This is a genomic window from Sphingobium sp. FW306-1B-F04DB, from assembly GCF_058781925.1.
This window is the reverse complement of sequence record NZ_JBYSXE010000019.1, coordinates 1-57,671: the sequence shown is the minus strand read 5'-3', so window position 1 is coordinate 57,671 and position 57,671 is coordinate 1. Positions and strand designations below refer to the sequence as shown.

The window sequence follows — 57,671 nt, the reverse complement described above, 5'->3', positions numbered from 1 at the left end:
ACCCGCTGATGTCGGCGGCGCAGCGCGATATCATCTGTGGCGCCAACGGTCAGGAAAACCTGATCAACGGCTTCCTCGGCACCTTCCCGCTGGCGGTTGGCGCGCCGTACAACCCCAATCCGGGTGCTGCGCCGATCGATTTCGTCGATTCGCTGGGCACGACCTACAACCAGGGGTTCTTCCAGCTGCTGCGTCGTAACGTCGAGGGCGGTCCGCGCCGTAACGACCTGCAGCACACCAACTATCGCGCGGTGATCGGCTCGAAGGGTGATCTCGGCGATGCGTGGTCGTACGACGCATATTATCAATATGGCCGTTCGAACTACACCCAGGTCTATTCGAACGAGTTCTCCGTGGCGCGTCTCAATCGTGCACTCAACGTCATCATTGATCCTCGTGCGACCAGCCCGACCTTCGGTCAGGTGGTTTGTCGTTCGGTCATCGATGGCAGCGATCCGAACTGCGTGCCCTACAACATCTTCAACGGTGCCGGCGGCGCAAGCGCTGCGTCGGTGGCCTATCTGGGGGCCACCGGCTTCCAGAAGGGCCAGACTTCGGAGCAGGTTGCGAGCGCCTCGTTCACCGGTCTGCTCGGCGAATATGGCTTCCAGACCCCCTGGGCCGAAGACGGTATCGGCATCAACGTCGGTGTGGAATGGCGCAAGGAGTCGCTGGACCTCAACACCGACAATGCCTTCCAGACGGGTGATCTCACCGGTCAGGGCGGCGCGACGCTGCCGCTTTCGGGCAACTTCCGCGTCTATGACCTGTTCGGCGAAGTCCAGATCCCGGTGGTGCAGGACAGCTTCATCCACGATCTGTCGATCAACGCCGGCTACCGCAAGTCGTGGTACAAGACGAGCGCCGACCGCAAGTACGACACCGACACCTACAAGGTCGGCGTCGAGCTCGCCCCGATCCCGGATATCCGCCTGCGCGGCGCCTATAACCGGGCCGTCCGTGCACCGAACATCCAGGAACTGTTCGCCACCAACACCGTGGGCCTGAACGGCGCCGACGATCCTTGCGCGGGTATCACCATTACCGCGACGGATTATGGCTGTCTTGCGCAGGGTCTGCTCGTTGGTCAGCGGACCGCGGCCAACCCGGCGGGCCAGTATAACGGCCTGATCGGCGGCAACCCCGACCTGCAGCCCGAAAAGGCGACGACCAAGACCGTCGGCGTCGTGCTTCAGCCGAGCTTCCTGCCGCGCTTCGCGCTGACCGTCGACTATTTCGACATCAAGGTCGACAACGCGATCCGCGCCTTCGGTCAGGATTCGATCCTGAAGGACTGCGTCGACAACTCCACTGCCACCTCCACGGCTGCATCGTGCGACCTCGTCAATCGTGACGCGGCCGGCTCGATCTGGCTGACGCCGGGCGGCTTTGTCACCGATCTGCCGAACAACGTCGGCAAGGTTCGGACCAAGGGTATCGAGGTCAATGGCTCGTATTCGCACAGCCTGAGCTTCGGTACGCTGTCGGCGAGCTTCATCGGTACCTATCTCGACAAGTACAGGGTCGATAACGGCCTGACCGAGCCCTATGACTGCGCCGGCCTCTATGGCCCGACCTGCAGCGCCGGCGGCACCACCCAGTCGGGTGCACCGCTGCCCAAGTGGCGTCACAAGGCACGCGTGTCGCTTAACACCGAATCCGGTATCGGCGTCTCGCTGCAGTGGCGCATGATCGGCAAGGTGACGGCGGAGACCCTGGAAGACAACAGCTCGCTTCAGGGCGACTTCAACTTCGATCCGGGTCTGCACATCGGGGCGAAGCACTATTTCGACCTCGCCACCAGCCTTGCGATCGGCGACAACTACAGCTTCCGTCTGGGCGTGAACAACATTCTCGACAGCCAGCCGCCGCTGGTGACCTCGGGCAATGCTGCTCGCTCGGGTTCGAACCTGTGCCCGACCGGACCCTGCAACGGCAACACTTATCCGGCCACCTGGGATGCGCTGGGCCGCTACGTCTATGCAGGCGTGACGCTCAACTTCTAAAGGTCGATCGGCTTACGATCCTGGGGCGGTGGGTCTTCGGACCCGCCGCCCCTTCTTTTTGGGCGCGATCTGCGGCAATACGCAATCCGATTGCATTGGCGCTCCGGAACCGCTCAAACAGCAATGTGGCTACTGCAACAAATATGCTCGATTCAAAGACTGCTGACGTGCTCCGACAGGCGATGGGTGCCGCCCAGGCGGGTGACCTGCAACGCGCCCGCCAGCTCGCCGAGGGCGCGCTGGTCCAGGGCGGCGACACCGTCGCGCTCAACGCCTTTCTCGGGATGCTGCGCGCGCGATCGGGCGACGTCGCCGGCGCGATCCGGCACTTGAAGGCGGCGCATGCGGGGCGGCCCGATGACACCACGATCGCCTGCAATCTGATCGCCGCGCTGATCGACACGGGTGACCTGAATGGCGCGCTCGACGTCGCCACGAGCAAGCTCGCATTTTCCGACGGCTCGCTGCGCATCGCGCGCTATCGTGGCTTCATCGCGCAATCGCTCGACCAGTTTGCCGAGGCGGTGGAAGCCTATGAATATGTGATCGAGCGCGCCCCCAGGGACTTCGAAAGCTGGAACAATCTCGGCAATGCACGATCGGCCGTCGGCGACTTTGCCGGCAGTGTCGCGGCGCTGGAGCACGCGGTGGCGCTCGACCCGTTGGCATCCCCGACGCGGTTGAACCTCGCCAATGCGTTGCGCGCGGCGGATCGTAGCGACGAGGCCGAAAAGGTCCTGCGCACGGCGGCGGACGATTTTCCCGACGATGCGCGCGCGCTCAACGAACTCTACGTCCATTTCAAGCGTCAGTCGCGTCAGGATGAAGCGCTGCCCGTGCTCGAGGAGGCCGTTCGCCGCGATCCGAAGGATCCCGATCTTCAGCTGAAACTCGGCATCGAATATGGGCTGGTGAACCGTATCGTGGAGGCCGAACGCGCCTTTCGCGACGCGATCACGCTCAACCCCGTCATTTCGGATGCCTATCTCGGCCTCGTCATCCAGTATGAGCATACCAATCGCGAAGACGAATTCGCACCCTTGATCGCGCTTGCCGAGGCCAATGGCGTTGATGAGGGGACGCTCGGCTTCCTCCGCGCGATGGAAGATCGCCGGCTGGGACGCTTCGAAACCGCACTGGAAAATCTGGCGTTGGTGCCGGCGGCGACCGAACCCGAGCGCAGCGCCCATCTTCGCGCGACCGTGCTCGACCGTCTTGGGAGGACCGATGAAGCCTTTGCGGGTTTCGAAGAAACCGCCCGGCTGCATCAGGCCCATCCGACCCAACCGTTGAAGCGCGCAGCCGAGCTTCGCAACGAAATCCGGCGGGAAATCGACATCCTCACGCCCGATTGGGTCGCAGGCTGGCATCCGGCGCAACCCGCGACGGATGGATATTCCGATCCCGTGTTTCTCGTCGGCTTCCCGCGATCGGGCACGACGCTGCTCGATACGATCCTGATGGGCCATCCGGGAGCCACGGTCCTCGAGGAACAGCCGCCGCTCAACCTGGTCGACACGACGATCGGCGGGATGGAAAAGCTGGCGGCACTCGACGACGCCGGAATCGCGGATGCGCGCGCGCGCTATTTCGAAGAGGTCAACAAGATCGAGCCTTTTGGCGGCTCGACTCTGCTCGTCGACAAGTCGCCGCTGTTCCTGCAGAAGGTGCCACTGATCCAGCGGCTGTTTCCCAAAGCGCGCTTCATCCTCGCGCTGCGGCATCCCTGCGATGTGCTGCTCAGCTGCTTCATGAGCAATTTCCGGCTCAATGCCGCGATGTCCAACTTCCTTCGCCTTGAGGACGCCGCCGAACTCTACGATCTCACTTTCCGGCACTGGGAGCGTGCGACCGCACTGTTGCCCGCAAGCATCCATGCGATCGTCTATGAAAGGCTCGTCGAGGATGTCGCGACGGAGGTGCGCCCGCTGTTCGATTTCCTCGGCCTTGAATGGCACGATGACGCGCTCGATCACCAGCGCACCGCCAAGTCGCGCGGCCTCATCACGACCGCGAGCTATTCGCAGGTCACAGAGCCGATCTACAAGCGCGCCGCGGGGCGGTGGCAGCGCTATCGCAAGCACCTCGAACCCATCTTCCCGACGCTTGAGCCCTGGGTCGAGAAGTTCGGCTACTCGCTTTGAGCAGCGACCTGCCTTCGCTGCTTGCGGAAGCCGACCGCGCATCCGTCTCGCAGGATTTTGGCCGGGCTCAGGCGTTGCTGCGGCAGGCCGCCGATGCGCGGCCCGATGATGCGTCGATCCTTTTGAAGCTTGCCGGCGTCAGCCGGGCCGCGGGGCAACCGCGCGTCGCGCTTGATGCCATCCACCGCGCGCTCGCGCTCGCGCCGCTCGATTTCACCGCGTTGCTGATGAAGGCCAGCCTGCTCGATCGGATCGACGATCCTTCGGCGGGTGAGGCTTGGGGACATGCGCTCGCGCAACGCCCCGATGGCGAGCTGCCGCCGCAGCTCATGGCGGTGCTGGCGCAGGGCGAGCAGCGCTATGAAGCGTGGCGCAATGCGCGCGAAGACCTTTTGAAAGCCGCGATGGCGACGGTCGAGCTGGGCGCAGAGGAAGAGGAGCAGCGGCGCATCGATCGCTTCCGCAGCAACTTCCTGCGCAAGACACGCCATTATCACAGCGAGCCCACTCATTTTCACTTTCCCGGGCTGTCTGAGCGCGAATTCCATCCACGTCGCCTTTTCCCCTGGCTCGGCGAGCTCGAGGCCGCGACCGACATCATCGCCGCAGAGCTTGAAGCGGCTATGGGGGCCGAGCGCGCGGAGCTGGTTCCATACATCCAATATGCCGATCACCAACCGCTCGACCAGTGGAAGGCGCTGAACCGCAATCCCGACTGGACCGCGATCCATCTGTGGCAGAATGGCCGGCAGATCGAAGCCAATGCGCGTCATTGTCCGCGCACGGTGGCGCTGCTTGACCGCATCGGTCAGCCGCACGTTCCCGGCGCATCGCCCAATGCAATGTTTTCGCTGCTCGCGCCGGGCACCGCGATCCCGCCGCATGTCGGCGTCAGCAATGCGCGGCTCGTCTGCCACCTGCCGCTCATCGTGCCGGAGGGCTGCTGGTTCCGGGTTGGCGCGGAGACGCGCTACTGGCGCCGCGGTCAGGCATTTGTGTTCGACGACACCATCGAGCATGAGGCAATGAATCCGAGCGATCAGCTGCGCGTCGTGTTCATATTCGACCTGTGGCATCCTGATCTCAGCGCCGTCGAGCGCGAGGCGGTGACCGCGCTCATCGCTGCCGCCGGCGCGCCTTCCGCGGGTCTGTGAGTTTCGAAGCGGCGCTCGCCGCGATTGCTCGCGGCCCGGCAGATGCCGAGATGCTGGACGATCTGGCGCGGCTCGCGCTTGCCGAGGGAGAGGAGCAGCGCGCGATCCCGCTCATCGAACGCGCTGCGCGGCAGCGTGCGGACGCGCGGTTGTGGCAATGGACCGGGCTGCTCCAGCGCGCGCTCGACGAGCATGAGGCGGCGCTTGTCTCTTTCGCGCAGGCGGCGCGGCTTGCTCCTTCCGATGCCAGCGTCGCGCACGGCCATGCGCATGTTGCGCTTGAGGCCGGCCTCGATGCGGTCGCGCTGTTTGAACGCGCGCGCGATCTTGCTCCCCCCAAAGGCGATGTCCTGACCGGGCTCGCCGCAGCACGGATGGCTGCAGGACAGGGGGAGCAGGCCGCGGCGGAGCTCGAGGCGATCCTGGCGCAGGTTCCGCTGTGGCTGCAGGGGCATGCGCAGCTTGCCCAACTCCGCGCAACGACGGGACATCCCGAACTGGCGCGCGCCTCATTCGAGCGGGCGCTGGGCGGTTTGCCCCGCGATGTTGCGTTATGGCACGCGCTGTTCGATCTGGATCTTCGCAGCGAGGATTATACCGGCCTCAGCGACGATCTCGCTCGCGCCGCGAGCGCCGGGGTGCCGGCCGACCTCTGCGCGGAATATGCCGCGATCGCGGCCGCCGAACTCGGACAGGTCGATCAGGCCGACACACTGTTCGAGGCGCTGCCCGACGAAGCATCAGCCGTCTGGCGCATACGCCATTTGCTGCGGACGGGGCGCGCCGAGCGCGCGGTCCCGCTCATCGATCGCGAGCTGGCTACCGATCGCGCTGCGGCGATCTGGCCCTATGCCGCCGCAGCATGGCGACTGACGGGCGATCCGCGCAGTGCCTGGCTCGAACGCGACGGTCAGCTGGTGGCGGTCACCGACCTTGGCGAAGCGCTCCCCGCGCTCGACGACCTCGCCGCGCATCTGCGCGCGCTGCACGTCGCCAGGGGCGAATATCTCGATCAATCCGTGCGCGGCGGGACGCAGACCGACGGCCCTTTGCTCAGCCGCATCGATCCCGTGCTGCGCGCGACACGCGCCGCCATCGTGCGCGCGGTTGAAAGCTATCTCGCCGCCCTCCCCGCGCACGACCCCGCGCATCCGTTGCTTGGACCGGGGCGCGATCGTCGGATCCGCTTTTCGGGAAGCTGGTCGGTCAGGCTGCGCGGGGCGGGGCATCATGCCAATCATGTGCATCCCGAGGGCTGGATCAGCTCGGCGCTCTATGTCGCACTCCCTCAACGCACGCCCGGCGAGCAACCGCACGCCGGCTGGCTGACGCTGGGCGAGCCGCAAGCCGAGCTGGGCCTCGACCTGCCGCCGACGCGCATGATCGAGCCCCAGCTGGGGCGGCTGGTGCTGTTCCCCTCATGGATGTGGCACGGGACGCGGCCCTTTGGGCAGGGCGAACGGTTGACCGTCGCGTTTGACGTGGCGCCGCCGCGCTGACAGCGCGCTGTCGCTGGTCGAAAAACTCTTGGCCTGCGTCCCCGAATGCGGCAGGTTCGACTTCACATCGAGTTTCGAAAGGATTGAGAATGAAGCCAATTGCGCGACTGGCTGTGGTGGGAGCCATGATCGCCTATGCGCTGGCAGTTCCGGCGATGGCCGAGCAAGGAACTGCTTCCAAGCCGAAGAAGGGCGATCCGGACGAGGTCGTCTGCGAGAAACAGGAAGTTCTGGGCAGCCGGCTGGCGGTGAAGAAGGTGTGCATGACGCGCGCGCAGTGGGCCGAGCAACGGCGCGCCGACCGCGACACGGTCGACAGGTCCCAGTTGAATTCCTGCATGCCCGGGGCGGGTTGTTGAGGCGCACAGCGTTCCTCTGACGGAGCGGCCCGTTCCGCTCCGATCCTTCTGGCAATCGGGATGATATGGCCAGTGTATCCGCCCGAGTTGCGGGCGCCGGAGGTGTGCGCCAACGACGGCGCACACCGCGCTTGAACCGATCCCGCCATTCTGACAGGAATCGCTTTCTGCGGCCGCATCGACGCAAGTGCGTCATAATCCACAGAATTTTACATTTTGCACGCCAGGTCTGACGGGGGCTCAGCGCCGCCCGCGCGATCGCAGTGGTCCATTTTCAAGCCATATTGATTGGCGATCAAACCTATTAATCTGCGGTTCATGTGCGAAGCACTGGCTCGGGGCAGAACTGTTGCAAAAATGTGACGCTATCCCGATTCTCTTGCTGTTCTGCGGAATGCCTAAATTTACAGCGCCGGAAATCTGCTTCATTGGACCGCCACCGCGTAGTGGCCCTTGGGTTTGCTGCGTCCGGTGGCCAGAAGGTCCGGAACGACTCTCGTTCCAAATTAGTATTGTACAAAAGGAATTGCGTCCTAATGAACAAGCGTTTGTTGCGTCTCCGGACGGGTGCCGCGCATCTGGCACTCGGTTTGACCATCGTGTCCATCCCCGCCTTTGCCCAGGAAGCGCCCCAGCCTTCGGATGAACCCGAGGCGATCGTCGTCACCGGTTCGCGTATCGCACGGCCCGACCTTGAGGCGGCCAGCCCCGTCGCGGTCGTCAGCGGCGACGAGTTCAAGCTCCAAGCAACCACCAACGTCGAAAACATCCTAAACGATCTTCCCCAGGTTGTCGGCTCGTCCAGCGGTTCGTCCAACAACCCCGGCGGCGGCGTCGCCACCGTAGATCTGCGCGGCCTCGGCACGCAGCGCACGCTCGTTCTCGTCGATGGCCGTCGCTATGTCGCGTATGACGTTAACCAGGTCGTCGACCTCAACACCATTCCGCAGGCGCTGATCGAGCGCGTCGACGTCGTGACCGGCGGCCGTTCGGCGGTCTATGGTTCGGACGCGATCGCGGGCGTCGTCAACTTCATTACCAAGCACGACTTCCAGGGCTTCGAGCTCAACTCGACCTACGAGCTCGCCGATCGTGGCGACGGTGGCCGCTTCAACGTCAACGGCACGATCGGCGGCAACTTCGACGACGGCCGCGGCAACGTCACTCTCTCGGTCGACTATTACAAGCGCAAGCCGATCTTCGCGGGCGCACGCCCCTGGTCGCGCAACAGCTTCAACGACAACCAGGACGGCACGTTCAGCCCGGGTGGTTCGGGTTCGGTGCCGCAGGGCCGCATCAACATTCCGGGGCTCGGCGCACTGCTCGGCTTCACGACCGACAATGTCGACTTCGCGCCCGATGGCAGCGTGACGCCGTACAATTCGTCGACCGACGCCTACAACACCAACCCGGTGAACTACCTCCAGGTGCCGCAGGAGCGCTTCCTCGTCGCGGCGCAGGGCCAGTATGAGGTCAGCAGCCTCTTCACGCCCTATTTCGAGGCGCAGTTCATCAACAACCGCGTCGACAACCAGCTTGCCGCGACCCCGATCTCGAACAACACGCCGCGTGGCTCGGGCCTCAATGCCGGTGCGCTTGGACCGCTCCAGTTCCAGGTCGCGTCGCCCTTCTTCGCTCCGCAGCTTCAGGCCGCGCTGGCGCAGCTCGACACCGATGGTGACGGCTATGTGAGCGCCCCGAGCTATGGCTTCCGCACGCTCGGCCTCGGCGGCCGCGTCAACAAGGATGACCGCAATGCGTATCGCATGGTCGTCGGTGCCAAGGGCGATATCGGCGCGGGCTGGAACTACGACGCCTATTACATGTACGCCCGCACCAAGAACTCGCAGCGTCAGAGCGGCAACGTCGCGCTGTCGAGCCTGATCGCGGCCACGCAGACGGCGTTCCAGAATCCGACCACGGGTGCGATCTCGGCGACGCCGTTCGCGGGCGTTCCGAATGGCGGCAACCTGGTCTGCGCCTCGGCTGATGCGCGTGCGCAGGGTTGCGTTCCGGCGAACCTGTTCGGCCTGAACAACCTCAGCCCCGAAGCAGCGGCCTATCTGGGCGTCGATTCGACCAACCTCGAACAGTACACGACCCAGGTCGCGAGTGCGTCGATCACCAACGGCAACCTGTTCGATCTCGGCGCTGGCGCCGCGGGCATCGCGCTGGGTGCCGAATGGCGCAGCGAGCACGGCAGCGTGACCCCCGACACCTTCCTGTCGTCGGGCAACGTCGCGGGCTTCAACCCGGGTGCCCCCACCGCGGGCGGCTATTCGGTGACCGACCTGTTCGCCGAAGTGAACGTGCCGCTGCTGGCGGACACCTTCATCGACAAGTTCGAGGTCAATGGTGCGGCACGCTACTCGCACTATTCGAACGCTCCGGGCAGCGTCTTCACCTGGTCGGCGGGTGCGCTGGCGCAGGTGGTCAAGGACCTTGGTTTCCGCGGTCAGTATCAGCGCGCGATCCGCGGCCCCAGCGTCTATGAGCTGTTCCTCGGCCAGACCGTCAGCTTCGAGGGTCAGAATGATCCTTGCGGCAATACCGGCCTGTCGCAGACCGTCATCGATCGCTGCATCGCGACTGGCGTTCCCGCGAACCTGGTGGGCAACCCCAACGTCAATGACCCCGATCAGGTTAACCCGCCGAGCTATCTGAGCGGCAACCCCGATCTGCGCGAGGAAAAGTCGAAGACCTGGACGATCGGCGGCGTGCTGACGCCGGGCTTCCTCCCCGGCTTCAGCGCCACCGTCGATTACTACAATATCACGATCGACGGCTATATCGGCACCGTGGGCCAGGCGAACATCTTCGACGCCTGCTACAACCAGGGTATCGAGGATTTCTGCGACCTGTTCACGCGCAACAGCCTGGGCCAGGTCGACAAGATCATCGACGCCCGCCAGAACTCGGGTGGCCTGAAGACCGACGGTATCGACGTGACTGCGGGTTACCGCTTCACGCTGCCGGCCTTCTTCGGCGCCGAGGAGCCCAAGCTGTCGTTCAACTTCTCGGGTACGCGCGTGTTCAACTATGAGTTCACGCCCGTCACCGGCCTGGACATCGTCAACGAATGCGCGGGCAAGTTCGGCAACACCTGCGGCAACTCGGTGCAGCAGCCGCTTCCCAAGTGGCGGCACTCGCTGCGCACCACGCTGGTGACCGGTCCGATCACGACCTCGATCCAGTGGCGTTACTTCGGCAAGGTCCGCGACGACAATCCGGACATCCAGTTCGCCGCCGAAGTGCTGAAAGCGCAGAACTATTTCGACCTGTCGGTCGGCGCCGACGTGCTTGACAACCTCAAACTGACTGCGGCCGTGAACAACGTCTTCGACAAGAAGCCGCCGTTCGTGATCAGCGCGCAGACGGGTGGCAATGGCGAGCAGTCGAACACCTTCCCGAGCGTGTACGACGTCTATGGCCGTTACCTCTCGGTTGGCGCCTCGCTGCGCTTCTAAGCGCAAGCCCGTGTGACAAAAGGGGTGGGCGGGGCTTCGGCTCCGCCCTTTTTCTTATGGGGTTTCGTGTCGCCTTTCGCGTGAAGGCGACGGGGCGTCAGTCCGGCTTGCCCGAACGGAGCCAGCCGGTGATGGCGAGACGCAATGCAGGCGCAAAGGATGCGACCTGGCTGACGCTGTGTGGCTGCGGCACGGTGAACAGGTTGAGCGCGTTGAAGCGCGGCGCAAAGCCGCGCTCGATCAGCCCGTCCGGCCCGTGGAAGAGCAGCAGCCCGCCCCATTCGGCGCGCCAGTTTTCGCTCAGCGACAGCACATAGGCGGCGTGGCGGTTCTTGCCCGCGACCGCGTCGTCATGCGCCGTGAGCAGATGGCCGGGGCCGTAGCGTGTCGCCTGAGCGTCGGCGAAGCTGGGTGCATCCGAGCCGGTGATATGACGCAATGCAGCGAGTACCCGCGGCGACGACAGGAAAGCGGCGAAGCGGTCCAGCGGGCTCGCCACAACGCCGCGTTCGGGCACGCGGATATTCTCGAAGCAGAACTGGAAGCCGTCGCGCGCCGAGTCCGCGACCGCGGCGCCGAGCCGCGTGCGCTGTTCGGGAGTCAGTTGCCGCTGCGCTTCGGCATCGAGCTCGAAGGTCTTCGCGCCCGAATTGAGCACCAGCGTCCAGTCCGTCCGCGCTGCAAGATGGCGCTGCAGAGCGCGCGCATCGTCATCGGCGAGGAAGGGCGCGATCTGCACGCGCCCTTCGGCTTCGTACACACGCCGGCAGGTCTCGACGTCGATTGCAGGGTGGAGCGAAAAGGCAGGGGCGTCGGCGGACATGCGCTGCCGGAGAGCAGGCCCGCCGGCGCCCGTCAAGCCTCCCGGGTCAGCACGAGGGCGCCGTCGCCCTCGTCGACCCTGATCCTCGATCCATCGGGAACCTCGCCCTTCAGGATCAGCTCGGCGAGCGGGTCCTGGAGGTATTTCTGGATCGCGCGCTTCAGAGGCCGTGCACCGTAGACGGGATCGTAGCCAACGCGGCCAAGCCATGCGCGCGCGGGATCGGTCAGGTCGAGCGAAACCTTGCGATCCTTGAGCAGCTTCTGGACGCGCGACACCTGGATGTCGACGATCGGGGCCATATGCTGCTGGCCGAGCCGGTGGAACAGGATGATCTCGTCGAGCCGGTTGAGGAATTCGGGGCGGAAATGGCCGCGCACGATCTCCATCACCTGCGGCTCGACATCGGCCACCGACTGGTCGTCGGTCATGCCTGCGAGATACTGGCTTCCGAGGTTCGAGGTCAGGATGATGAGCGTGTTGGAGAAATCGACCGTGCGGCCGTGACCATCGGTCAGACGACCGTCGTCGAGCACCTGGAGCAGGACGTTGAACACGTCCGAATGCGCCTTTTCGACCTCATCGAACAGCACGACCTGATAGGGGCGACGCCGGACCGCCTCGGTCAATACGCCGCCTTCCTCATAGCCGACATAGCCCGGGGGCGCGCCGATCAGCCGGGCGACCGAATGCTTCTCCATGAACTCGCTCATGTCGATGCGGACCATCGCATTGTCGTCGTCGAACAGGAATCCGGCGAGCGCCTTGGTGAGCTCGGTCTTGCCGACGCCCGTGGGGCCGAGGAAGAGGAACGAGCCGAGCGGCCGGTTGGGATCCTGAAGGCCCGCACGCGAGCGGCGGACCGCCTTGGAGACCGCCCTGACCGCGGCTTCCTGCCCGATCACGCGCCTGCCGATCATCTCCTCCATCTGGAGCAGCTTCTCGCGCTCGCCCTCGAGCATCTTGTCGACGGGAATACCCGTCCAGCGGCTGACCACCGCCGCGATGTCCTCGCTCGTCACCTCCTCGCGCAGCATCGCGCCGGCCGCGGCGCTCTCGGCGTCGGCAAGCTGCTTTTCGAGTTGCGGGATCACGCCGTAGGAGAGCTCGCCGGCCTTGGCGAGATCGCCCGAACGCTGCGCCTGCTCAAGCTGAAGCCGTGCGGCGTCGAGCTGCTCCTTGATCCGGGCCTGGCCCGCGATCTTGTCCTTCTCGGCCTGCCAGCGCTGTGTGAGCTCAGCCGATTGCTGCTCGAGATTGGCAAGATCCTCTTCGAGCGCCGCGAGCCGATCCTTCGACGCCTGGTCGGTTTCCTTCTTCAGCGCCTCGCGCTCGATCTTGAGTTGAATGATGCGCCGGTCGAGATTCTCGATCTCCTCGGGCTTGGACTCGACCTCCATGCGCAGCCGCGACGCGGCCTCATCCATCAGGTCGATCGCCTTGTCGGGCAGGAAACGGTCGGTGATGTAGCGGTTGGAAAGCGTCGCCGCCGACACGAGCGCGCCGTCGGTGATCCGCACGCCGTGGTGCAGCTCGTACTTCTCCTTGAGACCGCGCAGGATCGAGATCGTGTCCTCGACCGTCGGCTCGCCCACGAAGACCGGCTGGAAGCGCCGCTGGAGCGCAGGGTCCTTCTCCACATATTTCTGGTACTCGTCGAGCGTGGTCGCGCCGATGCAATGCAGTTCGCCGCGCGCGAGCGCGGGCTTGAGCAGATTGGACGCGTCCATCGCGCCCTCGGTCTTGCCCGCGCCGATCAGCGTATGCATCTCGTCGATGAAGAGGATGATGTCACCCTCGGCGCCGCGCACCTCGTCGAGCACGCCCTTCAGGCGCTCCTCGAACTCGCCGCGATATTTGGCGCCCGCGATCAGGCTGCCCATGTCGAGCGCCATCAGCGTGCGATCCTTGAGGCTGTCGGGCACGTCGCCATTGGCGATCCTGAGCGCGAGCCCTTCGGCGATCGCGGTCTTGCCGACGCCGGGCTCGCCGATGAGCACGGGATTGTTCTTGGTGCGGCGCGCGAGGATCTGGATCGTACGGCGGATTTCCTCGTCGCGGCCGATTACTGGGTCGAGCTTGCCGTCCTTCGCCGCCTGGGTCAGATCGCGCGCGAACTTCTTGAGCGCATCGTAGCGGTCCTCTGCCGAGGCCGTGTCGGCGGTCTTGCCCTTGCGTAGTTCATTGATCGCGGCGTTGAGCGCGTCGGCTTTCACGCCCGCGGCGGCGAGTGCCTTGCCCGCATTGGTGGTCGTCGCGAGCACAAGCGCGAGCAGCATCCGCTCGACGGTGACATAGCTGTCTCCGGCCTTCTGCGCGATCTGCTCGGCGGAATCGAGTACGCGCACCAGGTCGTTGTCGAGGCCGGGCGTCTGCTGCGCGCCGCTGCCCGAGACCGCCGGGATTTTGGCGAGCGCCTTGTCGGTCTCTGCGATCGCGGTGCCCGGATTGCCCCCGGCGGCACGGATCAGGCCGGACGCCATGCCCTGCTCATCCTCGAGCAGCGCCTTCAGCAGATGCTCCGGGCTGATCCGCTGATGGTTCATGCGGATCGCGACGGTCTGGCCAGACTGGAGGAAGCCCTTGGCGCGATCGGTGAATTTCTCGAGGTTCATGAAGCTCCCCTGTTTCGGTACGGCCGCGATATGGTGTTGCCATTTTGCAACACAAGGGGGTGTCGAGTTGATTTGAAACGCCAAAGGTCAGTAAGGTCAGTGATGCCGGGAAAATCGCGTCGATCACAGACGCTGTTTTGATTGAGCCGGTCGATCAGTGCCGCACGATCCTGCATCGATCCCTGTTCCGATAGCGAGGGCGGCACGATGTCAGGGAACGGCAATGTAGGACAGCGTTTTTTGGTGATTACGAAACCCTCCCCGGGCAGCAGCGCCCGGGAAGAATCGGATAACTGGATCAATCGCCCGCGCGTTGCGCCTTGTCCTGCGTCGCAGCGAAGGCGTTGCCGAAGAAGCTGCCGGCATACCAGCGCGGCGCGGTGGGGGCGTCCGCGATCTCCTTCGCGATCCCATAATTGATCTTCGCGAATTTGGCGCTCGCCTCCCAGTTGAAGGGCAGGTCGATCTGATCGCTGACGCGGTGATAATGCGTCGCGAGGAAGCTCTGGAACGCCTTTTCGCCGCCATTGGCGAAGCCCGTCATAAGGAAGATCGAGGGGATTCCCTGCTGGACGAAGCGGTAGTGATCCGAGCGCGTGAACAGGCCTTCCTCGGGCAGCGGATCGGGCGAGAGCTTGACGCCCGCACTTTCCGCGGCCTTTTCGGTGATCGGGCCGAGCGTCGAATGCTCCGCGCCAAAGGCGATGACGTCGGTGAAGTCGTAGAGCAGAATCGGCATATCGAGGTTGACGACGCCGACGACCTTCCCGTCCTTGGCGAGCGGATGCTGCGCTAGATATTCGGAACCCAGCAGCCCGTCTTCCTCGGCAGTGACCGCGGCGAATACGACCGAACGTTTGGGCCTTTCGGGCGCGGCCGCCATTGCACGTGCCACCTCGAGCATCGTCGCGACGCCCGCGGCATTGTCCATCGCGCCGTTGTAGATCTTGTCGCCGTCCTTGCCGTTGTCCTTGACACCCTCATGGTCGAGATGCGCCATCAGCAGGACATATTCATGCGCCAGTGCGGGGTCCGATCCCGGCAGCACCGCCACGACATTGGGGCTGGTGAAACGGCGCTGTTCGACCTCGCGCTCCATCTTCACCGTCGGTTTCAGCACGAAACCCTTTGGCTTGCCGCCCTTCTTGTCGGCCTGCGCCAGAATGGCGGGCAGCGCTTTGGGTGCGCCCTGGAACAGCGCCTGTGCCGCGGGGGTGTTGAGCGTCGCGCTGAAGCGGATGCCCGGCGTTGCGCTGTGCGGCTTGCCCGATGCGTCGGCCCAGGCGATGTCGGGTTCGCCAGCGAACTGCACCGTCCGCGCCCAGGGGCGCGCCTTCTGCCGTTCGAGCGTCTGGATCGAGATCATGCCGATCGCGCCGTGCGCCGCGGCCATCCTGGCCTTTTCGGACGCGAGATGCGCGCCGATCTCGCTTGGCGTGCCCTTGGGCGATCCGCTCAGCACCGCAACGATCTTGCCGCGGACGTCGAGTCCCGCATAGTCGTCGAAGCCGAGCTCGGGCTTGTCGAGCCCGAAGCCGACGAAGACCACCTGGCCTTCCACACTGTCACGCGTGTCGCCGCCCTTGGCACCGATCAGCACGTCGCCCGCATTGGGGAAGCGCGTGCCGCCGATCGTCAGCGCGGCGCTGTCCTTGGCCTTGAGCTTCATCTCGACAAAGGGCACCTGCTGATACCAGCCGCCCTCGGCCGCAGGCTTCAGGCCGAGCGCCTCGAAGTGAGATGCCACATAATGCGCGGCGATGTCGTAGCCGCGCGTACCTGCGTCACGCCCTTCGAGCAGGTCGTCCGCCAGAAATTCGACATGCGCGCGGACGGCTTCGGGCCTGAATTCGGGCGTGCTGTCCGATTGCGCGATCGCCGCGGTGGAAGCCGATGCCAGCGCCAGTGCCGCTGCGATTGTCCGAAATTGCATTGCATGTCCTTGTGATGGCGTGTCCGATCGCGTGAGGCGTATCGCATATCCGGGGATGGAGAAAGGTGCAGCTGAAACGAATTCGCGCGGCGGATAACAGCGACGGGGAGGGGATGTGATGGGCGGCATGTCGGCTTCGTCGGCGCCCGTTGGCGCTTTGCAGAAGCGCCGCTTGTCAGTGAGATGGCGGCTGCTATGGTCCCGGCAGGTTCCGAAAAAGGATGTCTTGATGCGTCATATGCTTGCCGGCCTCTTCGCCGTGCCCCTGATCGCACTGTCTTCGTTCCCCGCAACCGCCCAGACCAGCGAGCCGACCCCGGTTCCGGTCAGCACGCTCATCCAGAAGGTCGATATTCCCTATCAGGCCTTCACGCTCGCCAACGGGCTGCGCGTGCTCGTCCATACCGACCGCAAGGCGCCGATCGTCGCGGTGTCGGTATGGTACGATGTCGGATCGAAGCACGAGCCCAAGGGCAAAACGGGCTTTGCGCATCTTTTCGAGCATCTGATGTTCAACGGGTCGGAGAACGCGCCGGGCGATTTCTTCGAGCCGCTCCAGCAGGTCGGCGCCACCGACTTCAACGGCACCACCTGGTTCGACCGCACCAACTATTTCGAAACGGTGCCGGCCGCCGCGCTCGAGCGCGCGCTGTTCCTCGAATCCGATCGCATGGGGCATCTGCTCGGCGCGGTGACGCAGGACAAGCTGACCAACCAGATCGGCGTCGTCCAGAACGAAAAGCGCCAGGGCGACAACCAGCCCTATGGCCTGGTCGAATATGCGCAGATCGCGGCGATGCTGCCCGCCGATCACCCCTATGGCCATTCGACGATCGGCTCGATGGCCGATCTCGACGCCGCCAGCCTCGAGGACGTGAAGAACTGGTTCCGCCAGCATTACGGCCCCAACAACGCGATCCTCGTGCTTGCGGGCGATATCGACGTCGCGACCGCAAAGCCGATGGTCGAGAAATATTTCGGCGACATCGCGCGCGGCCCCGAGCAGGGTAAGGTGAACACGCCGATCCCGACGCTGGCCAGCCGCAAGGACGAGGTGATGAAGGACCGCGTCGCGACGACGCGGATCTATCGCGACTGGATCGTGCCGGGCCTCAACGATCCCGATGCGGTGCCGCTTTCGGTCGGCGCAACCGTACTCGGCGGGCTCGCCAGCTCGCGGCTCGACAACATCCTCGTGCGCGACGAAAAGCTCGCGGTGCGTGTTTCGGCGGACCTCCAGCAATTCGCGCAGCTGAGCATGTTCGAGGTTCAGGTCGACGTGAAGCCGGGCGTCGACGCCGCGATGGTTTCGAAACGGCTCGACGCGATCCTCGCCGACTATTTCAGGAACGGCCCGACCGCTGAAGAGGTGAAGCGCGTCGCGACGCGGACCGTGGCGAGCCGGATTTCAGGGCTTGAATCGGTCGGCGGCTTCGGCGGCAAGGCGGTCGCACTGGCCGAGGGGGAACTCTATTCGGACGACGCAGACTTCTACAAGAAGCAGCTCGCGGCCTATGCGGCAGCGACGCCCGCGCAGGTAACGGCGGCGATGCAGAAATGGCTGGGCCGCCCGGTCTATGCGCTGAGCGTGGTGCCCGGCGAGCGCGATCCCTATGAAGAGGCCAAGGCGTCGCGGGGCGGCTTCGCGCCCGCCTATTATCGCGCGCCGAAGAAGGGCGAGAAGCCGATGGCTGCGCCCTCGAAGATTCCCGCCGAGGCCGCGCCCGCACGCGCGCCAGCGGTCGATCGCTCGAAGCTGCCCGATGTCGGCCCGATCGCCGACCTCGACTTCCCGACGGTGACGCGCGCCAAGCTCTCCAACGGCATCCAGATCATCTATGCGCACCGCGACGCGGTGCCGATCACGCAGGTGTCGATGAGCTTCGACGCGGGCAATGCTGCGGATCCCAAGGCCAAGCTCGGCACGCAGTCGCTGATGCTTGCGCTGCTCGACGAGGGGACGAAGACGCTCAACTCGGTGCAGATCGCGGAGCGGCAGGAAATCCTCGGCGCCACGATCAGCAACTATGCGTCGATGGACCGGACGATGGTCAACCTCTTCGCGCTGTCGGACAATCTGGCGCCCTCGCTCGACCTCTATGGCGACATCATCAGGAACCCGGCCTTCGCGCCGGCCGAGGTCGAGCGTCTGCGCGTCCAGCAGCTCGCGCGCATCTCCGACGAGATGACGCAGCCGCAGGGCCTTGCGCTCCGCACGCTGCCGCCGCTGCTCTATGGCGCGCAGCATCCCTATGGCGTGCCGTTTACCGGCACGGGCGATCCCAAGGCCGTGGCGAAGGTCAGCCGCAAGGACCTCACCGCATTCCACGGCGCCTGGTTCCGGCCTGAAAAGGCGACGATCTTCGTCGTGAGCGACCAGCCGCTGGAGACGATAACGCCACTGCTCGAGCAGCACTTCGGGAAGTGGAAGGCCAAGGGCAAGCCCGGCAAGAAGGACTTCGGCGCCGCAATTCCTGCACCGCAGCCGCGCATCGTGCTGGTCGACCGCAAGGATTCGCCGCAGTCGCTGATCCTCGGCGGCGAGATTCTTCCGCTCAAGGGCACCGAGGAGATCACGACGCTGCTTTCCGCCAATGATGTGCTCGGCGGCAATTTCCTGTCGCGGATCAACATGGACCTGCGCGAGACCAAGGGCTGGTCCTATGGCGTGCGCGCGCAGGTCAACCGCGTGGTCGAGCAGGTGCCCTATCTCGTCTTCGCGCCGGTCCAGGCCGACAAGACGGGCCCCTCGGTCAAGGCGCTGCAGGAACAGATGGCGGCTTTCCTGACCAACAAGGGCGTGACGCCCGAGGAACTCGAGCGCACCAAGAACGGCAGCATCCGCGAACTGCCCGGCAGCTACGAGACCGCCGCCGATGTTCTCGGCGGGATGCAGCGCAATGTGCTTTACCAGCGGTCGGACGACTATTACGACACGCTCGCGGCGCGCTATCGCGCGATGACCGCCGCCGATCTCGACAAGGCCGCGCGCGATGCGATCAAGGCGGACCGGATGCTCTGGGTGGTGGTCGGCGATGCCGACAAGGTACGCAGCCAGCTTGACGCGCTGGGGCTGCCGGTCGAGGTCGTGCCGTCGGCACAGTGATTGTTATGAACCAAGGGAGGATTTGACATGGCCAATGTGGACGGCGCCTGGGATTGCGTGATCAAGTCGCCGCTGGGCGACCAGAAGGCCGTGCTGACGGTGAACAGCAGCGGCAACGCCTTCAACGGCACGATGACGGGCGCGATGGGCGCGATGGAGATCGAGGATGGCACGATCGACGGCGACACGATCAGCTGGAAGATGAACATCAAGGTGCCGATGCCGATGACGCTCGATTGCAGCGCGAAGGTTGACGGCGACACGATCGCCGGCAGCGCGGGCGCGGGTGCGTTCGGCAGCTTCCCGCTGACGGGGACGCGCCAGGCCTGATCGGACTTATTCCTCACGTCACCCCAGCGAAAGCTGGGGTCTGCCATCGGATCAAGCGCGATCTCGTTGGCAGATGCCAGCGTTCGCTGGCATGACGGTTGGGGAATATCAGAAGGTATAGGCGACGCCGATCGCGCCGATCCACTGGTCGGCATCGCCCGCTTCGCTGACGATCGGGCTGCGCTTGAAGTCGCCGAGCAGCCTTGAATAACTGCCCACCGCGAAGAGCGACCAGCCGGTGCGCAGGTCGCCCGAGAGCGACTGCGCGCCGAGCAGGTTGAAGGTGATGTTCTTGAACCCGCCTTCGGCGTCGAAGGGCGACAGCCCGCTCGCCGCCGCGCCCGCGGGGCTGACGCTGAAATAGTAGCGCGCATAGCGGTCGCCGACATAGTCGGCGGAAACGCCGATCCCGACATAAGTCTGCTTGCTGAGCGGTGTGCCGTATTCGATCGCTGGGGTGATGACATAGCTTTCGTGCGCGCCCGCGACGTCGGCGCTGAACGCCACGCGGAACGCCAGCGTGTCATAGGCGCTGGTAATCACCCCCGTCTTGGCAATGCCGACAAAGGCGCCGACCTCGATCGCCGGATCGAGCTTGCCGAGCGCGCGGACCTGATCGTCCTTGATGCTCGTCACGCGGCTGAGCCGCACCGCTGCCACGGGGCCGAAGGAGAGATCGAGCGTTTCGTCCGCCGGCTCGGAGATGCCATCGACAAACAGCTGGAGACCGCGCGTGAAGAAGCGATAGCCCTCGACCTGACCGCGTGCCTGCGCGCCGGGGAAGACGATATAGTCGTCCGATCCTTCGTAGGAGGGGCCATAAACGACACCGGCGCCGACCGTGACCGTGTCGTCCTCGCGCGCCAGCGCGGGCGATGCCGCGCACAGGGCGAAGACGGGCAACATGAGCAGGCGGATCGTTTGGACGGTCATGCAACGGCTCCCTTTTGTCGGCGTTACGCAACAGAAACGTGGCGCGAGGTCAATTAGTTGCGGTTTGCCCGTCAGAGCAGGTAGCGCATCCGCACGGTCTGACGCGTCATTCCCGCACCGATCGCGAAACGCACCGCAACAAAACGCGGTGGCCCGAAGCCGATCGCGGGGTTGCGCGAGAAGCCGAATCCCTCGCGAGGGATGCCCGCGACGCTATCCAGCTTCGCATTGCCGTTCTCGTCATGGATCACCGCAATCGCATAATCTGCTACAGGGAGCGCATCGAAGCGCGTACGTGGCTGATCGGCCGCGATCGAGCGCGTGATTGCGCCAGGATCGCCCTTGCAGTCGGGAAAATGCGCGGAGCTGGTCGTCAGGCAGATCCGGATCAGGCCCTTGCTCGAGCGCAGCTTCTCGAATTCGAGCTCAAGCGACCCCGTCCCGGTCGCGCCGCCCAGCGTCAACATCATCAGCGCCGTGATCGCGATCCGGCAAGTCAAAGTCTCCAAGCCCCTGATCGGTGCCGCACAGTCGATCCCAGACACGGAAATAGAGCCCATAGTTGCACCTGTATTGCTGATGGTGCCGCTGATGATGGCTCGCGGTGATCAGCAAGCCCCCCAAAGACCCGGAATGGACGAAGCGCGGAAATATCTCCCACCCCATATGGTTGGTCACACCCATAACCGTCATGATCGCCAGCACAAGCGCCAGCGCACCGACATGGATGGGGACGAGGAAGACCAGCGCAGGAATGACGACGGCGCCGGTGATCGCCTCTGCCGGATGAAAGCTCATCGCCGCCCAGGCGGTGGGCGGGCGGCTCTGGTGGTGGACTGCGTGCGCGATGCGGAACAGCCACGGACGGTGCATCCAGCGATGCGTCCAGTAGAACCACGCATCGTGCAGCGCGAGGTAGAGCAGCACCGATAGCGCCCAGTACCAGAACGGCCGGTCGCCGACGTCCCAATAGACCTGCGTCCAGCCGCGGTTCTGCCAGCCCCATGCGACGATGCCCGCGGGAATGCCGTAGATTGCGGCGCTTGCGAGCGACCAGCCAATCTCGCGGCGCATCTGCGCGTCGAGCCCGGAATAGAGGCCGCGATGCATGATCCGCGTTACGAGCGCGAAGCCGCCGCTCGCAGCCAGATAACGCGCACCGACGATCAGCGTCATCGCAAACGCCGAGAGCGCAATGGCGAGCGCCGCGTCCATCGCCTCAGCGCGGCACGAGCAGTTCGATCGCATCGGCGGCGATCGCTTCGAGCGTTTCGCGCGGGGCGCCCGCGCGTGCCCGGACGGCAAGCGAGTGCAGTACCGATCCGACGAGCCGCGCGCGTGCCGCGCCGTCGGAGGCGCCGCGCGCGACGAACCATAAAGCTATACGCGCATCGATGAGGGCGACGAGATGATCGAGCGCGGCGCGGATATCGGCGTCCATCACTGCTTCGGCCGGCGCGGTGCCGATGGCGAGGCAGCCGCGCGCCCCGTGGGGACCGGCGAGGTAGCTCGCGATCGACGCGGCGAAGAGCATCGCGACCGAATCGCGCAGGTCGGGCGCGGCGGCGTCTATCCGGTCGAAAATACGTGCCGTGCCGTCATGCACGCGCGCGAGTGCGGCGAGGTACATCGCCTTCTTGTCGCCATAGGCGGCATAGAGGCTGGGGCGGTTGAGCCCCGTCGCCTCGGCGATCGCATCGAGCGAAGTCGCCGAATAACCGCCATCGCGAAACCGGTCCGCGACGATGGTGAGCATCGCCTCGGCGTTGAAGCTGCGCGGACGCCCGCGGGCTGGCTTGATCAATGTTTTTACTCGTTCGCGGACTTACTCGGGATCGCCACTTTTCTGCGAAGCGATACAGAATGCAAGCGCGCGTCGGTCAGTGCTTCACCCTGTGCGCCACAGCGACGATGACGCCGCCGATGGCGAGGCCGATGATCCCCGCGCCGATCGCGCCCACCGCCCATTCGACGAGACCCTGCGCGACGGGCGTCGCATGCGCGGCCACTTCAGCACTGTGGTGGATGAAGTGCGGGATCGTGGTCAGGCCATATTCCTCGATCCCGTGAACGATGATCCCGCCACCGACCCAGATCATCGCCGCCGTGCCGATCGTCGACAGCGCGGAGAGCAGCGTGGGCATCGCCTTCACGAGGCCACGGCCGATGCTGCGCGCGAGCGCTGCGGGCTTTTCGGCGAGATGGAGGCCGATATCGTCCATCTTCACGATCATCGCGACGACGCCGTATACACCAACGGTCACGAGGATGCCGACGAGCGCGAGCACGACGGCCTGTGTCCAGATCGGCCGCTCCGCCACATCGGCGAGCGCGATCGCCATGATTTCGGCGGAAAGGATGAAGTCAGTGCGGATCGCGCCCGCCACCTTTTGCTGTTCGAGATGCGCGGGGTCGTCGACCTCTTCTCCGGCTTCGGCGGGACCGGCCTCGTCATGGCCAAACACTGCCTCGATCACCTTTTCGGCGCCCTCGAAGCAGAGATAGGCGCCGCCCAGCATCAGCAGCGGCGTAATCGCCCAATCTGCGAAGGCGCTGAGCAGCAGCGCGGCGGGCAGCAGGAAGACGAGCTTGTTTCTGAGCGAGCCCAGCGCGATGCGCCAGATCATCGGCAGTTCGCGATCGGGATGGAAGCCGACGACATAGCGCGGGGTCACCGCGGTATCGTCGATCACGACGCCCGCCGCCTTGGTGCCCGCCTTGCCCGCCGCCGCCGAAACGTCGTCGACCGAGGCCGCGGCCAGCTTGGCGATGCCCGCAACGTCGTCGAGCAGGGCTGCAAGTCCCGATGGCATGATGTTCCTGATCCCCTTTTTCCGCCCGGTCGCCGCAAAGTCGCGCGGCGCGACTCCAGCCCTTTGAGCTTTCTCAAAAAGCTCTGTAGGGCCGGGGCCAAATGCCTAGCAAGATATCCTGTGACATTGCGATTGTTGGTGGCGGCCTGGCGGGCTCGCTGATCGCGCTCGCGCTGCATGCGCGGCGGCCCGGGCTCGACGTCCGGCTGATCGAGGCGAGCCCCGTGATCGGCGGCGACCATATCTGGTCCTTTTTCGGCAGCGACGTCGCGCCCGAGCACCGCGCGCTCATCGCCCCCGCGGTTGCATATATGTGGGGCGGGCATGAGGTCGCCTTTCCCGCGCACCGCCGGCGCCTGGGCGAGCGTTATTATGCGATCCTGTCGGAAACGCTCGACCGGCACGTCCGCGCGACCTTGCCGCGAAAGGCGCTGATGACCGAGCGCCGTGTCGCTGCGCTGACGCGGACCAGCGTCGTACTGGCGGGAGGGGATCGCGTGCGCGCGCAGGGCGTAATCGATGCGCGCGGCGCCGCCGACTTCTCGGCACTCGATCTCGGCTGGCAGAAGTTCCTTGGGCAGGAGCTGGTGCTCACCGATCCACACCACCGCGACCACCCGATGGTGATGGACGCGACGGTGCCACAGGACGACGGCTATCGCTTCGTCTACACCCTGCCCTTCGCCGAGGAACGCATCTTCGTCGAGGATACCTATTATGCCGACCGGCCCGATCTCGACAGCACCACGCTGCGCAGGCGGATCGCCGACTATGCGGGCGCACAGGGCTGGCGCGTGGATCATGTCGCACGGGAGGAAACCGGCGTGTTGCCCGTCTGCATGGGGGGCGATTTCGAACGCTATTGGGACATGGGGGGCACGCAGGTGCCCAAGGCCGGGATGCGCGCCGCGCTGTTCCATCCGGCTACGGGCTATTCGCTTCCCGACGCGGTCAGGACCGCGATCCTCGTCGCGGATCTTGCGGATTTCGAGGGCGAGGCGCTGCACGACCGCCTTTTCGAACATGCGCGCGATATATGGCGCGACCGGCGCTTCTACCGGTTGCTCAACACCATGCTTTTCCGCGCGGCCGAGCCTGCGCAGCGCTACCGAATCCTTGAACGCTTCTACCGGCTTGATCCCGCGCTGATATCCCGCTTCTATGCCGCGCGCTCGACGGCGCTGGACAAGCTGCGGATCCTCAGCGGGAAGCCGCCGGTGTCCGTCCGCCGGGCGATCGCGGCGATCAGGGAGAAACGCGCTTGAGCCTGGGCGGAAAGAGGGCGGCAGTTATCGGGGCGGGGTTCGGCGGGCTGGCGCTGGCGATCCGGCTGCAATCAGCGGGGGTCGAAACCACGATCATCGAGGCGCGCGACAAGCCGGGCGGGCGCGCCTATTACTGGGAAAGGGACGGCTTCACCTTCGATGCCGGCCCCACCGTGATCACCGATCCACGCTGCCTGATCGAGCTCTGGGCGCTTTCGGGACGCTCGATGTCGGATGACGTGACGCTCGAACCCGTCTCGCCCTTTTACCGGCTCAACTGGCCCGACGGCACGCAGTTCGACTATTCGAACGACGAGGCCCAGCTGCGCGCCGAGATCGCGCGGCTCAATCCGATGGATCTGCAGGGTTACGAGAAATTCCTCGACTATTCGGCGGGGGTTCATGCCGAGGGCTATGAGAAGCTGGGCGCGACGGCCTTTCTCGACCTCGCGTCGATGGCACGCGCGGCGCCCGCGCTCATCCGCCATCAGGCCTGGCGTTCGGTCTATTCGATCGTCGCGCAGTTCGTGCAGAACGAGAAGCTGCGCGAGGCGCTGAGCTTCCACACGCTGCTCGTCGGGGGCAATCCGATGACGACGAGCGCGATCTATGCGCTGATCCACACGATCGAGAAAAAGGACGGCGTGTGGTTCGCCAAAGGCGGCACCAACCAGCTCGTCGCCGGCATGGTCAGGCATTTCGAGCGGCTCGGCGGCACGCTCAGGCTGGGCGATCCGGTCGCCGAGATCGAGACCGTCGGCGATCGCGTGACGGGCGTGCGGACCGTCAGCGGCTGGCGGATGGATGCCGATGCGGTGGCGAGCAATGCGGACATCGTGCACAGCTATCGCGACCTGCTCGCCGGCAATCGCCGTGGCGCGCGCGTGGCGCAGGCGCTCTCTACCAAGCGTTTCTCGCCCTCGCTGTTCATCGTCCATTTTGGCATCACGGGCACCTGGCCGGGGATTCCGCATCATTCGATCCTGTTCGGCCCACGCTATCGGGAACTGCTTACCGACATTTTCGAGCACGGCGTGCTGAGCGAGGATTTCGCGCTCTATCTCCATCACCCGACGGTGACCGATCCATCGCTCGCGCCCGAAGGCCACTCGACCTTCTACGCGCTCGCCCCCGTGCCCCACCTAGGCAAGCTGCCCGTCGACTGGGCCGAGATCGGCCCGATCCTCGAAAAGCGCATCCTTGACGAGATCGGCCGCCGGCTGATCCCCGATATCCACTCGCGCATCGTGACCAGGTTCCACTATGCGCCGAGCGATTTTGCCGCCGACCTCAACGCGCACCACGGCAGCGCCTTCTCGCTCGAGCCGATCCTGACGCAGAGCGCGTGGTTCCGGACGCATAATCGCGACGATGCGATTTCCAATCTTTACTTCGCGGGCGCGGGCACGCATCCGGGGGCGGGCATTCCGGGCGTCGTCGCGAGCGCCAAGGCCACTGCTGCACTGATGCTGGAGGATTTGAGACGATGACGCGCTTCACGGTGTTCTGCGGGTCGAGCCCGGGTTTCGATCCGATGTACCGCGACGCGGCGGAGGCGCTCGGCCGCGAACTGGCGGAGGCGAGGATCGGGCTCGTCTATGGCGGCGGCAATGTCGGGCTGATGGGCGTGCTCGCCGATGCCGCGATCGAGGCAGGGGGCGAAGTGATCGGCGTGATCCCGCAGGCACTGGTCGAGCGCGAGCTGGCGCATCATGGCTGCACCGAACTGCACATCACCGCCAACATGCACGAGCGCAAGGCGCTGATGGCCGAGCGCGCCGACGGCTTCATCGCGCTGCCCGGCGGGATCGGGACGATGGAGGAAATGTTCGAGGTCTGGACCTGGGGCCAGCTCGGCTATCACCCCAAGCCCTGCGCGCTCGTCAATGTCGGCGGCTATTACGACTCGCTGATTGCCTTCCTCGACGGCATGGTCGTCCGGGGCTTCCTGACGCAGGACCATCGCGACATGCTGATCGTCGCGGAGAGCATTCCCGACCTGATCGACCTGCTCGCCGATTATGTCCCGCCCCAAACGGGCAAATGGATCGGCCGCAAGGACCTTTGACCGGCGCCAGCCGTGAAGCGCTCGTGGCGACCGCGGGCGAGAGTATCGCGCGTGGTTCGCGCTCCTTTGAGCTGGCGAGCCGGCTGTTCGACCGGAGGACACGCGAGCACGCCTGGCTGCTCTATGCCTGGTGCCGCAAATGCGACGATCTCGCCGACGGTCAGGACCATGGCGGCGTGATGGCGCGCGTTGCCGACCCACAGGCGCGGATTGCCGAGATATCGGCAATGACCGAAGCCGCGCTCGCCGGCGAGACTGTCGGGAATCCCGCCTTTGACGGGCTGGGCCATGTCGTCCGCGAATGCGCGATCCCGCACGAGCTGCTGCGCAATCATATCCGCGGCTTCGCAATGGATGCGGCGGACTGGCGGCCGCGCAGCGAGAATGATCTTCTGACCTATTGCTATCAGGTCGCGGGCGTCGTCGGCGTGATGATGGCGCATGTCATGGGGGTGGAGGCCAGCGATATCGACGCGCGCGATCGTGCCGCCGACCTCGGCATCGCCTTCCAGCTCGCCAATATCGCGCGCGACATCGAGGAAGATGACCGTGCCGGGCGCTGCTACCTGCCGCTCGACTGGCTGGTCGAACTCGACATCCCGCCTGGCGAGCAGATGAAGCCGCAGTTCCGGTCAAGGCTTTCGGTGATGGCGAAATGGCTCGCCGAAATGGCCGCCGGGTACGAGGCATCGGCGCGTGCCGGGGCGGCTGGCCTGGATTTTCGCGCGCGCTGGGCAGTGCTCGCCGCGACGGGTATCTATGGCGACATTGCGCGGGGCGTGGCGGCCGGCGGGGACGATGCCTGGGATCACCGGCTGGTGACGTCGCATCGCGCCAAGCTGGGCTGGGTGGTGCGGGCCTTTGCCCAGGCACTGCGCGAGCCGGACGCGCGGCCGTCACGCGAGGGGCTGTGGACGCGGCCAAGGGAGACGAAGCGATGAATGCAAGCCGCATTGAAGCGTTGCAGGTCGACATCACGCGGCTCGAGGTCGACGCGATCGTCAACGCCGCCAATTCGAGCCTGCTTGGCGGCGGCGGTGTCGACGGGGCCATCCACCGTGCGGCGGGCCCCGATCTGCTCGCCGAATGCGCCGCGCTCGGTGGCTGCCCGACGGGCGAGGCGCGGATCACCCGTGGCTATCGTCTTCCCGCGCGCCATGTGATCCACACCGTCGGCCCGGTCTGGCGGGGCGGAGGGGCTGGGGAGCCCGAGCTTCTCGCATCCTGCTATCGCAACAGCCTTGCGATCGCGGTCGACAGCGGCGTCACCAGCATCGCCTTTCCCGCGATCAGTTGCGGGATCTATGGCTATCCCGTCGATCAGGCGACCGCGATCGCGGTGCGCGAGGTCCGCACCTTTCTCGACGCCGACCCGCAGATCGAGCACCTCATCTTCGCGTGCTTCGGCAATGACGTGCTGAGCGCCTATCGGGATGCGCTGGGCGGCTAGGGCCGCTGCTCGGCGGCATCGGCGAGCCGGCGCCAGTGCCCGAGCGCGCGCCAGAGCAGGAAAACCCCCGCCGCGAGCAATGCTGCGATCGCGATCAGCGCGTATGTGATTGATTCGAGCCAGGGTTCAAGCGGGTTGCGCGGTTGCGATGGTGGCGCGACGAACGCGGGGTCACGCGATGCCCCCGACGCAGTTCCGCGCCGTGGCTCGGGCGAGGCCAGCGGTTTGTGCTCGGTGCCGGCAATGGGATCGGTCGCCCGCTGCGCGGTTTCCATGCCCAGCCGTTGCTCGATACTGCCCGACGGGATCGCGGCGATCGAGCCGATGATCGAGAGGGTCGCGACCATGCTGAGCGCGACGATCGCCGTGCGCGCCAGCCAGTCGAGCGCGCCCTTCACCGCTGCCGCCGTGCCAGTCGGGCCTTGAGCACTGCGGGCCGCGGTGCCCAGAGGAAGCCGAAGCTCACGGTCCCCACACGCGTGTCGACCGCATGGTGGAGGCGATGCGCCTGGATGATCCGCTTCATATAGCCCGAGCGCGGCACGTAGCGATGGGTCACGCGGCGATGCACGATGACGTCGTGAAAGCCGAAATAGATCGCGCCATAGGCGGCGATCCCTGCGCCGATCCAGGTCGCCCAGTCGCCCCAGCCAAGCTGGACGCCGCCCATCAGGAGTACGATCGAGGGGATCGCGAAGATCACCGCATAGAGATCATTCAGCTCCCACGCGCCGGTGCGCGGGTGGTGGTGGCTCTTGTGGAGGAACCAGCCGGGACCGTGCATCACCCAGCGATGCGCGGCATAGGCGATGCCCTCCATCGCGGCGATGGTGGCCAGAAAGAGCAGGATGCCGGCGAACCAGTGCATGAGCGGGATATAGTCGTCATCGGCGCGGGTGTCATTCCCGCTTCCGCGGGCGCTGCACTGTGGCTATGAGCCATGTATGACTCGTATCGCTGCCGTACTCATCCCGCTCCTCGCCCTGTCCGCCTGCACCACGCCCGAGACGCGTTTGCGCAACGGGCTCCAGGATGCCGGTCTTTCGCCCGCGATGGCGACGTGCATGGCCGATCACATGGTCAACGAACTTTCCTTGACCCAGCTAAAGCGCATCCAGTCGCTCGCCAGCCTCAAGGATGATCGTGTCGCCGACCTGTCCGCTACGGAATTCTTGCATAAGGTGCGTGCGTTGCGCGATCCGGAGATACTCGCGGAGACGACCAGGGCGGCGGGGGTCTGCGCACTCGGGCTCTGACTACCCGAAAGCGGGGGGTTTCCTTCGGGGGCCAGCTATGCTTATGCCGCCTGCGACTCTCCCTGTTGCAATGCGGAAAGGCTTGGACCGCCCATGAACATCCACGAATATCAGGCGAAGGAACTGCTCGCGAAGTTCGGCGTGCCGGTTCCCGCGGGCCACGCGGCCCTCTCGGTCGAGGAAGCGGTCGACGCCGCCAAGCAGCTCCCCGGGCCGCTCTACGTCGTGAAGGCGCAGATCCATGCGGGCGGCCGCGGCAAGGGCAAGTTCAAGGAACTCGGCCCCGACGCCAAGGGCGGTGTCCGCCTCGCCAGGACGCTCGACGAGGTGAAGGCGCACGCCGCCGACATGCTCGGCAACACGCTCGTCACCATCCAGACGGGCGAAGCGGGCAAGCAGGTCAATCGCCTGTACGTGACCGACGGCGTCGACATCGAAAAGGAATTCTACCTCGCCGTCCTCGTCGACCGCGCCACCGGTCGCGTCGCGATGGTCGTTTCGACCGAAGGCGGCATGGACATCGAGACCGTCGCGCACGACACGCCCGAGAAGATCCACACGCTCGACATCGACCCGGCCACCGGCTTCATGCCGCACCACGGCCGTGCGGTCGCCGCTGCGCTGGGCCTCACCGGCGACCTCGCCAAGCAGGCGCAGAATGTCGCGGCCAAGCTCTATGACGCGTTCCTCGGCACCGATGCGGCGCAGATCGAGATCAACCCGCTCGCGATCACCGGCGACAACAAGCTGATGGTCCTCGACGCCAAGGTCGGCTTCGACTCGAATGCGCTCTTCCGCCACAAGGACCTGATGGAACTCCGCGACGAGACCGAGGAGGATCCGATGGAGCTCGAGGCGTCGAAGCACGACCTCGCCTATATCAAGCTCGACGGCGATATCGGCTGCATGGTCAATGGCGCGGGCCTTGCCATGGCGACGATGGACATCATCAAATTGAACGGCGCCTTCCCCGCCAACTTCCTCGACGTGGGCGGCGGTGCCAGCAAGGAGAAGGTGACCGCGGCGTTCAAAATCATCCTTTCCGACCCTGCGGTGAAGGGCATCCTCGTCAACATCTTCGGCGGCATCATGCGCTGCGACATCATCGCGGAAGGCATCGTCGCCGCGGCGAAGGAAGTGAACCTCTCGGTGCCGCTGGTCGTCCGCCTCGAGGGCACCAATGTGGCCGAAGGCAAGAAGATCCTGTCCGAATCGGGCCTCCCGATCGTCCCGGCCAACGACTTGGGCGATGCGGCGAAGAAGATCGTGGCAGAGGTGAAGGTGGCGGCGTAGCCGTCATCCCGGACTTGATCCGGGTTTCATGAACACAGAATCGTCCGGAAAGGATCGTGTTCATGGATTCCCGCTTTCGCTGGAATGACGGGAGGATCGAATATCGCTTGAATCTCCTCCCCAGGAAGGTTTGGGCTAATAGGAAAGGCAGACCCATGAAAGTGCTGGTCCCGGTCAAGCGCGTGCTTGACTTTAACGTAAAGCCCCGCGTGAAGGCGGATGGCTCGGGCGTCGATCTGGCGAACGTCAAGATGTCGATGAACCCGTTCGACGAGATCTCGGTCGAGGAAGCGATCCGCCTCAAGGAAAAGGGCGTCGCCGCCGAGATCGTCGTGGTCTCGATCGGTGAGGCCAAGGCGCAGGAAACGCTGCGCACCGCGCTCGCGATGGGTGCGGACCGCGCGATCCTGATCACCGCCGAGGGCGAGGTCGAGCCGCTTGCGGTGGCCAAGCTGCTCGCCAAGATCGTCGAGGCCGAAGCGCCGCAGCTCGTGATCCTTGGCAAGCAGGCGATCGACGATGATTCGAACCAGACCGGCCAGATGCTCGGCGCGCTGCTGGGCTGGGGGCAGGGCACCTTCGCTTCCAAGGTCGAGATCGACGGCGGAAATGCCAAGGTGACGCGCGAGGTCGATGGCGGCCTCGAGACCGTATCGCTCAAGCTCCCCGCGATCGTGACGACCGACCTTCGCCTCAACGAGCCGCGCTACGCGTCGCTTCCCAACATCATGAAGGCCAAGTCCAAGCCGCTCGAGCAGAAGACCCCGGCCGACTACGGCGTTGACGTAGCGCCGCGCCTGAAGACGCTGAAGGTTACCGAACCGCCCGTGCGTCAGGCGGGCGTCAAGGTTGCCGATGTCGATGAACTGGTTGCGAAACTCAAGGCTTTGGGAGTGGCGGCATGAGCGTCCTCGTCCTCGTCGAACATGACAATGCGTCCGTGAAGGACGCGACGCTGGCCGCGGTGACCGCCGCGGGCAAGCTGGGTGAAGTCCATGCGCTGGTCGCAGGCCAGGGCGCCAAGGGCGCCGCGGACGAAGCCGCGAAGATCGCGGGCGTGTCGAAGGTTCTGCTCGCCGATGACGCGGCCTATGGCCATGCGCTCGCCGAGAATGTCGCGCCGCTGGTCGCCGATCTGATGGCCGGCTATGACGCGTTCGTCGTGCCCGCCACCTCGAACGGCAAGAACATCGCGCCGCGCGTCGCAGCACTTCTCGACGTCGCGCAGATCTCGGACATCCTCTCGGTAGAGGGCGCCGATACCTTCACGCGCCCGATCTATGCGGGCAACGCGATCGCGACGGTCCAGTCGTCGGACGCCAAGAAGGTGATCACCGTGCGTGGCACCGCCTTCGACAAGGCCGCCAAGGACGGCGGCTCGGCCGCGGTCGAGGCCGTTTCGGGCAAGGGCGATGCCGGCCTGTCGAGCTTTGTCGGCGCCGAGATCGCCAAGTCCGAGCGCCCCGAGCTGACCTCGGCCAAGGTGATCGTTTCGGGCGGCCGTGCGCTGGGCTCGTCGGAACAGTTCCACGCGATGATCGATCCGCTCGCCGACAAGCTCGGCGCCGCGGTCGGCGCGTCGCGTGCCGCGGTCGACGCGGGCTATGCCCCCAACGACTATCAGGTCGGCCAGACCGGAAAGATCGTCGCCCCCGAAGTCTATGTCGCGGTCGGCATCTCGGGTGCGATCCAGCACCTCGCCGGCATGAAGGATTCGAAGACGATCATCGCCATCAACAAGGACGAGGACGCGCCGATCTTCCAGGTCGCGGACATCGGCCTCGTCGGCGACCTCTTCAAGATTGTGCCCGAGCTCACTCAAAAACTCTGAACTTCATCCGACGATTTTCGTCACGGGAAAGGCCTCGGCGATTGCCGGGGCCTTTTTCGTTGCGCGCTCTGCAATGGTTCCTTCGCACCTGCAAAATACGCATGTGACGGAACTGTTACTGTCCTTGGCAATTATTTCATGTCATGAAAATGTCATGGAGCGAGTCGTGAACCAGCTGCGGACGCACAGCGTCAGCGCGCCCCCGTTGGGGGCGTTGTTGCGTGAGGTGCGCGTGCTTGCCGATCTGCGGCGCGGCTGGCGCTATGGTCCCGCTCTTCCGGTCGAGCATGACGGAAAGCTGAAGCCGGTGATGGTGTTGCCGGGCTTTCTCGCATCCGACGGCGCGACGGTGATGCTGCGCCGCACGCTGCGATCCGCCAATTACATGACCTATGGCTGGGGGCAGGGGCGCAACTTCGGCGTCCGGTCCGATATCCTGGAACGGATAGATCGCCGGATGGATCGAATCGCGCGCGAATGTGGCGAGCCGGTCGCGCTGATCGGATGGAGCCTGGGCGGGCTGATCGCACGCGAATATGCCAAGCATCGGCCCGAGCGCGTATCGCGTGTGGTCACGCTGGGCAGCCCCTTTTCGGGCGACCTGCGCGCCAATCATGCGTGGCGGCTCTATGAGCTGATCAACCGCCATCCGGTCGATCGCACCCCGCTTCCGGTCAACCTGACCGAGAAGCCGCCCGTGCCCACCTTCGCTTTATGGTCGGAGAATGACGGCGTCGTGGCGCCCGCGACGTCGCGCGGTCTGCCGCACGAGCGTGACCATGCGCTTCAGGTCGCTTGCGGCCATATGGGCTTCACGACATCGCCCGACTCGATCGACGCGATATTGAAGGCGCTCGAAGCGTAAGGCCCTTTGGTGTCATTCCCGCGAAAGCGGGAATCCAGTGCGATACCAAACTCAGGCAAGGTCGTCGAAAAGATCGCGCCAGTCCGGATTGTCGCGCTCGATCAGTTCGAGCTTCCACGCGCGGCGCCACTTCTTGATCGCCTTCTCGCGGGCGATGGCGGCGTCGACATCCCCGAACGCCTCGGCATGTACCAGCATCGTCACCCCATATCGCTTGGTGAACCCATCGGCGCGCCCATTGCGATGCTGCCAGATGCGATGCGCGAGCGATCCGGTTACGCCCGCATAGAGTGTGCCGTTGCGGCCGCTGGCCAGGATGTAAACGTGATATGTTTGCCCACGTTGGGCATCGTACTGGATTCCCGCTTTTGCGGGAATGACACTCAAGGAAGGGTTCAGGCCTGCGCGAGAAATCGCGCCGACACCTCCTTGGGAACGCGCAGGATCCGGCCGGTTGCGCGGTCGATGATGGCCCAGGTCGATCTGGCGCGGACCTTTACCTTGCCGTCCTCGCCCGTGAATTCGACATGGCGGTCGAAGCGTGCGCCGCGCGGGCCTTCGGGGTCGACCCAGGTGCGCGCGAAGACGCTTTCGCCCGGCCCGACATTGCCGAGATAGTCGATCTCGTGGCGCACCACGACCCAGATATAGGCGTCGGCATGCGCGGCATCGGCGCGCGCCGCCCAGTGCGACACCGCCATGTCCTGAATCCAGCGGACCCAGACCGCATTGTTCACATGGCCGAGCTCGTCGATATCGCCGGGCTCGGCGGTGATCCGCTTTTCGAAGCCGCTCATTCGCCTCCCATCTGCCAGAGGACGAAGGCATAGGCCTCGGCATCCTCCTTGAGGTTGTCGAAGCGGCCCGACTTGCCGCCATGCCCCGCGCCCATATTGGTCTTCAGGAGCAGCACGTTCCTGTCGGTCTTGGTCGCGCGAAGCTTCGCCGCCCATTTGGCGGGCTCCCAATAGGTGACGCGCGGATCGTTGAGCCCGCCGGTGATCAGCATCGGCGGATAGGGCTTGGCCTCGACATTGTCATAGGGCGAATAGGAACGCAGCAGCTCGAATGCCTGCTTGTCGGTGATCGGATTGCCCCATTCGGGCCATTCACCGGGCGTGAGCGGCAGCGTCTCGTCGAGCATCGTGTTGAGCACATCGACAAAGGGCACATCCGCCACGACCGCGCCCCAGAGCTCGGGATCGGTATTGGAGACGACGCCCATCAGCTCGCCGCCCGCCGATCCGCCATTGATCGCGATGTTGCCCGGCTTCGTGAACTTCGCATAGACCAGCCCCTTTGCGACATCCGCGAAGTCATGGAAGGTGTTCCAGCGCGCCTCGGCCTTGCCCTGGAGATACCAGTTATAGCCAAGGTCATCGCCGCCGCGGATATGCGCGATCGCATAGGCATAGCCACGGTCGAGCAGCGACAGCCGGACCGTCGAGAAGCTTGGCGGGATCGCATAGCCATAGGCGCCATAGGCGTAGAGGAAGAGCTTGCCCTCGCCGTCCTTCTTGAAGCCCTTCTTGTAGACCACCGAGACGGGCACCTTTGCGCCGTCGCGCGCAGTGACCATCAGCCGCTCGGTCGCATACTGGCCCGGATCATAGCCCGAGGGGATTTCCTGCACTTTGAGCGTGGTCAGCGTGTTCTTCGCCGGGTCATAGTCATAGGTCGTCCGCGGCGTGACCATCGACGAATAGCTCATGCGATAGACATCGGGATCATATTCGGGATTGCTCGAAAGCCCTGCCGAATAGCTCGCCTCGGTAAAGGGGACGCGGCTTTCCTTCCCCGTCGCATAGTCGCGCAGGATGATCTGATCGAGCCCGTCGACGCGCTGGCTGAGGATCATGTGCTTCCTGAAAGTCGCGACACCCGTCAGATAGACATGGTCCGTACCGGGGATCACGGTCTTCCATTCGCCGGGCTTGCCGGGATCGGCTTCGGCGAGCCGGAAGTTCACATGCTCGTCATTGGTGAGCACCCACAGTTTTCCGTGCGCCGAATCGACCGAATAGAGCCGCTTGGTCTTGCGCGGCGAAATCAGGATCGGTTCGGCTGCGGGGTCTGATGCGGGGACGAGGCGCAGCTCGCTCGTCTGGTTGTCGCCGGTGCCGATGACGATCCACTGTTCGTCCTGCGTGTCGCCGATGCCGACCTGGAAACCGAGTTCGTCCTTCTCCTCATAAATGACCTTGTCGGTCTTGGGATCGGTGCCGAGCACGTGATGCAGCGCGCGATAGCTTCGCCACTGGTCGTTGACCTCGGTATAAACGAGGCTCTTCGAATCCGAGGCCCAGACGACATCGCCGTTGACCACGGCGCTGATCGTCTCGAGTTCCTTGCCCGTCGCGATCTCGCGCACTTTCAGAGTGAACCGTTCCGAACCATTGGTGTCGGCGGCATGGGCGAGCAGCTTGCCGTCGGGGCTGACCTCGAGAATACCGAGCCGGTAATATTCCTTGCCTTCGGCTTCCTTTGGCTCGTCGAACAGCACCGTGTCCGCGCCGCCCGCAACCGGTTTGCGGTAATGGATGGGGTATTGCCCGCCCGTCTGATAGGCATACCAGTAGATCCAGTCGCCATCCTTCTGGGGGACGCTCGAATCGTCCTCCTTGATGCGACCCTTCATTTCCTTGAAGAGCGTGTCGACCAGCGTCTCGCGCGGCTTCATCGCTGCGTCGAAATAGGCGTTCTCGGCCTTGAGATAGTCGAGCACCTCCTTGTCGTTGACCTCCGGATAGCTCGGGTCCTTCATCCAGTGATAGGGATCCTGGATGGTATGGCCATGGCGCGCATATTCGTGCGGGCGCTGGTCGGCCTTGGGCGGTGCGGGAAGCTCGGTCATCGTCTCTTTCTGGGCGAGGGTTGGTGTGGCATTGGCAAGCAGAAGCGCGGCGGCAACACTCAGGCGCATCGGGGCACTTTCATCTCCGGGCAAGGCTGGCAAGGCGCATGCCAAGGCCCTATGTTGATCCCCTGCACTAGAAATCAAGGATTACCGCATGTCCACCCATGAAGCGCGCCTCAAGGCGCTGCGCGAGCAACTGAAAGCCGACCGCCTCGATGGCTTCGTCGTCCCCATTTGCGACGAACATATGAGCGAATATGTCGGTGCCTATGCGCAGCGCCTCGCCTGGCTGACGGGGTTCCAGGGGTCGGCGGGTGCCGCGGCGGTGCTGCCCGAGGACGCCGCTATCTTCGTCGACGGCCGCTACACGCTGCAGGTGCGCGAGCAGGTTGACGGCAATCTGTGGCAATATCAGAGCGTGCCGCAGACGAGCGTCGCCGAATGGCTGAGCCAGAATGCGCCCGAGGGCGGGCGTATCGGCTATGATCCCTGGCTGCACACAAAATCATGGGTCGAGCAGGCGAAAAAGGCGCTTGGCCAACGCGGCGCCGAACTCGTCGCGGTCGACACCAACCCCGTCGACAAGATCTGGCCCGACCAGCCCGAGCCCAGCAAGGCCAAGCTCGTCGTCCACCCGGAAGAGCTGGCGGGGCGCAACGCGCACGACAAGCGCCAGGAAATTGCGGACTGGCTGCACGAGCGCAAGGCCGATGCGGTGGTGCTTTCGGCACTCGATTCGATCGCCTGGACCTTCAACATCCGCGGCAAGGACGTCGAGCGCACGCCGGTCGCGCTCGCTTATGCGATCGTCCATGACGACGCGACCGCCGATTTCTACGTCGCGCCCGAAAAGCTCGCCGACGATGTCGTCAAGCATCTCGGCAATGCGGTCAGCGTCCATGATCGCGCGGCCTTTGCGGGCGATTTCGCGAAGCTCAAAGACAAGCGCGTCGTCGTCGATCCCGAGCGCGCGGTCTCGGCGATCTTCGCGGGGCTCGAGCGCGCCGGCGCGCAGGTGATCGCGATGCGCGAACCCGTGGTGCTTGCCAAGGCGATCAAGAACCCGGTCGAGATCGCGGGGCACCGCGCGGCGCAGGCGCGCGACGGCGCGGCGCTCAGCAAGTTCCTCCGCTGGCTGTCGGTCGAGGCGCCCAAGGGCGGCCAGACCGAGATTTCGGCGCAGGACAAGCTGCTCGCGCTGCGTGAGGAAACCGGGCTGCTTCAGGACCTGTCCTTCGACACGATTTCGGGCGCGGGTCCCAATGGCGCGGTCGTCCATTACCGCGTGAGCGAGGAAACCAACCGTCCACTCGAGATGAACTCGCTCTACCTCGTTGATTCAGGCGGCCAGTATCGCGACGGCACCACTGACGTGACGCGCACCGTGCCCGTGGGCGAGCCGACCGCGGAGATGCGCGATCGATTCACGCGCGTGCTCAAGGGCCATATCGCGCTCGCGCGCGCGATATTCCCCGCGGGGACGCGCGGCGGCCAGCTCGACACGCTGGCGCGGCAATATCTGTGGGAAGCCGGGCTCGACTATGCGCATGGCACCGGCCACGGCGTCGGCAGCTTCCTGTCGGTGCATGAAGGGCCGCAGCGCATCGCCATGTCCGCGGGCGGACAGGCGGGCACCGATGAGCCGCTGCGCGCGGGCATGATCCTCTCGAACGAACCCGGCTATTACAAGACCGGGGAATACGGCATCCGCATCGAGAATCTCGTGCTCGTCGTCGAGCGCGAGGTCGCGGGCGGCGAAAAGCCCGTGCTCGGTTTCGAGACGCTGACCTTCGCGCCGATCGAGCGGCGGCTGATCGACGTCGCGATGCTCTCGCCCGTCGAGCGGCAATGGATAGACGATTATCACGCGAAGGTGATCGGGATCGTCGCGCCGCAACTCGCGGGCGACGACAGGGCGTGGCTGGAGGCGCAGTGCGCGCCGCTCTGACCTGACGGCCAAACCTTCCCGTCACCCTGAACTTGTTTCAGGGTCCATGAACACGGGCGGCGCAAGGCCTGATGCGTCTGTGTTCATGGATGCTGAACCAAGTTCAGCATGACAGTTTAGGGCACGCTTGAGCGGAGGTCTGCCATGTTCGTCGCGGTCTATTGGTGGCGCGTCCATCCGGGCAAGGAGGAGCAGTTCCGCGAAGCCTGGCGGCGCGGCACCGAGCAGATCACGCGGATCTACGGCAGCTACGGCTCGCGCCTCCATCAGGACAGCGACGGCCGCTTCGTCGGCTATGCCGAGTGGCCCGACGAGGCGACCTGGCAAAAGGCGTTCGACGCCAAGATGGTCTATGACGACAAGGAGGCGCGCGCGATGTTCGTCGACGCGGTGGCGGAGACGCCGCCGGGGCATGCGCCGGTATTCACCATGACGGTAACGGATGATCTGCTGACCAAGCGAGGGTAGGAAGCTGTTCCCACTAACTGTCATGCCAGCGAAAGCTGGCATCTCCCAACCAGATCGCGCGCTATCCTGTAGCAGATCCCAGCTTTCGCTGGGATGACGTGCGGTGTGGCTGTGGGTGGCAATGCGTTAGGCTACAACACCAGCCGGAACAGCGCGCCGCCCTCCGGGCCGGTGTCGACATCGATCGAGCCGTCATGCGCGAGCAGCACTTGGCGTGCGAAGCTGAGGCCCACGCCCGTCCCCGTCTTCTTGGTGGTGAAGAAGGGCAGGAAGATGTCGTGGCGCAGCGCCTCGGGTACTCCCGCGCCATTATCCTCGACCTCGATCCGCGTGCGCCCGGAACGCAGCGCCTCGATGCGTAACGTGACCCGCGGCGCGTCACCATTCATCTGCGCGGCGTCGGCGGCATTGCGGAGCAGGTTGATGACGACCTGCGCGAGCATGTCGGGATCGGCGTCGATCAGATGGTCCTGCGGCGCGATCGCGACCGAAAGCACGACCTGATCCCAGTGGCCATCGGCCCCGAACAGACGCTGGAGTTCGGCCGCGAAGGGCGCGGCGGCGAAATGGCGGCGGTTGATCTGCGGCGGGCGGGTGATCTCGCGATAGGTCTCGACGAAGTGCATCACGCCATCGGCGCGACGCGCGAGCGTCTCGACTGCTGCACGCGCATCGGCGATCGCGGGATTGTCGCCCTTGTCCGCCTCGGCGATCAGCTCGGCTGCGGTGCGCGCCAGCGAGGTGACGGGGGTCATCGAGTTCATGATCTCGTGCGTCAGCACGCGGATCAGATCGCTTTGCGCCGCGACCTCGACCGCGTTCAAGGCCTGCTGGATCACCTGCACCGCGATGACGCGCGTCGTGCCGCCGAAGCGTCCGAGCGCGCCCGCGCGCAGCATCGCGCGCTGCGGGCCGATATCGAGGTCGAGGATCAGCGTCTGGCTTCGCCCCGCCTCAAGGCCGTTGAGCGCGGCGACGAAGTTGCGGCCATAGGCATCAAAATCGGCGGGGTGCGTGCCGCTGTGACGGTTGAACAGCTTTCGCGAGGTCTTGTTGGCGAGATCGACGCGGCCTTCCCCGTCGATGGTGAGCAGCGCGACGGGCACATCGTCGACCAGCGCCTCATAGAAGCGCGAGGCCTCGCTGAGTTTCGCGCGATCCTCGCGCAGCGCGCGGATGCCGGCGTCGAGCGCCTCGCCGAGCGCATCGAAACCGCTGCCCGCGTCGGGGCGGGCGAAGCGCGCCTGCATGTCGCCGAACTGCACCGCGTCGACAAAGCGCGCGACCTCGAAATTGGTGCGCTGGACATAGCGCCACAGGCTCAGCCCGGCCGCTGCCGCGATCGCGAAGGCGAGCAGTCGCGCGGCCCCCAAATCGGGTGTGACCAGCGACCAGGCGAAGGCGGCCAGCGATGTGAAGACGAGCAGGATGCGCAGCGCCAACCCGATCGCGAAGCGGCGGTCAAAGTCCATGCTTTTCCATCCGGCGATAGAGCGACGCGCGCGTCAGCCCCAGTTCGGCGGCGGCACCCGAGATGTTGTAGCCATGCTTCCTGAGTGCGGTCTCGACAACGCGGCGTTCGACGCGGTCGAGATTGAGGTCGTCATCGGCGGCGGCGGGAGTGACCACTACCGCGGGCGCGATCCGCGCGGGCTGGGGCTCGGGGCGCCGGATCGAGAAATCCTCGAAGGTGAGCGGGGCTTCGCCCGACAGGATCACCGCGCGCTCGACCGCGTGGCGCAGCGCGCGGACATTGCCGGGCCAGTCATAGGCGACGAGCGCTGCGACGACATCGGGGGGGATCGCGTGCGGCTGCTTGCCATATTTGCGCGCATAGATGCCGAGATAATGGTCGAGCAGCACCGGGATGTCCTCGCGGCGCTCACGCAGCGGCGGCAGCACGATCTCGACCGTGTTGAGGCGGAAGAGCAGGTCCTGGCGGAAGCGCTGCTCGTCGGCGAGCTGGTTGGCCGACAGGTTGGTCGCGGCGATCACGCGGATGTCGACGGGGAGGGGCTTGTTGGCGCCGACGGGGGTGACCTTGCGCTGTTCGAGCGCGGTCAGCAGTTTTGGTTGCAGGTGGAGCGGCAGGTTGCTCACCTCGTCGAGGAAGAGCGTGCCGCCGTCCGCGGCCTGGAGGCGGCCGATGCGGTCGGTGCGTGCATCGGTGAAGGCCCCCTTCACATGGCCAAACAGCTCCGAATCGATCACCGTCTCCGCAACCGCGCCGAGATCGACCGAGAGCATGACGCGATCGGCGCGGCGCGAGCGGCGGTGGAGCTCGCGCGCGACCAGCTCCTTGCCCGTACCGTTCTCGCCGAGAATCAGGACGTTGGCTTCGGTCGGCGCCGCGCGTTCGATGAGCTGCATCACGCGGCGCATAGCGGGGGAATCGCCGATGAGCGGGGTCTCGCCACTGGCGGGCGGGGCGGTGATCGCGGCGGCGCGGCTCTTTTCGGTCGAGACCGCGCGGCGCGACTGACGGAGCGATGCAGCGGTCCGCACAGTCGCGAGCAGGCGTTCGTTGGACCAGGGTTTGGTGACGAAGTCGGTCGCGCCGCGCTTCATCGCCTCGATCGCGATCTGGACGCCGCCATGCGCGGTGATCATCACCACCACGGTTTCCGGATCGCGCTCGAGGAAGCGGCCGAGCCATTCAAAGCCCTCGGCGGCATTGGTCGCGCCGCGCGCAAAATTGGCATCGAGGAGGAAAGCATCGGGCGAGCGCTCCGCAGTAGCCTCGAACGCCGCGCGCGGATCAGCAAAGGTCAACACCTCGCCGAACAGCTGGCGCAGTAGCAGCCGGGCGGCGAGCAATATGTCCTCATCGTCATCGATGACGACACAGAGGTCGAACGGTTTGCCTTCTTCCATGCGTCCATTCCCGTACAGCGAGTGTTCGAAAGCGTACAATCAATATCCGTGCCAGTTGAACGGGAAATCGTCAAAAACCCTATTAAACCGCGGTGTTGGCAAAACTGGCACGCGACCTGCGAGGATCGGGGCATGGCTGCCCATGCTGCAGCGGACCCGAAGGAGATTGAAGATGAACAGTCATCGCCACATTCGCATCCCGAGCGCTCTTGGCGCGATCCTCGCCGCAACGCTGATGACCCTGATCAGCACGGCTCCCGAGGCGGTTCATGCCAACGACACGGTGCAGGCCACGTGCGTCGAGACCGCGCATTCGGACTTCGCGCCGGTACCGTCGCCGATACTGCTGTGACCCCGCATTGCCACCTCCCTGTTCGGATGCGGACAGTGTGTGTTCGATTTCGGACATTGGCATGAAGGCGTCGCCGCCGGAAATTGATAGGGGAGCCGGATGAGCGTGGTGAGCATCAAGACCGAAGCCGAGAGCGCATCCGGTGCGGTCAGCGGGGGCGCGATGGATCGCGTGGTCGAGCGCAGGACGATGCCGCGCCGCATGAAGATCGGGATCGGCGCGGCGGCGTTTGTCGCACTCGCGGGCGGCTTCTATGCCTTTGCCCCCGACGGCCAGTCGCAGTCGGTCGCGGCTGACCGCGTAACGATCTCCACGGTGACGCAAGGCAGCTTCGAGGATTTTCTGCCGCTGCGCGCGAGCGTGACCCCGCTGCTGACGGTCTATCTCGATGCGATCGAAGGCGGGCGCGTCGAACAGGTGCTGGTCGAGGACGGCGCGACGGTGGAGAAGGGGCAGCTGCTCGCGGTGCTGTCCAATGCCGAACTGCAGCTGTCGGTGCTCGCGCGCCAGACCGAGGTCACACAGCAATTGAATTCGATGCGCAGCCAGGAACTCGCGCTCGCGCAGAACCGGCTGCAGAACGAGCGCAGCCTGCTCGAAGCCGAACTGGCGATGAAGAAGACGCAGCGCCAGTATGAGCGCGAGGCGCCGCTCGCCGCCAAGGGCTTCGTCGCGGGCAAGACCTTCAGCGACACGCGCGACTCCTATGCCTATGAGCGCGACCGCCACGCGGTGTTGCGCCGCGCGCAGGCAACCGACGAGCGGCTGCAGTCGAGCCAGCTCGCGCAGCTTCGCGCGTCCTCGGAATCGCTGCAGTCGAGCCTTGGGCTCGCGCGCGCCAATCTCGAGGCGCTCAATCTGCGTGCGCCCGTTTCGGGAACGCTTTCGGCCTTTTCGATCCAGGTCGGTCAGTCGATGGCGCCCGGCGAGAGGCTGGGTCAGATCGACAGCCCCGGCCGCAACAAGCTCGTCGCGGGGGTCGACGAATTCTATCTGTCGCGCGTCCGCCCCGGTCAGCTGGCGACGGTCGACTGGAACGGCAAGAGTTATAAATTGCGCGTCACCAAGATCTATCCGACCGTGAAGAACGGCCAGTTCGAGATCGACCTCCAGTTCCTCGGCGACGAACCGCCGCAGCTGCAGCGCGGCCAGACGCTCCAGCCCAAGCTGGTTCTCGGCGACCCCAGCCGCGCGCGTCTGATCCCCAATGGCAGCTTCTACAACGACACCGGCGGCAGCTGGGTGTTTGTCATGGCGCCCGACGGATCCGAGGCGGTCAAGCGCCAGGTCCGGCTGGGGCGACGCAACGCCGATTTCATCGAAGTGCTCGACGGGCTCGATCCCGGCGAGAAGGTACTGACTTCCCCCTATACCGGTTTCGCCGACAAGGATCGGCTCGAGTTGAATCGTTGAGCACCTCCCGGTCGAAAAACCGGTTCCCACTTTTTCGGGGAGTGCTTGAAGCCAAGTGAAAGGATGATGCCGATGCTCAGTATGCGCCAGTTGTCGCGGGTCTATCGGACCGACATGGTCGAGACGACCGCACTCGATGCGATCGACCTCGACATCCATGAAGGCGAGTTCGTCGCGATCATGGGACCGTCGGGCTGCGGCAAATCGACGCTGCTCAACGTCATCGGCATGCTCGACAGCCCGTCGAGCGGTTCGTACCGCTTCGGCGACACCGAGGTCGCCGGGATGTCCGAGGCGCAGCTGGCGGACATCCGCAAGACCAACCTTGGCTTCATCTTCCAGAGCTTCAACCTGATCGACGAACTCAGCGTCGCCGAAAATGTCGAGCTGGCGCTGCTCTACCACGACATCCCGGCGTCCGAACGCAAGCGCCGGGTGGATGCGGTGATGGACAAGGTCGGCATCGCGCACCGCGCGAAGCACCGACCCAGCCAGCTTTCGGGTGGCCAGCAGCAGCGCGTCGCGGTTGCGCGCGCGCTCGTCGGGGAGCCGCGGCTGATCCTTGCCGACGAGCCCACGGGCAACCTCGACACGCAGCATGGCGAGGAGGTGATGAAGATGCTCCAGACGCTCAATGCCGAAGGGTCGACGATCGTGATGGTCACGCACTCGCCGGCGCACGCCGATTATGCGGGGCGCGTCGTCAACATGCTTGACGGGCGCGTGCTCGTCGAACGTCGCCGTGCGGCGTGAAAGGGGCAAGCACCATGTGGCGCAACTATCTGACCGTCGGCATCCGTTCACTCGCCAAGAGCCGCGCCTATGCGCTGATCAACATATTCGGGCTCGCCATCGGCATGGCGGCATGTCTGGTGATCCTGCTCTTCGTACGCAACGAGCTGACCTATGACGCGTGGCTGCCGAATTCCGACCGCGTGTTCCAGTTCCAGACCTATTATCGCGACCAGCAGACGGGCGAGGAACAGAACCTCCAGATGTCGGCCTATGTCGCGCAAGCGGCGCTCAGGAAGGACTTCCCGCAGATCGAGAGCAGTCTCCACCTGCTTGCCTCGCGCCCGGTGATGCTGCGCAATGGCGAAGCAAGTGACGTCGACAATCTCGTATATGCCGATGGTCCGGTCTTCGACGTCCTCGAACTGCCTTTGCTGCGGGGCGATCCCAGGCGCGCACTTGCCCAGCCGGGTGGGCTTGTGATCTCCGAGACCGAAGCGGTGCGGCGCTTCGGCAAGGCGAATCCGATGGGCGAAACCGTCACGCTCGTCGGGCGTGGCGGCGCGCAGGACTATCGCGTGACCGGCATCATGAAGGATCTCCCGCCCAATTCGCACATGCGCATCAGCATGATCGCGCGCTATGTGCCGCAGACCTTCTGGGCGGAACAGCCCGATTTCCTCGATCAATTTGGCTGGCAGGGTGGCTGGCTCTATTTCCGGCTCAAGCCCGGCGCCGACGTGGCTGCGATCAACAGTCAGCTCCGCGCATGGGAAAAGCGCAACATTCCCGACGAATTCTTTGGCGGGAAGCGCAGCAACCAGGGCGATCAGGCCGATTTCGGCCTCGTCAATATCCGCGACGTCCATCTCGGCCACGCGCAGGACGGGGCGATGACACCGGGCAACGATCGGCGCTCGATCACCACCTTTGCGGTAGTCGCACTGCTCGTGCTCGGCATGGCGTGCGTCAATTTCGTCAATCTCGCCACCGCCCGGGCCAGCCAGCGCGCGCGAGAAGTGGCGCTGCGCAAGGTGCTCGGCGCAAGCCGGACGCAACTCGTCATCCAGTTTCTCGGCGAATCGATCCTTGTGGCGGCGCTCGCGATGTTCGTCGGATTGGCGATCACCGAGCTTTCGCTGCCTTTCCTATCGGCATTCCTCGAGGCCGACCTCAAGCTCCGCTATTTCGGCGAGGGGGGGCTGATGCTGCCGATCCTGGCGCTGGTGCTCCTCGTCGGTGCGGCAGGCGGCATCTATCCCGCCTTCCACCTCTCGCGGTTCCAGCCGGCACGGGTGCTCAAGGCGAACAAGTCGACCGCCGATGCGGAAGGGTCGGGGCGGCTGCGCAGCGCTCTGGTCGTCGCGCAATTCTCGGTCTCGATCGCGCTGATCATCTGCACGGTCGTGGTCTATTCGCAGACGCTGTATGCGCGGAACGCCGATCCGGGATACAAGCGCGAGGGCCTGATCCAGCTGGAAGGCGTCGGTCGCCGTCAGCTCGATCCCGTGGTGGATGCGATGACGCGCGAGATCGCCAAGATCGATGGCGTCACCGCGGTGGGGCGCACGACGATCGGCGTCAACACGCTCAACAGCACCAGCATCGGTGCGAACATGCCGGGGCGCGACGCGCCGGTCCTAGTGGGCAACTACCCGGTCGACACCCGGTTTTTCGAGACAATGGGCATCAAGCTGCTCGCCGGTCGGACCTTCGACGAGAACCGCCCGATGGACGACCAGACGCGGCCCTTCCCGCCCGACCCCGCGGCCGAACGGGCGATCGTTGCACGCGGCGTCAATATCGTCATCAATGCCCTGGCGGCCAGGCGCATGGGCTTTGCATCGCCGCAGGATGCGATCGGCAAGACGCTGAAGCTCTCGATGGTGGATTCGGAATATGGGGGACTTGTGCCCGCCACGATCATCGGCGTCGTGCAGGACTCGCGATTCCGCTCGATCAAGGATCCGCTCGACCCGATCGTCTTCCTCTACGATCGCAACCACCATACCGAGATGCTGGTACGCTATGACAGCGCGAACCCCGCGACGGTGATGGCGAAGATCGAAGCGGTGTGGAAGCGCATGGCGCCTGAGGTGCCCTTCCGCGGCGAGTTCACCGAGGACATCATGCGCGAACTCTATCGGGCGGAGGCCAAGCGCGCGGAGATCTTCGCAGCCTTCGCGGCGCTCGCGGTGATCGTCGGATGTCTGGGCCTGTTTGGCCTCGCCGCCTTCACCGCCGAACGGCGGACGCGCGAGATCGGCATCCGCAAGGTGCTCGGCGCGAGCACCGCGCGAATCATTCAGTTGCTCGTGTGGCAGTTCAGCCGCCCAGTGCTGCTCGCCAACCTCATCGCCTGGCCCGTCGCGTGGTGGGTGATGCGCGACTGGCTCAACACATTCGACGCACGAATCGCGCTTGGGCCGGGACCGTTCATCGCAGCGGGCGCGCTGGCGCTGGTGATCGCGGTGGGGACAATCGCCGCGCACAGTTTCCGCGTCGCACGGACCAATCCAATCCACGCGCTGCGCTACGAATAGACGAAATCGGGCGCCGGCATTGAATTGCCGTCGCCGCTTTCCCAGATAGCCGCCTCATCAATGATACAACGTATCATTCAGTACAGATCGTTTCTGGGAAGGGTAGATATGCGGCGCACGGCTGGAGTGCAGCGGTTCTGGGATGGCGCGGCGATCAGCGCGTCGGCATTATGCCTCGTCCATTGCCTCGCGCTGCCCGTGCTGATCGCGCTGCTGCCCGCGCTATCGGATCTGCTGCGCGTCCCCGAGAGCTTCCACCTTGCCGCGCTCGGCTTTGCCGTGCCCGCAAGCGCTCTGGCGCTTGGTGCAGGGTGGCGCCGCCATGGGCTGCTGCTTCCCGCGGCGGTGGGGGCAAGCGGCCTCGCACTGCTCGGCTGGGGCGCACTTGGCGGCCACGCCGTCGCGACCGAAACGGGGCTGACCGTGCTGGGCAGCATCTTGCTCGCCGCGGGCCATGTTGCCAACTGGCGGGCACGGTAAAGCGTCGATTTCGGAAATCTGGAGCGGGCGAAGCGATTCGAACCCTTCGCAGACAATTGACCCTGGTTGGCCGCAACTTCCATGTAGCTGTTTTCAGGCGAATAATGAATAGCTCTTGTTGGCTGTGCGCGTTCCTCCCGGCAAAGGGATCGGCTTATTCTTCGTGTCCGATGGTGCCGAGCGCGGCGTCGATCTCGGACTTCGAGGACGGACTGTTCTTCACCAACATGCTCACCGGCCGCGCGCCGCGGGTCACGGATGGTGTTCCATGCGATGGGGGCGCGCCAGGGATCGAACTTGGTCAATGCGGGGCTTGGGATGCAGGCGGTCGAATGGGAATTGCCCGAGGAGGAGGATGACGCGTTCCTCGTGATCGGCTTCGAGGATCAGCGCCGCACCCCGACTATGGTGGAGATTTTGACGATTTTCTGATCGCGTTTGCCGACCCCCCGCATAGATCTGGATGCTCTTAAGAGCGCGCCGCAAGAGAGGCTGGCCGCCGCTGCGTTGTCCGAAGCCGGGACCGCCGCCGCGATCGAAGGTCCCATGCTTAGCGCGTTCGAGCATGCACTTTTGTCGCCGGAGCATTTGGTCTGAGCGGACGGCAACTGCTGCCAGATCAAGTGCTTCAAGCCGTGACCGGGACTGGTACGGAGGTCTCACCGATCAGCCGGTAGACCGCCGTGTAGCCGATATGCTCGGAAAGCATGCGGTTGTCGCGCTCGCGGCCGAACGGGACCTGGATGGTACTCGCAGCAATTGCAGCCAGGCTGCCCGACTGGAAGAACTGCCAGTCTCCTGCGTTCAGCAGAGCCTCCCTCGCGCTCCGGCCGAACCGGTCAAATGCAAACCGCGTGCGACGCGCACAGGCGCGCAATGCATCATGGGAGGCGGCAACGGGCCAACGCCTGCCGCCGGATTGTGCGGGGCGGAAAAGCGTCGCCCTTCGCGCCCGGGCCTTGCCCACATTGAAATCACCGGCAAAGACGATCGGGAACCGGGCATCACGATTGGCGCGCATGAATCCGTCCAGTGCATCCACCTGCCGCTGGTAGGCATAGAGCGAGCGCGCGTCGCTGACCCCAGAGCTGGGGCGCGAGTTGAGGTGTGTGGTCGCAATCTGAACCGGAGCGACAAAGCCCGGCACGCGAACAAGCACGATCATCACGCCCTTGTTAGCCAGGCAGTCATAACCGGCGCAGGCGAATTTCGGGAATGGCGCGCGCCGAACCGACAGCACGGGATAGTCGGATAGGATCTGAAGCCCGCTGTCGATGAATTTTCCTTGGGTCTCACCCTTCACCCACCGCGCCCCGGCCACGAAGCGGCGGTCTTCGGAGGTCGTCGGCCACTCGATCTCGTCACTTGTGGCGGGCCCGTTCACGACATAGCGGTAGCCGGCGTCTGGACCGATCCTCTTCGCGTCGGCGGTGAATGCTTCCTGCAAGACAATGATATGCGGTTGCCTGCCCTGCTTGCGAAGCGCGGCGAGCCGGGCCGATATGCTACGTAATGCCCCGCTTCGCCCGTTGGCAATGGGCCATGGCAGTCCGCGAACATTATAGGTGAGCACTGAAATCTCGCGCGCCGCCTCGGGCGCGGGAATCACCGCGTGCGCCGCGGGGCCATCGAAGGCGAGCAGAAGGACGGCGGCGCCCCATATGGAGAGACCCGGCAACCGGCCCATATTCCTGCCCTCCGAAAGTGCGTTGGGGCTAAGACGCCAGGGGCGGGTTCAAACCGCATCATCGGCCCATCATCGCGGCTGGCGCGGGTTTGAAGACCCGCCGGCATATAGTAATCGAGCGACGCGAGCCGCCGCGGCAAGCTGCGCAAACGGGGCGCCTATGCCGAATTCCGTCCGAAAGTTGTCCGGATCGTCCGCATCCTTTAGGGATGAATGCCGGATTCGGGCTCCGCGCGGAGTTTGGCTTGATGGCGGATTTCGGCCTGAAACAGGTTTTCATGACGATGCGGCCGGAACTCGTGCGGTTCCTGGCGGCGCGCGGCATGAACGCAGTGGACGCGGAAGACTTGATCCAGGACCTGTTCCTGAAGATCGAAGGTCTCGCAATCGGGCCCATCGGACACCCCCGGGCCTATCTCTACCAGATGGCGAACCACCTCCTCCTCGATCACCGAAGGGGCGAACGGCGCCGGGTGCTACGCGACGAGGCATGGACGCAAGCCAATACCAGTGTCGCGGATACCGTGGGCGAGCGCCTCTCGGCCGAGCAAATGCTGATCGCGCGGGAACGGCTGAGGCAGGTCGACGCCGTTCTCAGCGCCTTGCCCGAACGGACGGCGGCTGCCTTTCGGCGCTTTCGTTTAGAAGGCGAATCGCAAAAGCAGATCGCGCATGACTTCGGCATCAGCCTGAGCGCAGTGGAAAAGCACCTTCAGCGCGCTTATCGTGCGGTGCTGGATGCGCAGCGGCGGCTCGATGCGGAAAGTTCCGATCCACGGCGTCCATCAGGCGAGAAAGAAGCATATGTCGCCCAGGATTGAGGAACAGGCCCGCACCGACGCGATTGGCTGGCACATCCGCCTGAAGGATGGGCGTGCCGAGGACTGGGAGGCTTTTACTGCCTGGCTCGAACAGGATCCGGCCCACAACGCCGCCTATGACGCGGTGGTGATGGAAGATGACGCGCTTGATGACATCCTGATCGCAAGCCCCCGTCCCGGATTGAATGACGATCACGATGCACCGCCGCCGGCAGACGAGACCGTGCCGAAGCGTCGCTGGGCATGGGCCGCCGGCGCTGTCGCGGCACTCTTGGCACTTTCTCTGCTCGTCTGGCCGCTGCTCGCGCCGTCATCCTCGATCTACCCTGTCGAGACCGCGCCCGGCGTGACCCGTATCGTATCGCTGCGCGACGGCAGCGAGGTGGCGCTGAACGGAGCAACGCGCATCCTGCTCGACAGGAACAACGCGCGTTATGCCGCACTTGATCGAGGTGAGGCGCGATTCCGCGTCGTGCACGACGAAGCCGACCCCTTCGTGGTTCATGCCGGCGACAAGCAGATCCATGATGTCGGCACCGTGTTCAATATGGTTCGCGATGATGCGGGGCTGACCGTCGAAGTCTCGGAAGGGGCGGTGCGCTACAATCCCCGACGCGAGGCGATCGAGCTCCGGGCGGGACAGACGTTGTACGCGCGCCACGGCAGCAGGGCCGTCGAACTGGGCCGCAAGCCGCCCGAGCTGATCGGAACCTGGAAGGAAGGCCGGCTCAGCTATCGCAACGCAGCGATCAGCACCGTCGCCGCGGACTTGTCGCGCTCGCTGGGTGTGCCCGTCGCCGCTGCGCCCGAAATCGCGCAGCATCGTTTCACCGGCACCATTAGGATCGAGAAGGATCGCGACCAGCTGTTCCGGCGACTTGGCGCCCTGCTTGGCGTTGAGGCCAGGCCAAGCGGGTCCGGATGGCAGCTTTCCGCGCCAGATCGTGCTGCGCACTAGCCTCATCAGCGCGACCGTCCTGGTGAGCGTCCTGCCGGCTCCGGCAGAGGCGGCAGGGGCGCACGATCTCAGTATACCGGCCGGACCTCTGTCCGACGCACTCATCGCGCTTGGCAAACAGACCGGTACTTCGATCGGCACGCCCGACCCCGCAATTGCGCGCGTGCGCAGTCGCGGATTGCGCGGCCGCTTCACGGTAGACAATGCCCTTCGCCGGCTGCTTCGTGACAGCGGCTTCACATTCCGTTTCGTCGACAGCCAAACGGTGCTTATCGTGCGCGCGAGCGACACCCGGCGCACGCCGGCAAAGGCCGCGCGACGGCCAACCCCCACTGCGACGCGCCCGACGATTTCGACTGAAGCGCCCCCGATCATCGTGACAGGCAGCAAGCGCGGCATCGCGTTTGAAGACTACCCCGCGAGTGTCGCCATCTTCGATTTGGAGCAGGACGGTACGACGCGGACGACGCGCGGCACCGACGCGATCGTGCAACGCCTGCCTGTGCTGGCTTCGACGAGCCTCGGTCCAGGGCGCAACAAGCTCTTCATCCGGGGTGTCGCGGACAGCAGTTTCAATGGCCCCTCCCAGGCAACGGTCGGGCAATATCTGGGGGATGTCCGTCTCGCCTATAACGCGCCAGACCCCGACCTGAACCTTTACGACATCAAGCAGATCGAGGTGCTGGAAGGACCGCAAGGGACGCTCTATGGCGCCGGGTCGCTCGGCGGCATCCTGCGGCTGGTGCCCAATGACCCCGACGCCGCAGGTTTCGGAGCGCGGCTTATGGGTGGATGGACTGGCACGCGCCACGGCGCCGATGGCAGCGACCTGGCCGGCATGTTGAACCTGCCGATCGTCGCGGATCGCGTCGCGGTGCGCGCGGTGGGCTATCGCACGCTCGATCCCGGCTATATCGACGATGCCGAGCGTGGCCTAAAGGACGTGAATCGCGCGACGACGTGGGGCGGCCGTGCATCGGCGCAGGTGAAGCCCGGCAATGGCTGGACGATCGACCTTGGCTGGCTTGTCCAGAACATCGACAGCCGGGACGGCCAATATGCCGAACGCGACCTGCCTCCGCTCACGCGGCGCTCAGCCATCGCCCAGCCGTTCGACAACGATTATTCGCTTGCGCAATTTGTCGTGCGCAAGCGCTGGGACGGCATGGAGCTCGTTTCCGCGAGCGGCTGGGTCAAGCATGATCTGGGCACTGTCTTCGACGCGACGGGGTTTGACGGCACCTCAGGCCCGGCGGCTTTCCTGGAAGATACGAAGATATCGCTGCTCTCGCACGAATCCCGCCTGTCCGGCCGATTTTTCGGCGGTGGTCGCTGGGTGGCGGGCCTCAGCCTCATCCAGGACGTGTCACGGATCAATCGCTCGCTTGGCGATCCGGATGGCCCCGATCCGATCACCGGCGTGCGCAACGAGGTGTTCGACGCGGCGCTTTTCGGAGAGGTGAGCTTCGTGCTTTTCGATGGCGTTTCGGCGACACTCGGCGGGCGTGCCACCTATTCGCATCTTTCCGGCGAGTTGCTTGACGATCCGGCCGCTGAGGAAATGGAGCCGACACGCTCGGAGAACCGGTTCCTCCCGACGGTCGCGCTTTCCTGGAAACCGCTGCAAAAGATGCTGCTCTTCGCGCGGTATCAAGAGGGATTTCGCGCGGGGGGGCTGGCGATCGATGCATCGACCTCGCCGGCTACCTCCAGCCGGTTCGAAGCGGACACGATCGCGACCGTTGAAGCGGGCTTGCGTTATGGCGAGGCGCGCCGCGATCCGCTGGCGTTCGCACTCACACTCTCCTATGCGCGCTGGTCCGATATCCAGGCTGACCTGATCGACGCGCGCGGCCTTCCCTTCACCACCAATATCGGCAGCGGCCGGATCTACGGGCTGGAAGCCCATGCGAACTGGCGGCCCACCGACAGGCTTTCGCTGGAAGCTTCGCTTTTCCGCAACAACAGCGCTCTCAACCATCCCGATCCCGCCTTTGCGGATGCCGAGGACCGGGAACTCCCGAATATACCCAGAACCGGGGCACGTGCAGCGGCGCTTTACGCCATCCCCATTGCGCCGGATGCAAGCCTGACGGTCGATGCCTCGCTTCGCTATGTCGGGGAGTCCCAGCTCGGAATCGGGCCGCCGATCGACATCGAGCAGGGGAAATATTTCGAAGCGAATCTTGGTTCCCGGCTCGACATCGGCCGATACGGCTTTTCGCTGGACGTCACCAATATCGGCGATGTCCGCGCCAACCGCTTTTCGTTCGGCAATCCCTTTCACGTCGCGGACCGGATGCAAATCACACCGCTTCGACCCCGGAGCATCAGGATCGGTTTCGATGTCGCATTCTGATCGCGACCTGAAGTCGTCGAACTGGATTTGCGATCAGCGGCCGCGATGCTTTCGCAGGCGCCTCAGCATGATTTCTTCCGCGAGGTAATGGTCGCTCAGCTTATCCACGTCGATCCCTGCCTCTGCGATGTCGAGCGCCACGAGCGCTGCCGACAGTCCAAGCCTGTCGCCCGCGCGCGCCAGGGCGTCGCTGAAGCCGATTGTTCGCGTTATCGCCCGGAGCGCGAGCATGGGCCCGAAATGCCAGAACATCTTGAGCGCCTGTTTACGGTCCTGTTCAGCCCGCGCCCACAGCTCGAGCGCGGAGCGCGTGCGGGCGCTGCGCAGCGCGAACAGATTTGCGCCCGTATAGGCGCCGTCCCGAAAATGCAGCCAGGTACGCTTGCTGTCGGGATAGCGAGCAAGGAGCGTTTTTCGTTCGACGGCCGCGACGCTCACATCGGCTTGGCCAGGTTGACCGAGGAAGCTCTCAACCATCTCCGTGGTCAGCAATGGGTGATCGGCGGTCGTTATGAGGAGCGGCCAGGGCGCAAGAGCAGTTCCTGCAACATTGGCAATGCTCTGCGAAATACCGTCGCAACTGGGCGCCAATTGCACCTTGGGGCTGTCGAGAACCCATTTGAGTGATCCGCCAAACAATTCTTCGGGCGCCTGCGCGAGTATGACGATCCTGCCGATCTGCCGAACCTCCAGCAGCGCGGCGACGACATGCCCAAGCATCGGCATGCCGCATATCGGCACCAGGGCCTTGTATTCCTGTTCGAACGCCTGGGCTAACGGATCTACTCCCGGCCGCCGGCCGGCAAGGATGATCGCCGTCCAGAGTCCCGGCGTTGCGGCAATCGCTGGCTTTCCGCCAAACGCGGCCCGGCTTTGGTGGGGTGAAGGAATTCGTGGCCCGATATCCACGATTTTCGGCTGAGGCTGTGCCATTATGTGTCCTTTTCGTGGACACTGCGACGCCATGGCCCATGCAAACCCGCACGTAAGGTGTGGGACTGAAGCCCATATTTCGACCTATCGGCGCGTGAAGTGCGGAAGTCCCCTGGTCGCGGCGTCTAACGCCAATGCGAATATTGTTCCTTTTCAATCACGACCAGACGCATCAGATCGCCCACAGCCTGCCGATCGCACTGGCGCTCATGGATACAGGCGCGCCAGTCGAGGTGGTTCTGGCGTCCACCAACAGCCGGCTGTCTGCGGAGATCGAGCGGCTTGGCGGGCAGGCAATCGGCGGCGTCCTTCCGTTGATCCAGCTCGGTCTTCACTCGCCCGTCTCGACAGGGCTGGCCAAGGCCTTCGGCGCACTCCTACCGTCGCAAAAGCTGCTGGTTTACCGTGACAATCTCGACTTTTTTCGCGGGTTTGACATGCTCGTGGTTGCGGAAAAGACCTCGCTCATCCTCAAGAGCCGGTACGGTCTGAACAGCCTTAGGATCGTGCATACGCGCCACGGCGCGGGTGACCGCGCGATCGGGTTCGACAAGGCGAGCGCCGCATTCGATCATGTGCTCGTCTCGGGCGCGAAAATTCAGGAGCGGCTCATCGCCGAAACCGGTCTCGATCCGGACCGGATTTCTGTCGTTGGCTATCCCAAATTCGATGTCGCGGCCGCTTCGCCCGAACGAAGGCTGTTCGGCAATGATCGTCCGACGGTGCTGTATAACCCACACAGCTCGCCTCATCTGTCCTCGTGGTACACTATGGGGAGGAAGGTGCTCGACTTCTTTGCCGGGAGCGATCGGTTCAACCTCATCTTCGCTCCGCATGTCATGCTGTTCGAGCGGCGCTTCAATGTCAGCATCGACCCTTTGCGGATCGCGCGGCCGGGGCGGATCGCGGATCGCTATCGCCGCGCCGCCAATGTCCACATCGACCTCGGGAGCGCGGCGTCCACGGACATGACCTATACCAACGCCGCTGACATCTATCTCGGAGATGTCAGCAGCCAGATCTACGAATTTCTGGGGAATCCCCGGCCATGCGTATTCCTCAACGCACATGGGATCGATCATGAAGGCGATCCGAATTTCGCGCATTGGCGGGCGGGCCCGGTAATAGGAGATGCCCGGCATCTTGGCCGGGGCCTTGAAAGAGCGATTCTGGGACAGCAGAAAACCTATCGCCCGATCCAGGAGGCATTATTTGCGCGGAGCTTCGATCTCGATGGACGGCCCTCGGCGGAGCGCGCGGCCGAGGTGATTCTCGCGATATTGGGCATTGCTAAACGAGGCCGCCCGACAATGAGCCTTGCACGCCATGGCTGACACCGGGGTCCCGGGCGGCGTGGTGGGACGGATCTACCGCAATCTCGGTCTGCTCCTGGGCGGCAAGGCGGCGGCGGGTCTGATTAGCCTTGCCTATATGGTCATCGCCGCGCGTGCGCTCGGTCCGCTCGATTACGGCGTTCTGGTGCTGGTGCATGGCTATACCGTGACGGTCGGGGGGATCGTCAATTTCCAGGGCTGGCACGCGGTGGTTCGCTATGGTGCCCAAGCCAGGGAAGCCGGAGACAGCGGGCGTCTTGTTCGCCTGCTTCGGATGACCGCTATCATCGAACTGGGGGCGGGGCTGCTGGCCGTGCTTATCGCGGCGCTGCTCGCGCCCGTGATTGGACCCAGGCTGGGCTGGTCCCCGACAGCGCTCGCATTCGCTATCCCCTACAGCCTGGCAGTATTGGCATCGGTCCGGTCGACACCCGCGGGCTACCTTCAACTGGTCGGGCGCTTCGATCTGCTCGGCGGGCACAATGCGGTCCCGGCGTTGATCCGCCTCGTCGGCGCGGCAATCGCAGCGCTTGCTGGCCTTGGCCTCAAGGGCTTCCTTGTCGCCTGGCTGATCGCCGCGCTCGGCGAATGGCTTTCGCTCTGGATCATGGGGCTTGTCGTGGCGCGCCGCGAGGTGCGGGGCCATCGGCTCTTCGGAAGCCCGCGAGGCACCTTGATCGAAAACCCCGCATTGTGGCGCTTCATGATCGGCGCCAATCTCGACGTCACGTTCAGCGAGCTTGCGGGCCGCCTCGCCCCGCTGACCGTGGGTTGGATATTGGGTCCGGCGGCCGCGGGTCTCTATGCGGTCGCCCAGCGCGCGACCGTCGTGATCGCCCAACCCGCGCAGATATTGGGCCAGGCCGCCTATGCCGAACTCGCCAGGCTCGTGGCCCGGCACGATGCTGGCCCGCGGATTCGCAACGCACTGGTGCGTTGCATCGCCATCGCACTTGCCTCGGCGGTGCCCGTACTCGTGTTGCTCGCGCTGTTCGCGCCGGAGGTTGCCGAACTTCTTGCGGGACCTGCGTTCGTCGGCGCCGGTGCGATAATCGCCTGGCTCGCACTTGCCCGGGCGATCCTGCTCGCCGGTCCGCCGTGCAGTTCGGCACTTGTCGCGATGGGGCGGCCCCGCCTGTCGGTCACGGCCAATCTGGTCAGCAGCCTTGGCCTGTATCCGCTGCTGCCGCTGCTGATGTTCGACCAGGGTCTGCATGGGGCCGGCATCTACGCGGTCGTCCAGGGATTGCTTGCGGCGGCGCTGCTGATCTTTTTCGTGGGACGTGAAATCTCCAGACGCACCGTGGCCCCGGCCACGCCAACGGCAGGGATCTGAGCCGTGCGGATCGCCTATGTCATCAATTCCCTGGAAGGAGGCGGCGCGGCGCTCCCGGTTCCGGTGGTGACCGGACTCTTGCGCGAACTCGGCGCGGACGTGCGGCTTTTCGCGCTGTCGCGACGCGATGGCCGCGCAGCTGCGGCGCTTGATGCGGCGGGTCTCGATTATCGCGTTTCTGAGGCCGGCAAGGCTGAGCATCTCGCGGCGGCGCGATGGGTGTTCACCGAGCTTCGCGAATACCGGCCGACGATCATCTGGACTTCGTTGACCCAGGCCACGCTGATCGGACAGGTCATGGGCAAGCTTCTGCGCGTGCCGGTCGTCAGCTGGCAGCACAACGCCTTTCTGAAGCCCGCCAACCTGGCTTGGTTGAAGCGGACCCGGGCGCTTACGCGGCTATGGATCGCCGACTCCCGATCGGTTGCGCAGCTGTCGATCGAGCGGCTTGGGGTCTCTCCGGAGCATATGGTGGTCTGGCCGCTGATCATCGCCAGCAGGCCTGACCGGGCGTTGCCTCGATACAAGCCTGGAGAGGTTTTCCGGATTGGCAGCCTCGGACGGCTGCACCCGAACAAGGGCTATGATACATTGATCGAGGCGCTGGCGCATCTCTCGCGCGAGTATCCGGCGCTTTGCGAGCGGTTTGAAGTCGTTGTGGGCGGCGAGGGAAGCGAGCGCGCCGCGCTTGAGGAGAAGGCCCGGAACGCGGGCGTCCACAATTTTGTCCTCGCCGGCTACCAGGATCGGCCGAGCGACTTTCTCGCCCGATGTCACGCCTATGTTCAACCATCGCGCGCAGAAGGATTGTGCATCGCTGCGCACGAGGCCATGCAGGCGGGGCTGCCGGTGATCGTCTCATCCGTTGGCGAAATGCCCTTCACGGTCGAACATGGAAAAAGCGGATTGATCGTCGCCTCGGGCGATGACGCAGCGCTGGCGATTGCGATCCAAATCCTGGTCTCCAATCCGCTTGTCGCCAGGCAGATGGGAACGGCCGCGCAAGATCGCGTGGTCGAGAAGTTCGGCATCGAGGAATTCCGTGAGGCGGGAACCGCGATCTTTGATCGCATCGCCGCCTGGCCGGTACGATACTGAGCGGATCGGCAAGCCGGTTCGCAATGCGCCCAATCCCGGCGGTCCAGGGTTTTTTACTTGGCGGTGGCGGCAGTGGTTTGGCGTGCATTGCAGGCGTGCGGGGATGTGTCCGTTGCGTTGTTTGTGGCCTCCAACCTGGGCGCTGCGCGAAGTCGCATTGTAGCCAACAGCGCGAAGAGCGATTTTCTGGTGGGGACTGTCAGGAATTTTGTGCGCGAGGCCAGTTTCGTTCATCAGACCGTGAACCTGTCGCCGAAGAGGACGGCGA

50 protein-coding genes (1 of these 50 running past the window's edge) are annotated in these 57,671 nt (G+C 64.9%); 33 read left to right on the top strand and 17 right to left on the bottom strand.

Annotation, left to right across the window (positions count from 1 at the left end):
- From AC3WJD_RS10850 to AC3WJD_RS10825, 6 genes are all read left to right on the top strand, one after another.
- Positions 1–2,006, top strand: partial view of a TonB-dependent receptor domain-containing protein gene (locus AC3WJD_RS10850; protein ID WP_492746639.1) — the 3' portion only. The gene continues 1,150 nt to the left of window position 1, outside the view; only the last 2,006 of its 3,156 coding nucleotides appear in the window; the start codon falls outside the window, past its left edge; the stop codon is at positions 2,004–2,006.
- A gap of 167 nt (positions 2,007–2,173) precedes the next feature.
- Positions 2,174–4,150: a tetratricopeptide repeat-containing sulfotransferase family protein gene (locus AC3WJD_RS10845; protein WP_492746638.1), complete on the top strand. Its 1,977-nt coding sequence runs from the start codon at positions 2,174–2,176 to the stop codon at positions 4,148–4,150.
- The gene (locus AC3WJD_RS10840) at positions 4,147–5,304 is read left to right on the top strand and encodes an aspartyl/asparaginyl beta-hydroxylase domain-containing protein (protein WP_492746637.1); all 1,158 of its coding nucleotides are present in this window, start codon (positions 4,147–4,149) and stop codon (positions 5,302–5,304) included. The genes AC3WJD_RS10845 and AC3WJD_RS10840 overlap by 4 nt, the downstream gene beginning before the upstream one ends.
- Positions 5,301–6,803 (top strand): 2OG-Fe(II) oxygenase family protein, encoded by a 1,503-nt coding sequence (locus AC3WJD_RS10835; RefSeq protein ID WP_492746636.1) that lies wholly within the window; start codon positions 5,301–5,303, stop codon positions 6,801–6,803. Before AC3WJD_RS10840 ends, AC3WJD_RS10835 begins: the two co-directional genes overlap by 4 nt.
- 89 nt (positions 6,804–6,892) lie before the next feature.
- Entirely contained in the window at positions 6,893–7,162 is a 270-nt protein-coding gene (locus AC3WJD_RS10830) for a hypothetical protein (RefSeq protein ID WP_492746635.1), read from the top strand.
- Positions 7,163–7,698: 536 nt separating this feature from the next.
- The gene (locus AC3WJD_RS10825) at positions 7,699–10,629 is read left to right on the top strand and encodes a TonB-dependent receptor domain-containing protein (protein ID WP_492746634.1); all 2,931 of its coding nucleotides are present in this window, start codon (positions 7,699–7,701) and stop codon (positions 10,627–10,629) included.
- Positions 10,630–10,726: 97 nt separating this feature from the next.
- On the opposite strand, the gene AC3WJD_RS10820 is transcribed toward AC3WJD_RS10825, so the two are convergent.
- From AC3WJD_RS10820 to AC3WJD_RS10810, 3 genes are all read right to left on the bottom strand, one after another.
- Positions 10,727–11,452, bottom strand: a complete 726-nt coding sequence (locus AC3WJD_RS10820) for a 2OG-Fe(II) oxygenase (protein WP_492746633.1) — start codon at positions 11,450–11,452, stop codon at positions 10,727–10,729.
- Positions 11,453–11,484: 32 nt separating this feature from the next.
- On the bottom strand, positions 11,485–14,067 hold the full coding sequence (clpB, locus tag AC3WJD_RS10815) for an ATP-dependent chaperone ClpB (protein WP_492746632.1): 2,583 nt from the start codon (positions 14,065–14,067) through the stop codon (positions 11,485–11,487).
- Between the two features lie 298 nt (positions 14,068–14,365).
- The gene (locus AC3WJD_RS10810; protein WP_492746631.1) at positions 14,366–16,000 is read right to left on the bottom strand and encodes a M28 family metallopeptidase; all 1,635 of its coding nucleotides are present in this window, start codon (positions 15,998–16,000) and stop codon (positions 14,366–14,368) included.
- Positions 16,001–16,229: 229 nt separating this feature from the next.
- Here AC3WJD_RS10810 and AC3WJD_RS10805 point away from each other — a divergent pair, with 229 nt between their 5' ends.
- Together AC3WJD_RS10805 and AC3WJD_RS10800 are read left to right on the top strand one after the other, a co-directional pair.
- Positions 16,230–19,106 carry a M16 family metallopeptidase gene (locus AC3WJD_RS10805; protein ID WP_492746630.1) on the top strand — a complete coding sequence of 959 codons (2,877 nt, stop codon included), beginning with the start codon at positions 16,230–16,232 and terminating at the stop codon, positions 19,104–19,106.
- A gap of 27 nt (positions 19,107–19,133) precedes the next feature.
- Positions 19,134–19,436 carry a hypothetical protein gene (locus AC3WJD_RS10800; protein ID WP_492746629.1) on the top strand — a complete coding sequence of 101 codons (303 nt, stop codon included), beginning with the start codon at positions 19,134–19,136 and terminating at the stop codon, positions 19,434–19,436.
- Between the two features lie 108 nt (positions 19,437–19,544).
- On the opposite strand, the gene AC3WJD_RS10795 is transcribed toward AC3WJD_RS10800, so the two are convergent.
- The 5 genes from AC3WJD_RS10795 to AC3WJD_RS10775 all read right to left on the bottom strand — a co-directional run bounded on the left by AC3WJD_RS10795 (position 19,545) and on the right by AC3WJD_RS10775 (position 23,182).
- Positions 19,545–20,369 carry a MipA/OmpV family protein gene (locus tag AC3WJD_RS10795; protein ID WP_492746628.1) on the bottom strand — a complete coding sequence of 275 codons (825 nt, stop codon included), beginning with the start codon at positions 20,367–20,369 and terminating at the stop codon, positions 19,545–19,547.
- A gap of 71 nt (positions 20,370–20,440) precedes the next feature.
- Positions 20,441–20,839, bottom strand: a complete 399-nt coding sequence (locus AC3WJD_RS10790; protein WP_492746627.1) for a DUF2141 domain-containing protein — start codon at positions 20,837–20,839, stop codon at positions 20,441–20,443.
- Positions 20,796–21,584: a sterol desaturase family protein gene (locus AC3WJD_RS10785; RefSeq protein ID WP_492746647.1), complete on the bottom strand. Its 789-nt coding sequence runs from the start codon at positions 21,582–21,584 to the stop codon at positions 20,796–20,798. The genes AC3WJD_RS10790 and AC3WJD_RS10785 overlap by 44 nt, the downstream gene beginning before the upstream one ends.
- Positions 21,585–21,588: 4 nt before the next feature.
- Positions 21,589–22,173: a TetR/AcrR family transcriptional regulator gene (locus AC3WJD_RS10780; protein WP_492746626.1), complete on the bottom strand. Its 585-nt coding sequence runs from the start codon at positions 22,171–22,173 to the stop codon at positions 21,589–21,591.
- Between the two features lie 76 nt (positions 22,174–22,249).
- On the bottom strand, positions 22,250–23,182 hold the full coding sequence (locus AC3WJD_RS10775) for a DUF808 domain-containing protein (protein ID WP_492746625.1): 933 nt from the start codon (positions 23,180–23,182) through the stop codon (positions 22,250–22,252).
- Between the two features lie 101 nt (positions 23,183–23,283).
- Here AC3WJD_RS10775 and crtY point away from each other — a divergent pair, with 101 nt between their 5' ends.
- Genes crtY through AC3WJD_RS10750 form a run of 5 tightly spaced genes read left to right on the top strand, consistent with a single transcriptional unit; the run spans position 23,284 to position 27,965 of the window.
- Positions 23,284–24,447 (top strand): lycopene beta-cyclase CrtY, encoded by a 1,164-nt coding sequence (crtY, locus tag AC3WJD_RS10770; protein WP_492746624.1) that lies wholly within the window; start codon positions 23,284–23,286, stop codon positions 24,445–24,447.
- A complete protein-coding gene (locus AC3WJD_RS10765) occupies positions 24,444–25,937 on the top strand; it encodes a phytoene desaturase (protein WP_492746623.1) in 1,494 nt (497 codons plus the stop codon). The genes crtY and AC3WJD_RS10765 overlap by 4 nt, the downstream gene beginning before the upstream one ends.
- A complete protein-coding gene (locus AC3WJD_RS10760) occupies positions 25,934–26,515 on the top strand; it encodes an LOG family protein (RefSeq protein ID WP_492746622.1) in 582 nt (193 codons plus the stop codon). The genes AC3WJD_RS10765 and AC3WJD_RS10760 overlap by 4 nt, the downstream gene beginning before the upstream one ends.
- Entirely contained in the window at positions 26,491–27,456 is a 966-nt protein-coding gene (locus AC3WJD_RS10755) for a phytoene/squalene synthase family protein (protein ID WP_492746621.1), read from the top strand. Before AC3WJD_RS10760 ends, AC3WJD_RS10755 begins: the two co-directional genes overlap by 25 nt.
- On the top strand, positions 27,453–27,965 hold the full coding sequence (locus AC3WJD_RS10750; RefSeq protein ID WP_492746620.1) for an O-acetyl-ADP-ribose deacetylase: 513 nt from the start codon (positions 27,453–27,455) through the stop codon (positions 27,963–27,965). Before AC3WJD_RS10755 ends, AC3WJD_RS10750 begins: the two co-directional genes overlap by 4 nt.
- Here the strand turns inward: AC3WJD_RS10750 and AC3WJD_RS10745 are convergent.
- Together AC3WJD_RS10745 and AC3WJD_RS10740 are read right to left on the bottom strand one after the other, a co-directional pair.
- Positions 27,962–28,363, bottom strand: coding sequence for a hypothetical protein (locus AC3WJD_RS10745; protein ID WP_492746619.1), 402 nt, complete (start codon positions 28,361–28,363; stop codon positions 27,962–27,964). The genes AC3WJD_RS10750 and AC3WJD_RS10745 overlap by 4 nt on opposite strands.
- Complete coding sequence (locus AC3WJD_RS10740) at positions 28,360–28,833, bottom strand: sterol desaturase family protein (RefSeq protein WP_492746617.1); 474 nt, start codon at positions 28,831–28,833, stop codon at positions 28,360–28,362. Before AC3WJD_RS10740 ends, AC3WJD_RS10745 begins: the two co-directional genes overlap by 4 nt.
- Positions 28,834–28,909: 76 nt before the next feature.
- On the opposite strand from AC3WJD_RS10740, the gene AC3WJD_RS10735 reads away from it, so the two are divergent.
- From AC3WJD_RS10735 to AC3WJD_RS10715, 5 genes are all read left to right on the top strand, one after another.
- Positions 28,910–29,221, top strand: a complete 312-nt coding sequence (locus tag AC3WJD_RS10735; protein ID WP_492746616.1) for a hypothetical protein — start codon at positions 28,910–28,912, stop codon at positions 29,219–29,221.
- Between the two features lie 93 nt (positions 29,222–29,314).
- Positions 29,315–30,514: an ADP-forming succinate--CoA ligase subunit beta gene (sucC, locus tag AC3WJD_RS10730; protein WP_492746615.1), complete on the top strand. Its 1,200-nt coding sequence runs from the start codon at positions 29,315–29,317 to the stop codon at positions 30,512–30,514.
- 155 nt (positions 30,515–30,669) lie between these two features.
- Positions 30,670–31,419 carry an electron transfer flavoprotein subunit beta/FixA family protein gene (locus AC3WJD_RS10725; RefSeq protein WP_492746614.1) on the top strand — a complete coding sequence of 250 codons (750 nt, stop codon included), beginning with the start codon at positions 30,670–30,672 and terminating at the stop codon, positions 31,417–31,419.
- A complete protein-coding gene (locus AC3WJD_RS10720) occupies positions 31,416–32,345 on the top strand; it encodes an electron transfer flavoprotein subunit alpha/FixB family protein (protein ID WP_492746613.1) in 930 nt (309 codons plus the stop codon). The genes AC3WJD_RS10725 and AC3WJD_RS10720 overlap by 4 nt, the downstream gene beginning before the upstream one ends.
- A gap of 166 nt (positions 32,346–32,511) precedes the next feature.
- Complete coding sequence (locus AC3WJD_RS10715) at positions 32,512–33,210, top strand: alpha/beta fold hydrolase (protein WP_492746612.1); 699 nt, start codon at positions 32,512–32,514, stop codon at positions 33,208–33,210.
- Between the two features lie 51 nt (positions 33,211–33,261).
- Here AC3WJD_RS10715 and AC3WJD_RS10710 read toward each other — a convergent pair whose 3' ends face one another.
- Genes AC3WJD_RS10710 through AC3WJD_RS10700 form a run of 3 tightly spaced genes read right to left on the bottom strand, consistent with a single transcriptional unit; the run spans position 33,262 to position 36,064 of the window.
- A complete protein-coding gene (locus AC3WJD_RS10710) occupies positions 33,262–33,588 on the bottom strand; it encodes a GIY-YIG nuclease family protein (RefSeq protein ID WP_492746646.1) in 327 nt (108 codons plus the stop codon).
- A 17-nt stretch (positions 33,589–33,605) separates the two neighbouring features.
- Entirely contained in the window at positions 33,606–34,007 is a 402-nt protein-coding gene (locus AC3WJD_RS10705) for an acyl-CoA thioesterase (RefSeq protein ID WP_492746611.1), read from the bottom strand.
- The gene (locus AC3WJD_RS10700; RefSeq protein WP_492746645.1) at positions 34,004–36,064 is read right to left on the bottom strand and encodes a S9 family peptidase; all 2,061 of its coding nucleotides are present in this window, start codon (positions 36,062–36,064) and stop codon (positions 34,004–34,006) included. Before AC3WJD_RS10700 ends, AC3WJD_RS10705 begins: the two co-directional genes overlap by 4 nt.
- A gap of 157 nt (positions 36,065–36,221) precedes the next feature.
- Between AC3WJD_RS10700 and AC3WJD_RS10695 the strand changes: the two genes are divergently transcribed.
- Positions 36,222–38,015 carry an aminopeptidase P family protein gene (locus tag AC3WJD_RS10695; RefSeq protein ID WP_492746610.1) on the top strand — a complete coding sequence of 598 codons (1,794 nt, stop codon included), beginning with the start codon at positions 36,222–36,224 and terminating at the stop codon, positions 38,013–38,015.
- A 144-nt stretch (positions 38,016–38,159) separates the two neighbouring features.
- Positions 38,160–38,483, top strand: a complete 324-nt coding sequence (locus AC3WJD_RS10690; RefSeq protein ID WP_492746609.1) for an antibiotic biosynthesis monooxygenase family protein — start codon at positions 38,160–38,162, stop codon at positions 38,481–38,483.
- Positions 38,484–38,614: 131 nt separating this feature from the next.
- Here the strand turns inward: AC3WJD_RS10690 and AC3WJD_RS10685 are convergent, their stop codons facing one another.
- Positions 38,615–39,955 (bottom strand): sensor histidine kinase, encoded by a 1,341-nt coding sequence (locus AC3WJD_RS10685; RefSeq protein ID WP_492746608.1) that lies wholly within the window; start codon positions 39,953–39,955, stop codon positions 38,615–38,617.
- On the bottom strand, positions 39,945–41,357 hold the full coding sequence (locus AC3WJD_RS10680; protein WP_492746607.1) for a sigma-54-dependent transcriptional regulator: 1,413 nt from the start codon (positions 41,355–41,357) through the stop codon (positions 39,945–39,947). The genes AC3WJD_RS10685 and AC3WJD_RS10680 overlap by 11 nt, the downstream gene beginning before the upstream one ends.
- 172 nt (positions 41,358–41,529) lie before the next feature.
- Between AC3WJD_RS10680 and AC3WJD_RS10675 the strand changes: the two genes are divergently transcribed.
- The 6 genes from AC3WJD_RS10675 (at position 41,530) to AC3WJD_RS10650 (ending at position 47,309) form a co-directional block, all read left to right on the top strand.
- Positions 41,530–41,709: a hypothetical protein gene (locus tag AC3WJD_RS10675; protein WP_492746606.1), complete on the top strand. Its 180-nt coding sequence runs from the start codon at positions 41,530–41,532 to the stop codon at positions 41,707–41,709.
- 99 nt (positions 41,710–41,808) lie between these two features.
- Positions 41,809–43,122: an efflux RND transporter periplasmic adaptor subunit gene (locus tag AC3WJD_RS10670; protein ID WP_492746605.1), complete on the top strand. Its 1,314-nt coding sequence runs from the start codon at positions 41,809–41,811 to the stop codon at positions 43,120–43,122.
- A 72-nt stretch (positions 43,123–43,194) separates the two neighbouring features.
- Positions 43,195–43,875 carry an ABC transporter ATP-binding protein gene (locus AC3WJD_RS10665; protein ID WP_492746604.1) on the top strand — a complete coding sequence of 227 codons (681 nt, stop codon included), beginning with the start codon at positions 43,195–43,197 and terminating at the stop codon, positions 43,873–43,875.
- Between the two features lie 14 nt (positions 43,876–43,889).
- Positions 43,890–46,397, top strand: coding sequence for an ABC transporter permease (locus AC3WJD_RS10660; protein WP_492746603.1), 2,508 nt, complete (start codon positions 43,890–43,892; stop codon positions 46,395–46,397).
- A 108-nt stretch (positions 46,398–46,505) separates the two neighbouring features.
- Positions 46,506–46,877, top strand: coding sequence for a MerC domain-containing protein (locus tag AC3WJD_RS10655; protein ID WP_492746602.1), 372 nt, complete (start codon positions 46,506–46,508; stop codon positions 46,875–46,877).
- Between the two features lie 258 nt (positions 46,878–47,135).
- Complete coding sequence (locus tag AC3WJD_RS10650) at positions 47,136–47,309, top strand: hypothetical protein (RefSeq protein ID WP_492746601.1); 174 nt, start codon at positions 47,136–47,138, stop codon at positions 47,307–47,309.
- A gap of 196 nt (positions 47,310–47,505) precedes the next feature.
- On the opposite strand, the gene AC3WJD_RS10645 is transcribed toward AC3WJD_RS10650, so the two are convergent.
- Positions 47,506–48,564, bottom strand: a complete 1,059-nt coding sequence (locus AC3WJD_RS10645; RefSeq protein ID WP_492746600.1) for an endonuclease/exonuclease/phosphatase family protein — start codon at positions 48,562–48,564, stop codon at positions 47,506–47,508.
- Positions 48,565–48,812: 248 nt separating this feature from the next.
- On the opposite strand from AC3WJD_RS10645, the gene AC3WJD_RS10640 reads away from it, so the two are divergent.
- Genes AC3WJD_RS10640 through AC3WJD_RS10630 form a run of 3 tightly spaced genes read left to right on the top strand, consistent with a single transcriptional unit; the run spans position 48,813 to position 52,702 of the window.
- Complete coding sequence (locus AC3WJD_RS10640) at positions 48,813–49,385, top strand: RNA polymerase sigma factor (protein ID WP_492746599.1); 573 nt, start codon at positions 48,813–48,815, stop codon at positions 49,383–49,385.
- Entirely contained in the window at positions 49,369–50,343 is a 975-nt protein-coding gene (locus AC3WJD_RS10635; RefSeq protein WP_492746598.1) for a FecR family protein, read from the top strand. The genes AC3WJD_RS10640 and AC3WJD_RS10635 overlap by 17 nt, the downstream gene beginning before the upstream one ends.
- A gap of 22 nt (positions 50,344–50,365) precedes the next feature.
- A complete protein-coding gene (locus tag AC3WJD_RS10630) occupies positions 50,366–52,702 on the top strand; it encodes a TonB-dependent receptor (protein WP_492746597.1) in 2,337 nt (778 codons plus the stop codon).
- A gap of 33 nt (positions 52,703–52,735) precedes the next feature.
- Here AC3WJD_RS10630 and AC3WJD_RS10625 read toward each other — a convergent pair whose 3' ends face one another.
- Positions 52,736–53,635 carry a nucleotidyltransferase family protein gene (locus AC3WJD_RS10625; RefSeq protein ID WP_492746596.1) on the bottom strand — a complete coding sequence of 300 codons (900 nt, stop codon included), beginning with the start codon at positions 53,633–53,635 and terminating at the stop codon, positions 52,736–52,738.
- Between the two features lie 134 nt (positions 53,636–53,769).
- Here AC3WJD_RS10625 and AC3WJD_RS10620 point away from each other — a divergent pair, with 134 nt between their 5' ends.
- The 4 genes from AC3WJD_RS10620 to AC3WJD_RS10605 all read left to right on the top strand — a co-directional run.
- Entirely contained in the window at positions 53,770–54,969 is a 1,200-nt protein-coding gene (locus AC3WJD_RS10620) for a CDP-glycerol glycerophosphotransferase family protein (protein WP_492746595.1), read from the top strand.
- Positions 54,962–56,305 (top strand): lipopolysaccharide biosynthesis protein, encoded by a 1,344-nt coding sequence (locus AC3WJD_RS10615; RefSeq protein ID WP_492746594.1) that lies wholly within the window; start codon positions 54,962–54,964, stop codon positions 56,303–56,305. Before AC3WJD_RS10620 ends, AC3WJD_RS10615 begins: the two co-directional genes overlap by 8 nt.
- A 3-nt stretch (positions 56,306–56,308) precedes the next feature.
- Positions 56,309–57,403, top strand: coding sequence for a glycosyltransferase family 4 protein (locus AC3WJD_RS10610; protein WP_492746593.1), 1,095 nt, complete (start codon positions 56,309–56,311; stop codon positions 57,401–57,403).
- Positions 57,404–57,460: 57 nt separating this feature from the next.
- The coding region (locus tag AC3WJD_RS10605; protein WP_492746592.1) for a hypothetical protein at positions 57,461–57,671 on the top strand (211 nt) is incomplete at its 3' end.

Coding starts and splice junctions, on each gene's coding strand:
- AC3WJD_RS10830 (WP_492746635.1), top strand. CDS start 6,893: ATGAAGCCAATTGCGCGACTGGCTGTGGTGGGAGCCATGATCGCCTAT.
- AC3WJD_RS10825 (WP_492746634.1), top strand. CDS start 7,699: ATGAACAAGCGTTTGTTGCGTCTCCGGACGGGTGCCGCGCATCTGGCA.
- AC3WJD_RS10820 (WP_492746633.1), bottom strand. CDS start 11,452: ATGTCCGCCGACGCCCCTGCCTTTTCGCTCCACCCTGCAATCGACGTC.
- clpB (WP_492746632.1), bottom strand. CDS start 14,067: ATGAACCTCGAGAAATTCACCGATCGCGCCAAGGGCTTCCTCCAGTCT.
- AC3WJD_RS10810 (WP_492746631.1), bottom strand. CDS start 16,000: ATGCAATTTCGGACAATCGCAGCGGCACTGGCGCTGGCATCGGCTTCC.
- AC3WJD_RS10805 (WP_492746630.1), top strand. CDS start 16,230: ATGCGTCATATGCTTGCCGGCCTCTTCGCCGTGCCCCTGATCGCACTG.
- AC3WJD_RS10800 (WP_492746629.1), top strand. CDS start 19,134: ATGGCCAATGTGGACGGCGCCTGGGATTGCGTGATCAAGTCGCCGCTG.
- AC3WJD_RS10795 (WP_492746628.1), bottom strand. CDS start 20,369: ATGACCGTCCAAACGATCCGCCTGCTCATGTTGCCCGTCTTCGCCCTG.
- AC3WJD_RS10790 (WP_492746627.1), bottom strand. CDS start 20,839: ATGATGTTGACGCTGGGCGGCGCGACCGGGACGGGGTCGCTTGAGCTC.
- AC3WJD_RS10785 (WP_492746647.1), bottom strand. CDS start 21,584: ATGGACGCGGCGCTCGCCATTGCGCTCTCGGCGTTTGCGATGACGCTG.
- AC3WJD_RS10775 (WP_492746625.1), bottom strand. CDS start 23,182: ATGCCATCGGGACTTGCAGCCCTGCTCGACGACGTTGCGGGCATCGCC.
- crtY (WP_492746624.1), top strand. CDS start 23,284: ATGCCTAGCAAGATATCCTGTGACATTGCGATTGTTGGTGGCGGCCTG.
- AC3WJD_RS10760 (WP_492746622.1), top strand. CDS start 25,934: ATGACGCGCTTCACGGTGTTCTGCGGGTCGAGCCCGGGTTTCGATCCG.
- AC3WJD_RS10755 (WP_492746621.1), top strand. CDS start 26,491: ATGGATCGGCCGCAAGGACCTTTGACCGGCGCCAGCCGTGAAGCGCTC.
- AC3WJD_RS10750 (WP_492746620.1), top strand. CDS start 27,453: ATGAATGCAAGCCGCATTGAAGCGTTGCAGGTCGACATCACGCGGCTC.
- AC3WJD_RS10740 (WP_492746617.1), bottom strand. CDS start 28,833: ATGCACTGGTTCGCCGGCATCCTGCTCTTTCTGGCCACCATCGCCGCG.
- AC3WJD_RS10735 (WP_492746616.1), top strand. CDS start 28,910: ATGACTCGTATCGCTGCCGTACTCATCCCGCTCCTCGCCCTGTCCGCC.
- sucC (WP_492746615.1), top strand. CDS start 29,315: ATGAACATCCACGAATATCAGGCGAAGGAACTGCTCGCGAAGTTCGGC.
- AC3WJD_RS10725 (WP_492746614.1), top strand. CDS start 30,670: ATGAAAGTGCTGGTCCCGGTCAAGCGCGTGCTTGACTTTAACGTAAAG.
- AC3WJD_RS10720 (WP_492746613.1), top strand. CDS start 31,416: ATGAGCGTCCTCGTCCTCGTCGAACATGACAATGCGTCCGTGAAGGAC.
- AC3WJD_RS10705 (WP_492746611.1), bottom strand. CDS start 34,007: ATGAGCGGCTTCGAAAAGCGGATCACCGCCGAGCCCGGCGATATCGAC.
- AC3WJD_RS10700 (WP_492746645.1), bottom strand. CDS start 36,064: ATGACCGAGCTTCCCGCACCGCCCAAGGCCGACCAGCGCCCGCACGAA.
- AC3WJD_RS10695 (WP_492746610.1), top strand. CDS start 36,222: ATGTCCACCCATGAAGCGCGCCTCAAGGCGCTGCGCGAGCAACTGAAA.
- AC3WJD_RS10690 (WP_492746609.1), top strand. CDS start 38,160: ATGTTCGTCGCGGTCTATTGGTGGCGCGTCCATCCGGGCAAGGAGGAG.
- AC3WJD_RS10685 (WP_492746608.1), bottom strand. CDS start 39,955: ATGGACTTTGACCGCCGCTTCGCGATCGGGTTGGCGCTGCGCATCCTG.
- AC3WJD_RS10680 (WP_492746607.1), bottom strand. CDS start 41,357: ATGGAAGAAGGCAAACCGTTCGACCTCTGTGTCGTCATCGATGACGAT.
- AC3WJD_RS10675 (WP_492746606.1), top strand. CDS start 41,530: ATGAACAGTCATCGCCACATTCGCATCCCGAGCGCTCTTGGCGCGATC.
- AC3WJD_RS10670 (WP_492746605.1), top strand. CDS start 41,809: ATGAGCGTGGTGAGCATCAAGACCGAAGCCGAGAGCGCATCCGGTGCG.
- AC3WJD_RS10665 (WP_492746604.1), top strand. CDS start 43,195: ATGCTCAGTATGCGCCAGTTGTCGCGGGTCTATCGGACCGACATGGTC.
- AC3WJD_RS10660 (WP_492746603.1), top strand. CDS start 43,890: ATGTGGCGCAACTATCTGACCGTCGGCATCCGTTCACTCGCCAAGAGC.
- AC3WJD_RS10655 (WP_492746602.1), top strand. CDS start 46,506: ATGCGGCGCACGGCTGGAGTGCAGCGGTTCTGGGATGGCGCGGCGATC.
- AC3WJD_RS10650 (WP_492746601.1), top strand. CDS start 47,136: ATGGTGTTCCATGCGATGGGGGCGCGCCAGGGATCGAACTTGGTCAAT.
- AC3WJD_RS10645 (WP_492746600.1), bottom strand. CDS start 48,564: ATGGGCCGGTTGCCGGGTCTCTCCATATGGGGCGCCGCCGTCCTTCTG.
- AC3WJD_RS10640 (WP_492746599.1), top strand. CDS start 48,813: ATGGCGGATTTCGGCCTGAAACAGGTTTTCATGACGATGCGGCCGGAA.
- AC3WJD_RS10635 (WP_492746598.1), top strand. CDS start 49,369: ATGTCGCCCAGGATTGAGGAACAGGCCCGCACCGACGCGATTGGCTGG.
- AC3WJD_RS10625 (WP_492746596.1), bottom strand. CDS start 53,635: ATGGCACAGCCTCAGCCGAAAATCGTGGATATCGGGCCACGAATTCCT.
- AC3WJD_RS10620 (WP_492746595.1), top strand. CDS start 53,770: ATGCGAATATTGTTCCTTTTCAATCACGACCAGACGCATCAGATCGCC.
- AC3WJD_RS10615 (WP_492746594.1), top strand. CDS start 54,962: ATGGCTGACACCGGGGTCCCGGGCGGCGTGGTGGGACGGATCTACCGC.